Origin of the sequence: Psychromonas sp. L1A2, assembly GCF_009828855.1 — a bacterium.
Taxonomy (GTDB): Bacteria; Pseudomonadota; Gammaproteobacteria; order Enterobacterales; family Psychromonadaceae; genus Psychromonas.
Genome location: NZ_WUAG01000001.1, coordinates 692,058 through 749,728, shown reverse-complemented (window position 1 = coordinate 749,728; position 57,671 = coordinate 692,058). Strand labels below are relative to the sequence as shown.

54 protein-coding genes and 4 tRNA genes (2 of these 58 cut by a window edge) are annotated in these 57,671 nt (G+C 36.4%); 16 read left to right on the top strand and 42 right to left on the bottom strand.

All coding sequences use genetic code 11. The annotated features are described in order from the left end of the window. Positions 1-530: the 5' portion of a TSUP family transporter gene (locus GQR59_RS03310; protein WP_160060698.1), read on the bottom strand. The gene continues 253 nt to the left of window position 1, outside the view; the window shows 530 of its 783 coding nt (coding positions 1-530); the start codon lies at positions 528-530; its stop codon lies off the left edge, out of view. A gap of 233 nt (positions 531-763) precedes the next feature. On the opposite strand from GQR59_RS03310, the gene GQR59_RS03305 reads away from it, so the two are divergent. Further along, positions 764-1,144, top strand: a complete 381-nt coding sequence (locus GQR59_RS03305; RefSeq protein ID WP_160060697.1) for an RNA recognition motif domain-containing protein — start codon at positions 764-766, stop codon at positions 1,142-1,144. A gap of 33 nt (positions 1,145-1,177) precedes the next feature. Here GQR59_RS03305 and GQR59_RS03300 read toward each other — a convergent pair whose 3' ends face one another. Together GQR59_RS03300 and GQR59_RS03295 are read right to left on the bottom strand one after the other, a co-directional pair. After that, positions 1,178-1,489, bottom strand: a complete 312-nt coding sequence (locus GQR59_RS03300) for a hypothetical protein (RefSeq protein ID WP_160060696.1) — start codon at positions 1,487-1,489, stop codon at positions 1,178-1,180. Positions 1,490-1,662: 173 nt separating this feature from the next. Beyond that, positions 1,663-2,889: a cystathionine gamma-synthase family protein gene (locus GQR59_RS03295; RefSeq protein ID WP_160060695.1), complete on the bottom strand. Its 1,227-nt coding sequence runs from the start codon at positions 2,887-2,889 to the stop codon at positions 1,663-1,665. Positions 2,890-3,003: 114 nt separating this feature from the next. Between GQR59_RS03295 and GQR59_RS03290 the strand changes: the two genes are divergently transcribed. Further along, positions 3,004-4,605, top strand: coding sequence for a sensor histidine kinase (locus GQR59_RS03290; protein WP_160060694.1), 1,602 nt, complete (start codon positions 3,004-3,006; stop codon positions 4,603-4,605). A gap of 729 nt (positions 4,606-5,334) precedes the next feature. Here GQR59_RS03290 and cspE read toward each other — a convergent pair. Then, entirely contained in the window at positions 5,335-5,541 is a 207-nt protein-coding gene (gene cspE, locus GQR59_RS03285; protein WP_019613006.1) for a transcription antiterminator/RNA stability regulator CspE, read from the bottom strand. Between the two features lie 330 nt (positions 5,542-5,871). On the opposite strand from cspE, the gene GQR59_RS03280 reads away from it, so the two are divergent. Further along, positions 5,872-6,321: a YaiI/YqxD family protein gene (locus GQR59_RS03280; RefSeq protein ID WP_160060693.1), complete on the top strand. Its 450-nt coding sequence runs from the start codon at positions 5,872-5,874 to the stop codon at positions 6,319-6,321. A 37-nt stretch (positions 6,322-6,358) separates the two neighbouring features. Here GQR59_RS03280 and nqrM read toward each other — a convergent pair whose 3' ends face one another. The 9 genes from nqrM to GQR59_RS03235 all read right to left on the bottom strand — a co-directional run bounded on the left by nqrM (position 6,359) and on the right by GQR59_RS03235 (position 14,059). Beyond that, entirely contained in the window at positions 6,359-6,583 is a 225-nt protein-coding gene (gene nqrM, locus GQR59_RS03275) for a (Na+)-NQR maturation NqrM (protein ID WP_160060692.1), read from the bottom strand. Next, positions 6,583-7,509, bottom strand: a complete 927-nt coding sequence (locus GQR59_RS03270) for an FAD:protein FMN transferase (protein ID WP_328600577.1) — start codon at positions 7,507-7,509, stop codon at positions 6,583-6,585. Before GQR59_RS03270 ends, nqrM begins: the two co-directional genes overlap by 1 nt. A 110-nt stretch (positions 7,510-7,619) precedes the next feature. Next, the gene (nqrF, locus tag GQR59_RS03265; RefSeq protein ID WP_160060690.1) at positions 7,620-8,843 is read right to left on the bottom strand and encodes an NADH:ubiquinone reductase (Na(+)-transporting) subunit F; all 1,224 of its coding nucleotides are present in this window, start codon (positions 8,841-8,843) and stop codon (positions 7,620-7,622) included. Between the two features lie 66 nt (positions 8,844-8,909). Then, entirely contained in the window at positions 8,910-9,518 is a 609-nt protein-coding gene (nqrE, locus tag GQR59_RS03260) for an NADH:ubiquinone reductase (Na(+)-transporting) subunit E (RefSeq protein ID WP_160060689.1), read from the bottom strand. A gap of 5 nt (positions 9,519-9,523) precedes the next feature. After that, a complete protein-coding gene (locus tag GQR59_RS03255) occupies positions 9,524-10,156 on the bottom strand; it encodes an NADH:ubiquinone reductase (Na(+)-transporting) subunit D (RefSeq protein WP_160060688.1) in 633 nt (210 codons plus the stop codon). Continuing rightward, positions 10,149-10,937, bottom strand: a complete 789-nt coding sequence (locus GQR59_RS03250) for a Na(+)-translocating NADH-quinone reductase subunit C (RefSeq protein WP_160060687.1) — start codon at positions 10,935-10,937, stop codon at positions 10,149-10,151. The genes GQR59_RS03255 and GQR59_RS03250 overlap by 8 nt, the downstream gene beginning before the upstream one ends. Continuing rightward, on the bottom strand, positions 10,930-12,135 hold the full coding sequence (locus tag GQR59_RS03245; RefSeq protein ID WP_160060686.1) for an NADH:ubiquinone reductase (Na(+)-transporting) subunit B: 1,206 nt from the start codon (positions 12,133-12,135) through the stop codon (positions 10,930-10,932). The genes GQR59_RS03250 and GQR59_RS03245 overlap by 8 nt, the downstream gene beginning before the upstream one ends. A 2-nt stretch (positions 12,136-12,137) precedes the next feature. Next, positions 12,138-13,478 (bottom strand): Na(+)-translocating NADH-quinone reductase subunit A, encoded by a 1,341-nt coding sequence (locus tag GQR59_RS03240; RefSeq protein ID WP_160060685.1) that lies wholly within the window; start codon positions 13,476-13,478, stop codon positions 12,138-12,140. A 266-nt stretch (positions 13,479-13,744) separates the two neighbouring features. Next, complete coding sequence (locus GQR59_RS03235) at positions 13,745-14,059, bottom strand: BolA family protein (RefSeq protein WP_201288009.1); 315 nt, start codon at positions 14,057-14,059, stop codon at positions 13,745-13,747. Between the two features lie 240 nt (positions 14,060-14,299). Between GQR59_RS03235 and GQR59_RS03230 the strand changes: the two genes are divergently transcribed. Then, the gene (locus GQR59_RS03230; RefSeq protein ID WP_160060684.1) at positions 14,300-15,016 is read left to right on the top strand and encodes an arginyltransferase; all 717 of its coding nucleotides are present in this window, start codon (positions 14,300-14,302) and stop codon (positions 15,014-15,016) included. A gap of 108 nt (positions 15,017-15,124) precedes the next feature. Then, positions 15,125-15,343 (top strand): translation initiation factor IF-1, encoded by a 219-nt coding sequence (gene infA, locus GQR59_RS03225; RefSeq protein ID WP_007419779.1) that lies wholly within the window; start codon positions 15,125-15,127, stop codon positions 15,341-15,343. Between the two features lie 215 nt (positions 15,344-15,558). Here infA and clpA read toward each other — a convergent pair whose 3' ends face one another. The 3 genes from clpA to GQR59_RS03210 all read right to left on the bottom strand — a co-directional run bounded on the left by clpA (position 15,559) and on the right by GQR59_RS03210 (position 19,160). Next, positions 15,559-17,814 carry an ATP-dependent Clp protease ATP-binding subunit ClpA gene (gene clpA / locus GQR59_RS03220; protein WP_160060683.1) on the bottom strand — a complete coding sequence of 752 codons (2,256 nt, stop codon included), beginning with the start codon at positions 17,812-17,814 and terminating at the stop codon, positions 15,559-15,561. A gap of 43 nt (positions 17,815-17,857) precedes the next feature. Then, the gene (gene clpS, locus GQR59_RS03215; protein ID WP_160060682.1) at positions 17,858-18,184 is read right to left on the bottom strand and encodes an ATP-dependent Clp protease adapter ClpS; all 327 of its coding nucleotides are present in this window, start codon (positions 18,182-18,184) and stop codon (positions 17,858-17,860) included. Between the two features lie 349 nt (positions 18,185-18,533). Then, complete coding sequence (locus tag GQR59_RS03210) at positions 18,534-19,160, bottom strand: DUF6942 family protein (RefSeq protein ID WP_201288008.1); 627 nt, start codon at positions 19,158-19,160, stop codon at positions 18,534-18,536. A 263-nt stretch (positions 19,161-19,423) separates the two neighbouring features. Between GQR59_RS03210 and GQR59_RS03205 the strand changes: the two genes are divergently transcribed. Beyond that, positions 19,424-21,301, top strand: coding sequence for a methyl-accepting chemotaxis protein (locus tag GQR59_RS03205; protein WP_160060681.1), 1,878 nt, complete (start codon positions 19,424-19,426; stop codon positions 21,299-21,301). Positions 21,302-21,540: 239 nt separating this feature from the next. On the opposite strand, the gene nrdG is transcribed toward GQR59_RS03205, so the two are convergent. From nrdG to nrdD, 3 genes are all read right to left on the bottom strand, one after another. Continuing rightward, positions 21,541-22,002: an anaerobic ribonucleoside-triphosphate reductase-activating protein gene (gene nrdG, locus GQR59_RS03200; RefSeq protein ID WP_160060680.1), complete on the bottom strand. Its 462-nt coding sequence runs from the start codon at positions 22,000-22,002 to the stop codon at positions 21,541-21,543. 332 nt (positions 22,003-22,334) lie between these two features. Further along, positions 22,335-24,998 carry a TrlF family AAA-like ATPase gene (locus GQR59_RS03195; protein ID WP_201288007.1) on the bottom strand — a complete coding sequence of 888 codons (2,664 nt, stop codon included), beginning with the start codon at positions 24,996-24,998 and terminating at the stop codon, positions 22,335-22,337. Positions 24,999-25,464: 466 nt separating this feature from the next. Next, positions 25,465-27,657: an anaerobic ribonucleoside-triphosphate reductase gene (gene nrdD, locus GQR59_RS03190; RefSeq protein ID WP_160060679.1), complete on the bottom strand. Its 2,193-nt coding sequence runs from the start codon at positions 27,655-27,657 to the stop codon at positions 25,465-25,467. A gap of 395 nt (positions 27,658-28,052) precedes the next feature. Between nrdD and rsxA the strand changes: the two genes are divergently transcribed. Genes rsxA through nth form a run of 7 tightly spaced genes read left to right on the top strand, consistent with a single transcriptional unit; the run spans position 28,053 to position 34,856 of the window. After that, positions 28,053-28,631, top strand: a complete 579-nt coding sequence (rsxA, locus tag GQR59_RS03185; RefSeq protein WP_025566162.1) for an electron transport complex subunit RsxA — start codon at positions 28,053-28,055, stop codon at positions 28,629-28,631. After that, positions 28,628-29,200 (top strand): electron transport complex subunit RsxB, encoded by a 573-nt coding sequence (rsxB, locus tag GQR59_RS03180; protein ID WP_025566163.1) that lies wholly within the window; start codon positions 28,628-28,630, stop codon positions 29,198-29,200. Before rsxA ends, rsxB begins: the two co-directional genes overlap by 4 nt. 1 nt (position 29,201) lies before the next feature. Next, complete coding sequence (gene rsxC / locus GQR59_RS03175; protein ID WP_160060678.1) at positions 29,202-31,796, top strand: electron transport complex subunit RsxC; 2,595 nt, start codon at positions 29,202-29,204, stop codon at positions 31,794-31,796. A 3-nt stretch (positions 31,797-31,799) separates the two neighbouring features. Then, a complete protein-coding gene (rsxD, locus tag GQR59_RS03170) occupies positions 31,800-32,855 on the top strand; it encodes an electron transport complex subunit RsxD (protein WP_160060677.1) in 1,056 nt (351 codons plus the stop codon). After that, a complete protein-coding gene (gene rsxG / locus GQR59_RS03165) occupies positions 32,852-33,490 on the top strand; it encodes an electron transport complex subunit RsxG (RefSeq protein ID WP_236546633.1) in 639 nt (212 codons plus the stop codon). The genes rsxD and rsxG overlap by 4 nt, the downstream gene beginning before the upstream one ends. Positions 33,491-33,531: 41 nt before the next feature. Next, positions 33,532-34,224, top strand: a complete 693-nt coding sequence (locus GQR59_RS03160) for an electron transport complex subunit E (protein WP_160062352.1) — start codon at positions 33,532-33,534, stop codon at positions 34,222-34,224. Next, the gene (nth, locus tag GQR59_RS03155) at positions 34,221-34,856 is read left to right on the top strand and encodes an endonuclease III (RefSeq protein ID WP_160060676.1); all 636 of its coding nucleotides are present in this window, start codon (positions 34,221-34,223) and stop codon (positions 34,854-34,856) included. Before GQR59_RS03160 ends, nth begins: the two co-directional genes overlap by 4 nt. A gap of 100 nt (positions 34,857-34,956) precedes the next feature. Here the strand turns inward: nth and GQR59_RS03150 are convergent, their stop codons facing one another. The 13 genes from GQR59_RS03150 to ybgC all read right to left on the bottom strand — a co-directional run bounded on the left by GQR59_RS03150 (position 34,957) and on the right by ybgC (position 43,323). Then, positions 34,957-35,457 (bottom strand): DUF1456 family protein, encoded by a 501-nt coding sequence (locus tag GQR59_RS03150; RefSeq protein WP_160060675.1) that lies wholly within the window; start codon positions 35,455-35,457, stop codon positions 34,957-34,959. A gap of 61 nt (positions 35,458-35,518) precedes the next feature. Continuing rightward, positions 35,519-36,577, bottom strand: a complete 1,059-nt coding sequence (gene nadA / locus GQR59_RS03145) for a quinolinate synthase NadA (RefSeq protein ID WP_160060674.1) — start codon at positions 36,575-36,577, stop codon at positions 35,519-35,521. Between the two features lie 106 nt (positions 36,578-36,683). Then, positions 36,684-36,759 (bottom strand) — tRNA-Lys (locus GQR59_RS03140). 139 nt (positions 36,760-36,898) lie between these two features. Further along, a tRNA-Lys gene (locus tag GQR59_RS03135) sits at positions 36,899-36,974 on the bottom strand. A 461-nt stretch (positions 36,975-37,435) separates the two neighbouring features. Continuing rightward, a tRNA-Lys gene (locus GQR59_RS03130) sits at positions 37,436-37,511 on the bottom strand. A 69-nt stretch (positions 37,512-37,580) separates the two neighbouring features. Continuing rightward, positions 37,581-37,656: transfer RNA gene (locus tag GQR59_RS03125), tRNA-Lys, on the bottom strand. A gap of 338 nt (positions 37,657-37,994) precedes the next feature. Beyond that, entirely contained in the window at positions 37,995-38,738 is a 744-nt protein-coding gene (ybgF, locus tag GQR59_RS03120; RefSeq protein ID WP_160060673.1) for a tol-pal system protein YbgF, read from the bottom strand. Positions 38,739-38,744: 6 nt separating this feature from the next. Then, positions 38,745-39,302, bottom strand: coding sequence for a peptidoglycan-associated lipoprotein Pal (pal, locus tag GQR59_RS03115; protein ID WP_160060672.1), 558 nt, complete (start codon positions 39,300-39,302; stop codon positions 38,745-38,747). Positions 39,303-39,330: 28 nt separating this feature from the next. Then, complete coding sequence (gene tolB / locus GQR59_RS03110) at positions 39,331-40,647, bottom strand: Tol-Pal system beta propeller repeat protein TolB (protein WP_160060671.1); 1,317 nt, start codon at positions 40,645-40,647, stop codon at positions 39,331-39,333. A 9-nt stretch (positions 40,648-40,656) separates the two neighbouring features. Then, positions 40,657-41,808: a cell envelope integrity protein TolA gene (gene tolA, locus GQR59_RS03105; RefSeq protein WP_160060670.1), complete on the bottom strand. Its 1,152-nt coding sequence runs from the start codon at positions 41,806-41,808 to the stop codon at positions 40,657-40,659. Next, the gene (gene tolR / locus GQR59_RS03100) at positions 41,809-42,240 is read right to left on the bottom strand and encodes a protein TolR (protein ID WP_160060669.1); all 432 of its coding nucleotides are present in this window, start codon (positions 42,238-42,240) and stop codon (positions 41,809-41,811) included. 5 nt (positions 42,241-42,245) lie between these two features. Beyond that, positions 42,246-42,929: a protein TolQ gene (gene tolQ, locus GQR59_RS03095; protein WP_160060668.1), complete on the bottom strand. Its 684-nt coding sequence runs from the start codon at positions 42,927-42,929 to the stop codon at positions 42,246-42,248. Next, positions 42,919-43,323, bottom strand: coding sequence for a tol-pal system-associated acyl-CoA thioesterase (gene ybgC / locus GQR59_RS03090; protein ID WP_160060667.1), 405 nt, complete (start codon positions 43,321-43,323; stop codon positions 42,919-42,921). Before ybgC ends, tolQ begins: the two co-directional genes overlap by 11 nt. 329 nt (positions 43,324-43,652) lie before the next feature. Here ybgC and cydD point away from each other — a divergent pair, with 329 nt between their 5' ends. Both cydD and cydC read left to right on the top strand, forming a co-directional pair. Next, positions 43,653-45,464, top strand: coding sequence for a heme ABC transporter permease/ATP-binding protein CydD (cydD, locus tag GQR59_RS03085; protein ID WP_160060666.1), 1,812 nt, complete (start codon positions 43,653-43,655; stop codon positions 45,462-45,464). Then, on the top strand, positions 45,464-47,266 hold the full coding sequence (gene cydC, locus GQR59_RS03080; protein WP_160060665.1) for a heme ABC transporter ATP-binding protein/permease CydC: 1,803 nt from the start codon (positions 45,464-45,466) through the stop codon (positions 47,264-47,266). The genes cydD and cydC overlap by 1 nt, the downstream gene beginning before the upstream one ends. 640 nt (positions 47,267-47,906) lie before the next feature. On the opposite strand, the gene cydX is transcribed toward cydC, so the two are convergent. The 8 genes from cydX to GQR59_RS03040 form a co-directional block, all read right to left on the bottom strand. Continuing rightward, positions 47,907-48,023 (bottom strand): cytochrome bd-I oxidase subunit CydX, encoded by a 117-nt coding sequence (gene cydX / locus GQR59_RS03075; protein WP_160060664.1) that lies wholly within the window; start codon positions 48,021-48,023, stop codon positions 47,907-47,909. Between the two features lie 14 nt (positions 48,024-48,037). After that, the gene (gene cydB, locus GQR59_RS03070; protein WP_160060663.1) at positions 48,038-49,177 is read right to left on the bottom strand and encodes a cytochrome d ubiquinol oxidase subunit II; all 1,140 of its coding nucleotides are present in this window, start codon (positions 49,175-49,177) and stop codon (positions 48,038-48,040) included. Beyond that, complete coding sequence (locus GQR59_RS03065; RefSeq protein ID WP_160060662.1) at positions 49,177-50,742, bottom strand: cytochrome ubiquinol oxidase subunit I; 1,566 nt, start codon at positions 50,740-50,742, stop codon at positions 49,177-49,179. The genes cydB and GQR59_RS03065 overlap by 1 nt, the downstream gene beginning before the upstream one ends. A 942-nt stretch (positions 50,743-51,684) precedes the next feature. Next, positions 51,685-52,695, bottom strand: a complete 1,011-nt coding sequence (ruvB, locus tag GQR59_RS03060; RefSeq protein ID WP_160060661.1) for a Holliday junction branch migration DNA helicase RuvB — start codon at positions 52,693-52,695, stop codon at positions 51,685-51,687. A gap of 106 nt (positions 52,696-52,801) precedes the next feature. After that, a complete protein-coding gene (ruvA, locus tag GQR59_RS03055) occupies positions 52,802-53,425 on the bottom strand; it encodes a Holliday junction branch migration protein RuvA (protein WP_160060660.1) in 624 nt (207 codons plus the stop codon). A gap of 132 nt (positions 53,426-53,557) precedes the next feature. After that, positions 53,558-54,445, bottom strand: a complete 888-nt coding sequence (gene rarD, locus GQR59_RS03050; RefSeq protein ID WP_160060659.1) for an EamA family transporter RarD — start codon at positions 54,443-54,445, stop codon at positions 53,558-53,560. A gap of 82 nt (positions 54,446-54,527) precedes the next feature. Next, the gene (gene ruvC / locus GQR59_RS03045) at positions 54,528-55,049 is read right to left on the bottom strand and encodes a crossover junction endodeoxyribonuclease RuvC (RefSeq protein WP_160060658.1); all 522 of its coding nucleotides are present in this window, start codon (positions 55,047-55,049) and stop codon (positions 54,528-54,530) included. 196 nt (positions 55,050-55,245) lie between these two features. Then, the gene (locus GQR59_RS03040; RefSeq protein WP_160060657.1) at positions 55,246-56,187 is read right to left on the bottom strand and encodes a LysR family transcriptional regulator; all 942 of its coding nucleotides are present in this window, start codon (positions 56,185-56,187) and stop codon (positions 55,246-55,248) included. A 106-nt stretch (positions 56,188-56,293) separates the two neighbouring features. Here GQR59_RS03040 and GQR59_RS03035 point away from each other — a divergent pair, with 106 nt between their 5' ends. Continuing rightward, complete coding sequence (locus GQR59_RS03035; RefSeq protein ID WP_160060656.1) at positions 56,294-56,929, top strand: carbonic anhydrase; 636 nt, start codon at positions 56,294-56,296, stop codon at positions 56,927-56,929. An 83-nt stretch (positions 56,930-57,012) separates the two neighbouring features. Here the strand turns inward: GQR59_RS03035 and GQR59_RS03030 are convergent, their stop codons facing one another. Beyond that, positions 57,013-57,312 (bottom strand): hypothetical protein, encoded by a 300-nt coding sequence (locus GQR59_RS03030; RefSeq protein WP_160060655.1) that lies wholly within the window; start codon positions 57,310-57,312, stop codon positions 57,013-57,015. Positions 57,313-57,641: 329 nt separating this feature from the next. Further along, a protein-coding gene (gene arfB / locus GQR59_RS03025) for an alternative ribosome rescue aminoacyl-tRNA hydrolase ArfB (protein WP_025562521.1) crosses the window boundary here: on the bottom strand, positions 57,642-57,671 show its final stretch. The gene runs 387 nt beyond the window's last position; the window shows 30 of its 417 coding nt (coding positions 388-417); its start codon lies off the right edge, out of view — the gene reads right to left on this strand; its stop codon occupies positions 57,642-57,644.

Here is a 57,671-nt window from a genome sequence, read left to right as displayed (position 1 = left end):
GTTGCAGCCACTAAACCATAACGGCCTAATGCAACAAAACAGACAGTGAAAATAGAACCTGTACCAGGACCTAGAAAGCCATCGTAAAAGCCAACACTTCCACCAATGACAAAAGCAAATGCAGCTTCTGACAGTTTAGGTTTATCATCTGGATGCGGTGTAATTGATGATGAAAAAAGAAAGTAGCTTGAGATTGCAATTAAGATAATAGGGATAATACTCATTAAAACGTCTGCTTTAACATGTTGTACTACTTCTGCCCCTATTCCTGCGCCAACAAAAGTACAAGCAATCGATAACCACATTGTTTTTAGTTGTACTGTGCCCGTACGAATGAAATACCAACTAGCTGAAAAACTACCAAAAGAGCTTTGCAATTTATTGGTCGCTAAAGCTTGAGCAGGCGGAATACCTGCTGCTAGTAATGCTGGAACGGTTAATAACCCTCCTCCGCCAGCCATGGCATCAATAAATCCCGCTAATGTCGCTACAGCTACCAATAACGCCATGATCTCAAATGAGATTTCCATTCTTTTTCCTTAGTAATAATGAATGGCGAGAATATAGCACTGGTATCATTTTGCCATGAGCAAAAGAAAGGAAATCAATATATTCCAATTTTTCATGAGTATCGAATAGATTGTTTATTTTTATCTAATTATTCCATTTAGGTTTATGTATTTATTAATTCGTTACGCTTTAAACAGCAATCGATTTCACTTCCTGTTAAAATAATAAAAATTATTTAATTAAGTGAGTTCCAATGAAATTATTAGTACGCAACCTTGCAAAAGCAACCACAGAAGAAAAGTTACTGACTTTATTTAAAGAGCACGGCAATGTTCAATCTTGTAACCTTGTTTTAGACAAAGATACAGGTTCATCAAAAGGTTTTGCTTTTGTAGAGATGCCAAAAGTAGGCGAAGCAAAAGCGGCAATTAAACAGCTGAATGGTTACAAGTTAGCAGGTAATTTAATACGAGTTAAAAAAGCAGAAGCTAAAAAAGATGCTGAAGAAACAACAGAAGCAGAAGCTAAACCGATTATTAAAGAGAAGAAAGCAACTAAAAAAGCGCCAGTAAAAACTGAAGAAACCTCTGAAATGGCTGATCCTGCAGTCGTTTGGGGTAAGGTAGAAGATTAATAAGTTGGGTTTAGATTTAGTTTTTAAAAGAGGCTATTCTAACTCAGACTTTTCTCGCTTGTTTTTTTCTAACTGAGCTTGCTCTAATTTAGCCGATAATTTAGTCGTATAATACTGGCGAGAAACTGAATCGAATCTATTTAAACAGAGCTGGTATAAACCAGCACTGTTTATTTTTTTGAGGATGGAGAATGCCTTATAGTATTCATCTTCAATTATTTCAACTTGTAGCTGCTTATCAACTTCGCTGCCTAACTTTGTTTCTGTCATCGCTAGTCGATGCATTTCATCATAATAATATGCCATCACTTTATCACCAGATTGAGTTGCTAGTGACTTGCACATATCATAATTTGCTAATGTATTCCCCAGCGCTTTTAACTCTATGTTCTTTTTAACAACATCAGAGGTTTCAGCGTATGTAGACGCGCACAAACAAGATAAAGTGATAACAATTAAATATTTAAACATGGCAACAAAGAAAAAGAGACATCCAGCCTCTTTTTCTACTCCTCAACTTAAGCTAAGGCTTGCTCAAAATCAGCAATCAAATCTACAGTATTTTCAATTCCAATCGAACAACGGATCATATTTTCGCTAATTCCCATCTCTTGACGTAGCTGTAAACCCATTTCGAAATAAATTGTAGGTGCAACAGGCAATGCTAAGGTTCGGTTATCGCCTAAATGCGTTGCACTGATCACTAGATTTAATTTATTTAAAAATTCACAACAATCAATACCTTCAATTAAATCAAAACTTAATAGTGCACCAAAACCACTGAAAAGTTGTTTAGCTCGTTCATGTTGAGGATGATCAGCTAAACCAGGGTAATAAACTTTTGCTATTTTAGGATGCCCATGTAATAACTCAGCTAACGCCATAGTGTTAACCGCTTGACGCTCCATACGTAATTCCATTGTCTCACTACCAACAGAAATAAGATGTGCACCTTGAGAGCTTAAACAAGCCCCCATATCACGCAGGCCTTTTTTCTTGATTTGGCTAATTCCCCACATCTTGCTATCACCTTTACGGTAACCCTCATAGATATTTGGATAGTTTTCCCAATTGAATAACCCCGTATCAGTTACCGAGCCTCCCATTGCATTACCGTGACCTGCAACATACTTAGACAATGAAGTGGTAATCAAACTTGCTTTAACGGTTCTAGCATCAAATAAGTAACTTGATGTAATGGTGTTATCGATAACGTAAACTAAACCTTTTTGTTCACAGAAATCACCGATTTCAACTAACGCACTAACTTGTGTAACTGGGTTTGCAATTGTTTCTACGAAAACCATTTTTGTATTTGGTTTCAATGCAGCAGTAACTTCATTAATATCCGTTGCATCAACTAACGTTACATCAATATCATAACCTTGTAAGGTTGTTAATAAAGAGGTTGTGTTACCAAAAAGAAAACGACTACAAATAAGATGGTCGCCAGATTTTAATAATGTTAGAAATGTAGCAACTATTGCAGACATGCCCGAAGAAAAAACAGCTGTTGCAACACCATTATCCATTTTTTGAATTTTTTTACACAATGCATCCAAAGTGGGTGTTGAAGAACGTGCATAAGCATGTCCTGGCTGGCCTTGGAACACATCAATCAGACCTTGTACATCTTCAAAGCCAAATGGCACAGAATTATGGATTGGTGCATGGACAGCACCAGCTTCTAGACCTAGTTTATGATCTGAATGCACTATTTTTGTCGTAAAACCTAACGCTGTCATTTAAATTCCTTGCTTTTATTCTCAATAATGATCGCTTTGATCTAAAATGTCGTAAATTTAACGTATTATGCCTAATCTAGATGGATTTAGCATTAGGTGTATTAAGGAAATAAATTGAAATCAAATATTTATAGTATTTTGGTTTTTGCAATTGGGTTAACTATTTCATATTTAATTTCAATTCAATTAACTCAAGAAGAAAAATTACTACAACAAGAAAACATTAAAACCGATGTTAAAACAATCAGTTTTAATATTAGAGACAGTATTGAAAATCACGCAGAACAGATCCAATTATTAGTTAATCGTTGGCACTCTATTGATGATATTAATAAAAATTGGCAGGCTGATAGCGATGCTTTAATACGTATCAATCAATTCATAAAAACAATAAAACTATTCCCATTAATAGCAGAAGCGCAGTTTGATTTGCCCGACCATGCTTTAATAACATCAGACAGTGAAATGGCAAGGAAAAGGCAATTACGCGCTCGTAACCATTTACCAATGGATAGTGCAGAAGTTATCTCATCTTTTATTTATGCCAGTCGTGCTTCATATTCACCAGACAATGAAATGGAGATGGAGCTAAATCTACAATTCCCAATTGTGATAGATGAGGTATTAATTGCCTATGTTGAAGCTCCCTTAAATATAAATAAGTTATTACGTTACAAACTAGATACTTATCAAATAACCAACTATTTTGCATTATCTGAAAATGGTATTCCTCTGTTCAGCTTTTTACCTGAGAAGATGCATATTAATAAAATAACAGAGCAATTTACTTTATCTATTTATGGTCAAAACTGGGAGTTGATGATCTGGTCGATTACCTCTCCACACGAAAAAGATTTATTTATAATTTTAACGATCTTAATTTCTTTTCTTGCCGCAATCTCTGTAAAGCTATTAACACTGAATATTGCCTTGTATAAAAAAGATATTGATAATAACGACCAATTAAAACGTGTAGATGATGAATGTAAAAGTAGCCAAGCTAAACTCATTCAATCAAATAAATTGGCTTCATTGGGTGAGATTGCAGCTGGCATCGCGCATGAAATAAACCAACCTTTACAAGTCATCTGTATCCATACAGATATGTGTATGGATAACTTGGGTAGTGGAAATTATCATTTAGTTGAAAATAGCTTTAAAGCGATTATGACTCAAAGTGAACGTATCGAGAAAATTGTTAAGCAAGTAGGAAGTTTTGGACGAGATAGCGAACTTGATAACTATCAGAAAGAAAATCCAAATGATATTTTTAACAATGTTATTTCAATTGTTATCAACCAATATAAACAAGATCAAGTCGAATTAAGGCAAGTCATCCCCCCTTCATTGCCATTATTATTCTGTAATAAGACACAAATAGAACAAGTACTCATTAACCTATTAATAAATGCCAGAGATTCAGTAGAAACCTCTGAGAAGAAAGTTGTGTTCTTTAAGGCCCATGTACAAGATCATAATTTATATATTCAAGTTTCAGACTCAGGGACAGGTATAGATCCCAATAAAGTTAACGATATTTTCACACCTTTTTATACCACTAAACCATTAGGAAAAGGTACAGGATTAGGTTTATCAATTAGCTATTCAATTATTCATCAACATAAGGGTGAAATTAAAGTATCTAGTGAAATTGGTCATGGCAGTATCTTTACAGTGATATTACCATTTGAAAAACGCACAGTGACACGTATTTAGTTATCAACGGCTAAATTGCATGGCAAGCCTAAACTTGTCAGCTTCTGCCTATCTTGTGTTTTGATCAACACTAATACGCAGACATTTATACCAATTATATTAAATATGTTATCTAAATTTTGTGTTGAAAAAACAGTTCAATTCAAGGCGTAAATTGACCCTTTCAAAGATTAACTTTGTTAATCGTCTATCGGAGAATTAACCAAAAGATGTGAATACTTTAATGATTGTTCACTTTACTAAACATCTAACGAAGCAATGAGTTATTTTAACAAGTAAAATAGATCAGTTAATTAGTGGGATTAGTAGGATTAGTAGGATTAGTAGGATTAGTATTACTGGAGAATGCTAAATACCCTATTTGAAGGCACTACAATTAAAAAAGAATGCATATATTAAAGACTCTTAGTTCTAGTTCTACTAAGCTTTTTAATTAATTGATTGTCTAATTTTAATTAAAAACGAAACTGCTGTACTAAGGTTAAAAGTATAATAAAGTATTAATATGAGAGAGTTTTAAACGAGAGTTAATGAAAAGATGTTAATTTTTTTAATGCTGTAATTAAATAGATGTTGTAATTGAATTGATGCTGTAATTATTTTGATGTTGTAATTGAATTGAATTAAAGGTTTATTTATTTCAATTTTGTTTCAGACATAAAAAAAGGCAAGTCATTAACCTACCTTTTTTTCAATCAGAATGAGCAATAAATGCTCATCGAAGCAATATTAAAGAGCTACGATGTTTTCTGCTTGAGGACCTTTTTGACCTTGAGTTACAGTAAACTGTACTTTTTGGCCTTCAGCAAGAGTTTTAAAACCAGTGCTTGCGATAGCAGAGAAATGTGCGAAAACGTCAGGACCGTTTTCTTGCTCGATGAAACCAAAACCTTTAGATTCGTTGAACCATTTAACTGTACCAGTAGTAGTTGACATGTGTATATCCTAATAAATTTGAGTAATTAACCTTAAAAATTAAGGCAGTTGGCTAGAAGTGTTGCTATTACTTATGATGTATAGGATTCGGTACATTAATACGGAACAAAGTACATAAATATAAAACGAACTTTCAAGCTAAAAATTATTATATATAGGTTTAAAAAGGTGTCAATAGCTATTTAACCTAAATATAAAAAAAATGTTAAATATATTAGTAAGCTTAAAATAAACCATTAATTATCAGCAAGTTAAATTAAACATTTAATTTAATGATTAATTAATAAGTTGTTTTTTGCTATATTTAGACTTTAAAATGATGAGGTAAATATGAAAATTTGGATCGATGCTGACGCTTGCCCTGTAGCAGTAAGAGAGATGGTATTAAGAGCAAGTACTAGAACAAAAACCGCAATTATTTTTGTTGCGAACTCCCCTCTTCCGGTTAAAAGAACACCACTAGTTAAAACAATTCAAGTATCTCAAGGCTTTGATGTTGCAGATAATTATATTAGCCAACATGTTGAATTAACTGATCTTGTTATTACCCAGGATATCCCACTTGCAGCAGAACTTGTCGAAAAAGGAGTGATTGCACTTAACCCTCGAGGCGAGTTATACACGGCAGATAATGTAAGACAACGTTTAGCAATGCGCAATCTAGCAGAGGAGTTACGGAGTGTAGGACAAATAAGTGGTGGTCCAAACAAATTTTCCGATAAAGATAAACAAAACTTCGCTAACTCTTTAGATAAATGGCTTCAGAAAGCAAAAAGGTAGGCTTTAAGCCTACCTTTGGTTATTAGCGAGTAAAGAGCTATATAATTCGGGTTTCTGCTTGTAGCTTCTGTAAGCGCGCTTCTTCAGCTTCTTTTTTCTTACGGTTATCACACGGATCTGGACAATCACATTCTTTGTCTATCCCTACTGAAGCGAGTCCACCACAGCTACCGCCAATGGTTTTTTGGTTAACGATATAACCAATAGCCATTGCAACAATAACTAATAAAAAAACAACAAACGTAGCTATAAAATAGATCATCACTTTTCCTCTGCAAAAAATTCTTCAAACTCAGGAGTGAAAGACTCAATGAATCCATCATCTTTTTTGGTCAATAAAAAGACCGGTTGTTTAAGCTTAGTTGCAAATTTTAACCCATTTTCTGGTCCTAATACAGTAATTGCGGTTGCTAATGCATCTGCGACCATACTACTTTTATCAATGACCGTAACTGAGACTAGCTTATGGTTGATTGGACGTCCTGTTTTAGGATCAATCGTATGTGAATAACGAATACCATCTGACTCAAAGTAATTACGGTAATCACCCGAGGTTGCAATTGCATTATCGCCAATATGTAATAAGCGTTGTACATTTTGACCGAACTCAGGACGCTCTACGGCTAATGTCCAAGGTGTATCATTAGGTTTAGTACCATTGGCACTTAACTCTCCACCAATATCGACTAGATAATTTTTAATGCCCTGCTTTGTTAAAAATTCAGCAATGACATCAACACCGTAACCTTTTGCGATAGAAGACAAATCAACATACAATTCAGGTTTACTTTTAATTAAACGATTACCTTCAATCGATAGATATTGACTACCAATTTTTTGTTTAGTATTTTCAATTAATTTAGCATCAGGTACTTTATTAGGCTTTTTATCTGGGCCAAATCCCCACAGGTTAACTAATGGACCAACCGTTATATCGAAAGCTCCATTACTCTGTTGGTAAACCTCAAGCGCTTTTTTAACCACTTTAATCGTTGCATCAGATACTGCTAAAGAGTCTTTACTTTTATTGAATAAAGATAATTCAGAATTTGGGCGATAAGTAGACATTTGGTCATTCACTAATTCTAATTCTTGATCAATTAAAACTTGCAATGACTCAGTTGATAAATCTTTGTTTTTAGACTGTTCACTAGACAATACATAAGTGACTTGATAATAAGTCCCCATGGTTTGCCCCTGAATTTGAAGCAGCTTCGGTTCAGGTTTAGTGCACGATGAAATAAAAAAGGCTAGCCCTATTAAGGCTAGCCATTTAATTGATGATTTAATCATCAGGGTTAACCGCCGAAGTCATCAAGTAAGATATTTTCGTCTTCTACACCTAAATCTTTAAGCATAGCAATAACCGCTGCATTCATCACCGGAGGACCACACATGTAGAACTCACAGTCTTCTGGTGCTTCGTGATCTTTAAGGTAGTTTTCAAATAATACATTATGAATAAACCCAGTGTAACCATCCCAATCATCTTCAGGTTGAGGATCACTTAATGCAACATGCCATTCAAAGTTTTCATTTTCAGCAGCAATTGCATCAAAATCTTCTACGTAGAACATTTCACGTTTAGAACGCGCACCATACCAGAAACTCGCTTTACGCGTTGTTTTCAAACGACGGAATTGATCAAAGATATGTGAACGCATTGGCGCCATGCCAGCACCACCACCAACAAAGACCATTTCATTTTCAGTTTCTTTAGCAAAGAACTCACCAAATGGACCAGAAATAGTGACTTTATCACCCGCTTTTAAGCTAAAGATAAATGATGACATTTTACCACATGGCAAAGACAAATCACGAGGAGGCGGCGTAGCGATACGCACGTTCAACATAATAATACCTTCTTCACCAGGGTAGTTAGCCATTGAGTATGCACGAATAGTTTCTTCGTCAACTTTAGATTCTAAATCAAAGAATTTAAAGTGTTCCCAATCGCCACGGTACTGTTCTTCAATATCAAAATCTTTATATTTGATATGGTGAGCAGGAGCTTCAATTTGAATGTAACCACCGGCTTTAAACGGTACAGATTCACCATCTGGAATTTGCAATTTAAGCTCTTTAATAAAAGTAGCTTCGTTACCATTAGAGATAACTTCACATTCCCATTTTTTAACGCCAAAGATTTCTTCTGGTAATTCAATCACCATGTCTTCTTTAACATTAACCTGACATGATAAACGTTCGCCTTCTTTTGCTTCACGTTTAGTAATGTGGTCAAGCTCAGTAGGTAGAATATCACCACCACCTGATTTGATTTTCACACGACACTGGCCACAAGTACCACCACCGCCACATGCAGAAGAAACAAATACACCAGCATTCGCTAATGCACCTAATAACTTACCGCCTGCTTGGGTATTGATGCTTTTGTCTGCATCATCATTAATAGAAATTGTAATATCACCCGTGCTTACAAGTTTTGCTTTTGCCGATAAAATAATAACGACTAACGCTAAAACGATAATTGTAAACATGGCAACGCCGAGAAAGATTTCCATCGACTTTTTCCTTGTTTTGAGAGGGAATAAATTCCCCCGAATTCATCTACGCTAAAACAGCAACGATTACAGTTGGATACCAGAAAATGACATAAAACCTAATGCCATTAGACCCGCTGTAATAAATGTAATACCTAACCCACGTAAACCATCTGGTACGTCAGAGTATTTCATTTTTTCGCGGATACCTGCTAATGCAACAATCGCTAGCGTCCAACCAATACCACTACCTACACCATAAACCGCTGACTCAAGTAAGTTGTACTCACGTTGAACCATAAACGCAACACCACCAAAGATGGCACAGTTAACAGTAATAAGAGGCAGGAAAATACCAAGTGCTTGATACAAAGCAGGAAAATATTTATCTAATATCATTTCCAAAATTTGTACCAACGCAGCAATAACACCAATGAAGGTGATAAAGCCTAAGAAGCTTAAATCAGCGTCAGGAAAACCTGCCCAATCAAGCGCACCAGGTGCTAATAGGTTAAAGTAGATAATTTGGTTAGCAGGTACTGAAATACCTAATACCACGATTACCGCTACCCCAAGACCCATTGATGTTTTAACTTTCTTAGAAACAGCAAGGAAAGTACACATGCCTAAGAAGAAAGCCAGTGCCATATTTTCAATGAAAATAGAACGCACAAATAAACTAAGATAATGTTCCATTCAAATTACTCCTTAGGCTCGACTTGTTCTGGTTTAATTGTTCGAATTGCCCAAATAACGCCACCAATAATAAAGAAGGCACTAGGAGGAAGTAATAATAAACCATTACTTTGGTACCAACCGCCATTTGAGATCAACGGTAAGATTTCGATGCCGAATAAAGCACCTGAACCAAACAGCTCACGAACAGCACCCACTAAAACAAGAATTAGACCGTAACCTAAACCATTACCTATACCATCCATAAAGCTTGGGAAAGGCTTGTTTTTCATTGCAAATGCTTCAGCACGTCCCATTACAATACAGTTTGTAATGATCAGACCAACATAAACAGATAACTGTTTAGAAATACCAAAAGCAAATGCTTTTAATGCTTGGTCTACCACGATTACTAACGAGGCAATAATGGCCATCTGTACGATGATACGCACACTGTTAGGAATGTAGTTACGTATTGACGAAATAAATAAGTTAGAGAACGCTGTAACAAACAACACCGCTAACGTCATTACCACTGCATTTTGTAATGTTGCAGTTACCGCTAAAGCAGAACACACACCTAAGATTTGCAATGCAATAGGGTTATTACTTACTATCGGAGAAGTTAATACTTCTTTTAATTCACTTGATTTAGCCATTGTTTAGCGCTCCTTCACGAACTTTGCTAAGAAATGGACCAAACCCTTGCTCACCTAACCAGAAAGTGAAGGTATGCTCTACACCAATGCTTGTTAGTGTAGCGCCAGATAGCCCATCTATTTCATGTTTAGAACCAGCAGTAGCTTGTCCTTTAACAATTTGAATAGCAGGGTTGCCGTCAGCATCAAATAACTCTTTGCCAACAAACAGTCCGCGCCAGCGAGGATTTTCAACTTCACCACCTAGTCCAGGTGTTTCACCTTGCTCATAGTAAGTGATAGCATCAATTGTATTGCCATCTGGTTGTACAGCAACAAAAGCATACATTGTTGACCATAAACCAGCACCGTGAATAGGTAAAATGATACGTTGTAATTCGCCATTATCATCAGATACCAAGTAAACCGTTGCTAAATTAGCACGACGTCCAATTTTAGCGACGTTTTGGTCAGGTGTTAATTTAACACTTGTTTCTGGATCTTTTGACGCTTTACGTTGATCGTATTTAGCAATTTCACTTGCGCTAAGATTGGTTACAAATTCACCCGTATCTAAATCAACTAATTTAGTTTGAATGTTAGATGCAAAAACCTCTGCCGTTGTTTTATCAGTCGTTAAGCCAGCAACAGCAAGAATATTATTTTGCTTATCAATCTTTTTATTTTCGATTTGCATTGGACGTAAGCCAACTGCCGCCCCAGCTACAATAATTGAACAGACTAGACAAACCGCCAGTACAACAAGTATTGTTTTGCCGAATGTTTCCTGTTGATTAGACATTACGCGCTAACCTCCGTTTAATATTGCCTTGTACCACAAAGTAATCGAATAACGGTGCAAATAAGTTAGCGAATAAAATAGCTAACATCATACCTTCAGGGAAGGCTGGATTTACAACACGAATTAATACCACCATTAAACCGATCAAACCGCCGTAATACCATTTACCTTTATTAGTAAATGAAGCTGATACGGGGTCAGTTGCCATGAAGATCATACCAAAGGCAAAACCACCCATTACTAAATGCCAATACCAAGGTAGTTGGAACATATGGTTAGTATCACTACCAATCACATTAAATAGCAACGAAGTTGCAACCATACCAATCATCACCCCGGCAATAATCCGCCATGAAGCGATCCCCGTAATGACAATAAAGGCACCACCAATCAAAATAGCTAACGTAGAAACTTCACCTACACTACCTTGCATATTACCAATGAAAGCATCCATCCAAGATAAGTTAGCTTGTACAGCGTCTAGGCCACCTTGAGACATAACACTTAACGATGTTGCGCCAGAAAAACCATCAACGGCAGTCCAAACAGCATCACCAGAAATATCAGTAGGGTAAGCAAAGAATAAGAAAGCACGACCAGCTAATGCAGGGTTTAAGAAGTTACGGCCAGTACCACCAAAGATTTCTTTAGCAACAACAACACCAAACGTAATACCTAATGCAACTTGCCATAATGGAATAGTAGCTGGAACGATTAACGCAAATAATACAGAAGAAACAAAGAAACCTTCATTTACTTCATGTTTACGTACGCTCGCAAATAATACTTCCCAGAAACCACCAACAATAAACGTCACTGCATAGATAGGTAAGAAGTAAACAGCACCGAATAACAAGTTATCGAAGATACCTGCACCAGAGCCTAGCGTTACACCTAGCATATCTAATAATGCAACTCGCCAGCTTTCTATTGCAGAGTAACCAGCTACAATTGCATCATTAGCTTGTACACCTGTGTTATACATACCGTAAAACATCGCAGGAAACGTTGCTAACCAAACAAAAATCATCATGCGTTTAAGGTCAATACTATCGCGAACGTGAGTAATTCCTTTGGTCACATAACCAGGGGTATAGAAAAATGTTGCTGCAGCTTCATACAGAGCGTACCATTTTTCATAACGGCCCCCTGATTCGAAATGCGGTTCCATTTTTTCAATTAAGTTCTTAAGACTCATTATTAGCCTTCCTTCTCAATTTTACTTAGACATTCGCGCAAGATTGAACCGTATTCATATTTGCCTGGGCAAGCATAAGTACATAGTGCTAAATCTTCTTCATCTAATTCTAGGCAACCTAACGTCTGTGCACCATCTGTATCGCCTACGATCAAATCACGTAATAATACAGTTGGTAAAATATCTAATGGCATAACTCGTTCATATTGACCGATTGGCACCATCGCACGCTTACTACCACCAGTAGTGGTAGTGAACGCAAATTTTTTCGCACGATTTAACGCAGATAAAAATACACGAGAGACAGAATGTTTATTTAAACCAGGCGCTCCCCAGCCAAATAACTCTTTCTCGTAACCTTCAACTAGTGCTGACACTTGATTATGGTAGCGACCTAAAAATGCGTGTGGGCCTGAAGCCGTTACACCACATAATACTGATCCAGAAATCACACGAACTTGTCCTGCGATTAATTCACCAGCGGTTAGCTGTGTTATTGAAGCCCCAATTTTAGTACGAACTAAACGAGGTTTTGAAACAGCAGGTCCTGCGATAGAAATAACTTTATCGCTATAAACTTCACCCGTTGTGAATAATTGACCAAATGCAATCACATCTTGGTAATTAATCGACCAAACTTGTTTCGTTGCAGAAACAGGATCAACAAAGTGAATATGTGTTCCAGCTAAACCAGCAGGATGAACACCCGCAAAGATTTTTTCTTCAACGCTTGCTACATCAGATGTAGGTAATGCAGCTTGTCCTTTACAGACGTAAACTTTACCGTCAGTTAGCTGTGATAACACCGCTAATCCATCAGTGAAAGCTTGCTGGTTTTCATTAATGATAACCGTCGCGTCTGCCGCTAATGGATTGGTATCCATCGCCGTTACAAAAATAGAAGCTGGTATTGCATCAATTGCAGGAATTTTACTAAATGGACGCGTGCGGAATGCAGTCCATGTACCAGACTCGACTAAGTTTTCAACCACTTTGCTTCGTTCAAGGCTTGCTAATTGCTTGCTCTCATACTTAGCAAATTGCACACTTTCATTGCCTTGCACTGAGATAACAACTGATTGCAGCACACGTTTAGCACCACGGTTTATTTCTTTAACTATACCAGTCGCTGGAGCAGTAAAATGCACACCTTCATTTTTCTTATCAGAAAATAGAACTTGGCCTTTTTTTACGCTATCGCCGACTTTGACAGCCATTGATGGACGCATTCCAACGTATTCTTCACCCAGTATAGCAACTTCAGAAATGGCGGGACCATTTTGAATGACTTGCTCTGGCGCTCCTGAGATGGGGAGATCCAGTCCTTTTTTTATAGTAATCATATTCTCTTGCACTATAGTTACGGGAGGAAAGTTAAATGCCTTTCGGCAATAAAACATTGCATGTAATAGATCGGAATTAACAATCGATTAACATGTACACTAAAAAATTCTGACAAATATTAACATTAGAGAGGGGTTAATTGCTATATCAAATGAAAAGCTAACCGAAGTAAGTTCAAATTTAATAAAAAATAAAACAAAGCTCACAAATGCAATTAACATTTTAATAACCCTACTTTACTGTGAATTTTCTCTCTTTAAAAATACTAGCCTTTACCACCACCTAAACATTTCGCTGAATCAGGAGAAATCTGATTTTTTTCAGCCCATTGTGTCGGTGTATAAGTATGCATAGCTAACGCGTGTACAGGGCCAGCTAGCTCTTCCGAAAGCAAATCATTAATCAAACGATGACGCATAATTAATCGTAAGCCTTCAAACTCTTCACAAACAATTGTCACTTTAAAATGTGTTTCAGAATTTGCAGGGACAGAATGGTTGTGACTTTCATTTTCTACAGTTAAAAATTCAGCTTTAAAACGTTGCTTTAGTTTATCTTGGATAGTTTGTTGAACAATCATATTGCCTCAAATTAAGATAGGGGTTAATAATCAAAAAAGTGGTTAAACGCAGTTTGAAGTTGCCAGAAAATGATTGGCAACCAGACACTGAAAGAGAATACTTAATACAGTGTTGTTAATTTTTATTTACAATAACAAAGCAATGAAATTTACGATACACTCTTTTTAAGTTTGTTTCCATGCAACAACATGTAACAAAACTATTAAATAATATCATTTCTATTAATAAAAAGGTTATTCGTGTCCGATTCATCCGATCTGAGTGTTGGCCTTACGGCGACTTTCCCTTGTTCTTATTTAGAAAATAAAGAAGAACAGTTAATTATGTTAGTCGATCCTGAAAATAATGCACAAAAAAATTATCCTGCATTAATGTCGATAGGATTTAGACGTAGTGGCGATCAAGTTTATCGCCCACATTGTCCTGACTGTAATAACTGTGAATCATTGCGTATTAAAAGTAACCATTTTATTTTATCTAAAAGTCAAAAACGTTTAGTAAATAAAAATAAACATTTTACGACAGTAAAAAGTACAATAGCGAAAGCTAACTATTATTCACTTTATGAACGTTATATTAATCAAATACATAAAGATGGCGTCATGTACCCTGCTCGCTTAGAACAGTTTGAATCGTTTATTGCCTGTAGCTGGGGCGATATTATTTTTATCGAAGTGTATGATAATGATAAATTAATATCTGTTAGTGTCACTGATCAGTTAAAAACAGAGACATCATCAGCGTGGAGTGCTTTTTATTGCTTTTATGACCCTGATTACCAAGCTCATTCATTAGGGAAATATGCGGTTTTACAGCAACTTCATTTAGCTAAACAAGAAAAAATAGAATTTTTATATTTAGGTTATTACATTCATAATTGTCAAAAAATGAATTACAAAAACCAATTTAATCCACATCAACGCTTTATAAACCAGCAATGGGCGGCATTTGATTAGCTTTTTAGTTTGATTAATGAGCAACAATCCTTTACCACTTCCAATTATTCTGGCATTATGCGCCGATTGAAACTAGCACTACTTACCTATACAAAGGATCCATCGCCAATGGCAAAAGAAGACAGTATTGAAATGCAAGGCACTATCTTAGATACGTTGCCTAATACAATGTTCCGTGTGGAATTAGAAAACGGTCACGTTGTTACTGCACATATCTCAGGAAAAATGCGTAAAAACTATATCCGTATTCTAACTGGCGATAAAGTGACAGTTCAGCTTACACCTTACGACTTATCAAAAGGTCGCATTGTTTTCCGTGCTCGTTAATTAGCCGGTAACAAAAAATTCGGCTTTTATTAGCCATAAAAAAACCAGCAACTCAGCTGGTTTTTTTATACCCATTTTTGAGGGTATTTTATTAGAAATAAGATCAATCAATTAAAACCCCATATTCACTTTATTGGTGTCATTAAAATTTTAGCGCTAATGCTTAGCGCTTTAACTCTAAAACCTTGAATATGGCGCTTTAATAGAACCCAATACTAACGACTCATTTCTAATTTTTTCTCATACTTAAAATCAATACCATCACCGGCAGCATTCAATAGTACGCTAACACTACCGCCATTTTGTAAACCACCAAATAGTATTTCATTCGCTAATGGTTTTTTCAGTTTTTCTTGAATCAAACGCCCCATTGGTCGAGCGCCCATTGCTTTATCATAACCATGTTCAGCTAACCAATCACGTGCATTACTATCCACTTCTAATGACACTTGTTTTTTATCTAGCTGTACTTGTAGCTGTACAATAAACTTATCGACGACTTGGCTGATCACTTTTAAGTCTAAATGGTTAAACCAAATGATATTATCAAGACGGTTTCTAAACTCAGGAGAGAATATTTTATTAATCTCATCCATCGCTTTAGCGCCCTCTTTCTGCTCTTTAAAACCAATGCTTTGTTTAACTGTTTCTTGAACACCTGCATTAGTTGTCATTACAAGAATCACATTTCTGAAATCAACTTTACGACCATTACTATCAGTTAATGTTGCGTGATCCATAACCTGCAGAAGAATGTTATACACATCGGAATGCGCTTTTTCGATTTCATCTAACAACACAACAGAATAGGGATGTTTAACCACCGCATCCGTTAACAAACCAGCTTGCTCATAACCAACATAACCAGGAGGGGCACCAATCAAACGAGAAACCGTATGTTTTTCCATGTACTCAGACATATCAAAACGTAACAGCTCCACTCCCAATGCTTTCGCTAGTTGCTGAGTGACCTCTGTTTTACCAACCCCCGTTGGACCAGCAAACAAAAATGAACCAACCGGTTTAAGTTCGTCAGATAACCCTGAACGATTTAAATGTATTGCATCAGTTAAGGCATCAATCGCTGTATCTTGGCCAAATACCGTCATTTTCAGACGTTGATGTAATTTAGCCAGTGCATCTTTATCTGTATTGGATACCGACTTCTCTGGAATACGTGCAATCTTAGCAATAATGCTTTCGATTTCAGACACACCAATGGTTTTCTTACGTTTACTAACCGGCAACAAACGCATTTGCGAGCCCGCTTCATCAATCACGTCAATCGCTTTATCAGGTAAATGACGATCATTAATATATTTAGCACTTAGCTCAGCAGCCGCCACCAATGCTTTATTGGTATAACGAATATTATGGTGTTCTTCATAACGAGAACGTAAGCCTAATAGAATTTGGCTTGTTTCTTTTACTGACGGTTCCAATACATCAATCTTTTGGAAGCGTCGTGCTAACGCATGCTCTTTCTCAAATATTTGCCCAAACTCTTTATAAGTGGTCGAGCCAATACACCTTAATTCACCACCAGTTAATAATGGTTTTAAAAGATTAGCCGCATCTAATTGACCTCCCGTTGCTGCACCGGCACCGATAATGGTGTGGATTTCATCAATAAATAAAATTGCATTTTTCTGATCTTTTAATTTGTTGAGCACCGTTTTAAAACGTTGTTCGAACTCGCCACGGTATTTTGTTCCAGCTAATAACGCCCCCATATCCAGAGAGTAGATAATATTATCTTCAATCACATCAGGCACATTATTATTAACGATTTGATAAGCTAACCCTTCAGCAATAGCAGTCTTACCAACGCCAGATTCCCCTACTAACAACGGATTATTTTTACGGCGACGACACAAGATTTGCACGCAACGTTCAAGTTCTTTTTCCCGTCCAATTAAGGGATCTATTTTTCCCGCTATAACCTGTTCATTAAGGTTGACGGTAAATGGCATTTCATCGTTTTCTTCGACTTTAGCTTCAACAGGCTCTGGTTCATGAAATGAAATAGAATCAGGGTGTTTTTCCATGCCATGAGAAATATAATTAACAACATCCAAACGTGACAAACTAGATTTTTTCAAGAAGTAAGCAGCTTGAGATTCTTGTTCACTAAAAATAGCCACCAGCACATTTGACGCACTGACTTCTGTTTTCCCTGATGATTGCACATGAAAAATAGCACGCTGTAAAACACGTTCAAAGGCAATGGTTGGTTGGACTTCTAACTTCTCATTTTTAATTTCAGAAAGGCTAGGATTAGTGTCTAAAAACTCACTTAATTCAATGTGAAGAGATACGATATCCACAGAACAAGCTGAAAGAATTTTCTTTATTTCATCGTTTTCTAACAATGCTAATAACAGATGTTCTAATGTCATAAATTCATTGCTTTTTTCGTAGGCAATGCGGAAGGCTAAATCAAGGCTATGTTCTAAAGGTTTATCTAGCATGGAGACTCCTTATGAGAGTAAAAATAAAATAACGTGATTATGGTTAACTCTCTTTTTCCATCGTACATTTTAATGGGTGTTCATTTTCTTTTGCATATTGAATAACTTGCATCACTTTTGTTTCTGCGATCTCTGCACTAAATGTACCGCAAACACCGACACCTTTATAGTGCACATTAAGCATGACTTCAGTTGCTGCTTCATGATCTAGTCGAAAAAAACGTTGCAGCACATCAATAACAAAATCCATTGGCGAATAATCATCATTATGTAATAAAACGTTATACATAGATGGCGGCACTAATTTTGTTTCTTGGGATTCGATTGTTTCCGATTCATTTCCCGTTTTTGGAGAATTTTGATCACTCATTTTTTAGTTTAGTCTTCATTAATAAAGTTACTGAAATTGTTCGCATAATGTTCTTATTATGTGATTAGCATTGTAAAAGCATAGTGTTAGCCATATTTTTAAGCAGTAAAACGGGTCATTTAATCAACCTAAATAACCACAATACTCAATCCTAGAGTAAAGCTTAACTTTCCAATGTGCAATCCGCTGTAACAAAAAAGCCATAACCATGTGAAGCAATCATTAAATTGGTTAATAGCTTGTTTATTAAATATACGATTATGTTTAACTTATCGATCAACTAATAAACGTGATGGATGTGCTTAGATTGATGAAATGAGTACCCTTATCTCAGTGTAATAAATGAAAACTATAAACTAAAATCGATTACTTCACCTTTCATCATGGCTGACAGCATCGCCGATAGTCGCTGTATTTTTATATTAGATAATTGTCTGTAATCAAAATAAGGGCAAACAACCACACCTTGTTGTACATCTACCGCAAACTCCTCATCTAACCACAATAATTTAGTGGCTAACTTTCCTTCGTTAATTAATTGCTTCGCATAAGTTCTGCCACAAATGATATGCACGGTTTTAACCTCATCCGTATGTGAGCGCTGCAGACTTGAAAGATCTAAATTTGAGAGCTCCCTATTTGAAAACGCTACTCTGGGTGGACTAAAAATTAAGGCAGTGCCACTATTCGCTTGTAATAAATACTGATCCCGATATTGCTGCCAAGTTGGCGCTAAAGTAGAAAAATTAAAATCATTTTTATTCAACGCATACAATAACTTCGCAAAAACATTAAACACCTTACGCCAACCATTGCCACAAGCTTGACCAATGGCATAGATATCACCATGTTGAATCGCTTTTAATTGTGTTAATGACTGGTACTCCTCCATGGCTGGTTGATTAGCAATATACACAGCAAATGTGAATTGGCTATCGCCTAATCCGACTATTTCAGCATTAACACTTTTCGTCAAAATTCTATGTCCTTAATATAAAAAGTAAACCTCGTACGGTCACTTTATTTTGCTTAAAATAACAGCTAAATATGTACATCATAAAGAATAAACACTATTATTTAACTAACCCTATAGAGGTAAAAACAACTTATCCATTTGTCCCTATAAGACTTTATTAGTATCAAACAAAGAGCGTATAAAAATGTATATAATTATTTATTTAAATTCAATGTCTTATATGGAAAACTACAACAATGTATCTTAATTTTAAAGGACGCATAGTGTCTGCAGCTATCGTGCTATTGACAATCTCAATGGCAACACTGGCTTATATTTCATATAAACAACAGTCTTCTCTGACCATCAATAACGTTGATAGATATTCGATGCTTCGCGTTTCAAATAACAGCGATAAGATTCACGAATTTGTAGATAAAATAACAAGAAGCATTAGCACAACTGCCGACTTATTTTCTCAAAGTGCTGATGAGCAAAACATCATTACCAACTTAAAACTGATGAAACGAACCACTGAAGCATCGGCCATTATTGTAGGGTACGAAAACGGCATAGCTTATAACAGCAACAAAGGTAAATACGCATCAAGTTATGATCCTCGTTCACGTGGCTGGTATAAACAAGCTAAAAATAAACGCTCAACTATTATTACTGATATTTATACAGGCAGTAGTACCGGTAAGCTAATGATCAGTATTTCAGCTCCTTTCTACCGTGATAATCAAATTGCAGGCGTATTACTAGCAGACGTTGAGTTAGACGGACTTCAAACCATGGTTAATGACACCGTGTTTGACAGTGGAACCGCCAGCCTATATGAAGGTTCAGGATTAACATTAGCCTCAACCAATAATAAAGATATTGCAGGTAAAACTCGCTTATCTGATACACCTGAATTATCTAAACTTAAAAGTGATATTTATAGTAAAGATCAAGGTAGCATCTCTTACACTTTAGCTGGAGTGCATAAAGTCGCTTATTTTGAAACTATCAAACTAAACGACTCTACCAACTGGCACCTGTTAGTATCATTAGATGAATCAGTTATTTACAGTAAAGTTCAAAAATCATTAATGACTGTTTTAATAACGACTGTTGCTTTGATTGCTATTTGTTCATTTATTATCTTCTTATTACTGAGCTACACCTATAGACCTGTTCTTGCGCTTAAGAAAACCGTACAAGAATTAGCAAATGGTAATGGCGACTTAACACATCGTCTTCCTGTCACTAGTCGTGATGATTTAGGACAAATATCAGAAAACATTAATACGTTTATCGCACACTTACAGAACATGATGTTAGATATTACAGCAGCATCTAGCCGTATTGGTTCAAGTATTACTGGGCTACAAGGTTTAACTGAAGAGAATAAAGAAACCTTAAATCATCATAAATCTGAAACAGAACAAGCGGTCACTGCTTTAGAAGAAATGAGTGCAACCTCTCATGATGTAGCAAGAAACACTACCGAAGCTGTTGAATTTACAGGTAGAACCACTACGCAAGCAGAGCAATCAAAAGAAGTTGTTAGAGGCGCGACTGAAACAGTTGGCCAATTAGTCACCAGTGTCGATAATGTGTCACAAAACATTAATGAAATGGGATTACAAATATCTGAAATTGCTAAAGTACTGAGTGTTATTGGCTCAATAGCCGATCAGACGAATCTACTCGCTCTGAACGCTGCTATTGAAGCAGCAAGAGCCGGTGAACATGGTAGAGGTTTTGCCGTGGTAGCAGATGAAGTGAGAGCGCTGGCTTTTAGAACACAAGAAAGCACTACTGAAATCCAAAATACCATTAACAGACTAACAGCCAGTGGCGCTAACGTAGCCAGTACAATGGAAGGCACCAAAGCAAGTTGTGAAGAAGCTTCTTCTCAAATTAACTTAGTGGTAACCGACCTAGATAACATTAGTTTATCAGTAGAAGAAATTAATGGTATCAATGTACAAATCGCGACGGCTGCAGAAGAGCAAAGCGCCGTGGCAGAAGAAATAAACAGAAACATGGCTAAAATCAGTGAAATGGTTGAATTGATTGCCACCAGCGGTGAAGATGTAAACCATGAAGCAATAAGCCTTGCTAATGCAAACGCTCAGTTAGCAGATGTAGTAAAGCAGTTTAAACTTAAGTAGTTAAACCATTAAGTAAATAAGCAGCGGACTAAGTAAATAGCTGATAAAAAGCTAATGCTAGTCGCTTTCTAACAGGAACTTAATGAAACGCCTTAACTAAAAACTGCAATAAAAAACAGCGTCATATAAACGTTAATTAATGATGTAATCAATGTTTATATGGCACTCCTTCTTCGGTTCTAGTTATGCGAATCTAGGTTTGATTTCGATTAAAATATCTTAAAGCATTAAAATAAAAATTATAAATAATGTATAACTTGATTTGAGCTTCCTCGCCAAGCCAATGAAGGGTCTGCAAGATTTTTTTCAAACTTACCATCGATCAACACATCCACCAGATCAATAATCTGCTTTTGTTTAACATTCAAATCAGCCAACAAATATCCAGTCCACATCCAAATATCCTTACCTTCACACTCACGTTTAACTCGCTTAAGTAGCGTTAAAATCTGATCTACATTCGCAGGATGTAAAGGGTCACCACCAGACAAGGTTAAACCCTGCTTTTTAATTCGCTGATCATTAAGATCTTGGATGATTTGATCTGATAATTCTTTGGTAAATAAGTCCCCAGCACTCGGCGACCAAGTGGATTGATTGTAGCAGCCTTTGCAGTTATGAATACAACCAGAAACGAATAAGGTACAGCGAGTACCTTCTCCGTTGAGGACATCAATTGGGTAATATTTTGAATAGTTCATAATTTTTCTTCGTCTTTTTTTGATTATGTCTCGTCTGCGCTCGTCGAAGCATTAAGTTAAATTCTATCTTTGGGTTCCGCCCTGTCGGCGTGTTACTTTCTTTTGCGTGCCCAAAAGAAAGTAACCAAAGAAAAAGGCACCCTATTCGTTTTTAATCTGAATGAATAACAGCCTTCTTAACGCACCGCTCATACGCGGCGTCCATGCCGCGAAGTTCGCTAGCAACGGCTTCCTGCCTTAGCTTGCTAAAGGCAGTCATTCATCCAGAAAAACTCAACGGGGGAATTATCTCAGCCACATTGAGCGTCGTTATTTTTAGTAAAAATATATTATTATAAAGTATATATTTTTTGACGATTAGAAAAGGCTCTTTCTCCACCTTCCAAAATCGCGCAACAATCCTTCTGAATTGTGCCTCTATCAATAGAACCTCTATTAACAATCGATGTTTGGTCATTTGTACTTCTAAGTGGAATAATCAATTCAGCATCGCCCAAAACTGCAATATTTGCGTTATGCGTAACAATAATCACCTGTCTTGTTTCTTTGATTTTTTTCAGATTGGTAACAATTGTTTTATAAATAAATTCACTATCAAGATGATCCTCTGGCTGATCTATTAAAAGTGGAATATTATTTTTAGATTGTATTAATATTGCTAACAGTATGGACTGTTGCTGCCCTAATGATAATTTAGAGATCGACTTAGAAATGTTTTTTATTTGCCTGTTAATTTCTACAACTTTTGTCACTAATATATTAGGTCGATCTTCGTAGGCAAGCGCTTCAAAATCTTCATAAGCATAGTTATCACGAACACTCTCAATGATTCGATCTATGTCTTCATCAGAAAAAATACGATTATTATCTTCATCCAACAATCCCTCGAAAGCTGTTTTTCTACCGCGTTTAACTTCTGAAGCAAAGGTTATTGGAGATAAATTTGATGCAATTACTTCGGATTTTTTAACTTGAGATGTTCTCCAGCCCATCACCTGCTTTATTAGGCCTTCAAAGCTTGGCGAATAAGTTCCTTCTGTATATTTAGCTGAAACAAAAAGACCATCAACAGAATTTTTTAAATTATCGTTTATTTGAAGACTAAAAGCATAGCGTGACTTATAAATATGCTTCTTCAATTCCAACCGTTTTTTAAGAAGATCGCTTCTAGATTTTTGAGTTTCTCTTAATTTATCCTGATCTTTTAGGAGCTTTCTTAGACGTTTCTCATAGTATTCGAGATCGTTAGCTATTTGATTTATTTTCCCAATGTCAAATGGGATTCCTGCTTTATCTAACTCTTCTTTTTTCTCATCAATCTGCTGTTGTATTTCTGATTCTTTGGACTTCCATGAATCCAACTGTATTTTAAGAAGAGCGATTTTATCCTCTAAAGCAACATTCAATTCGTCAGACTTATCTGAAACAATTTTAGCAAACTCATTAATAAGTTTTTTAACTTCAGTAAATTGATCCTTCCCCACAATTATTTCTTCATCAGAGAAGTTGCTAAAATAATCAAAAAAAACTGTATCTTTTAGAACTTTTCGGTAGTTCTTAACAAGCTCTTTCAATTGCTTAATAAGATCAGACCTTAACCCCTTTTCCTTAACTAAGGCTACTTGATGCTTAACAAGCTCACCTACTTTATCTTTTTCTAATCTTGATTTCTTTTCTTTAAGCGCTTGTAGCTGCCTTTCAGTGTCTTTTATAGCCAAAACCTCAATCCGCAGTTTTCCCAATTCACTTTGATTATTTAACAGTAAATCGCAGACATTATTGTCTTCATTTTTTAAATGTTCTAGCTCCAAAAAACCATCTAAAAAAGCTAATAGCGCTTTTGGGTCATCATCGCTATTTTTTACTGTATCGGCAGTCTCACTTTGCCCATAGCACTCAATAGGAACTCTTTGAAGACCATCCTGTCCGTCCGTATGATTAAATGTGTTATCATTCTTTGAGCGTCGAAATTCTAATTCCTTCCCCGTTTCATCTTCGTAAAACAAACTGATCTCATCTGGCCATACGTCACTATCAATAACCGCCTTAGATGATTCATTACCTGACGCTACGCGTATAATTTCCATTAATGTTGACTTACCAGTCCCCCTACCACCGATTATGCAACTAAGGTTATCACTGAAGTCTACTTTTTGGTCGTGTAGGAGTCCGCCTTTTATGTGCACACCAACAAATTTAGCTACTTTTTCAGGAATTACATCTTCCAGACGCACTCGAGATTCATATGAGTTCAAGGAAATACGAAGAGCATTAAAACTAAGTTCATCAACCTTAAAGCGTGTTAGCTTTTTATTACCTTCTGCATTAGTGCCAAGTTTATTAATAGAGTGTGAATCGGAGGACATAACTTTAGGCAAAATGACTTCGCCATGAAGTTCAAGTTTTGCTCGTCGTTTTTTGACTAAAGACAATCGATGATTATCGGCATCATTATCTGTATAAAGATCAAAACTTTCCTTTTTACTTATTTCAAGACCAAGTAATGCAGAATGACAAAACAAATCATCCATCTGAGCATTAAATCTTCCTACTGTCTTTTCAAATCCTGAATCTAATTCGATATGTGCTAGCACCCCAAAGCCATCATACTGTTCTGCTAAATTTAGACATTCAACAATCCCCTGTGAGCAACGCTCTTTATCATCAGAAATATTTAGCTTTCCGTAAAATGACCTTAGATTTTGAAATGAATTAAAATACACAAGAAGATGCCCTTGTGTAGTACTAACCTCTATCCCGGGGACTACAAGTATGTCTTTATCTTGAGCAAAATCAATTGCAACCTTACTGTTTAGAATCTCGTTATGGTCGGTAATACTAATTATTTTCAAATTAGAACTTAACGCTGTATCGACTATGTTTTGAGGGGTCATTTGTTCATCTTTAACATCAAATGAACCAGAGTCGACTCCGTAAGAATGTATATGGAGATCAGCTCTAACAAATTTCGCCCCTTTGTTGAAATAGTTAATCACAAGTAGCTCCTAAATGAATACCAAAAATAATACACGTTATTTAAATTACAAACTGTTACATATTACTCAACGCGGCTACGACAATTTCCCCGTTGAGTTTTTCTGAATTAATGAATGCCTTCAAGCAAGATAAGGCATGGATGCCGTTGCTAGTTCAGCTCGCCACAGGGATGTGGCGTCTGAACGGTGCGTTAAGAAGGTAGTCATTAATTCAGATTAAAAAACGAATTGGGGCGATTTTCTTTTGCTTCTGTTTTCTTTGCTCGTGCAAAGAATCTTACTTTTTCAGACTGCGAAACTACGTTTCGGTTCTTCAATCGAGACTGCCTTAAGGGCGAAAATCAAAGAAAGAAATAACTTACAGCTTCGATGAGCGCAGATGAATCATTTTAAATTAAGATACTTTATAAACAATTTCTTTACAAAATAAATATAATTAAAATCAATCTAATATAAAAACAAAAAACTACAAATGCTTAACCCTGCGCTTCACTTCCTCTTGTTTCCCTTCATTAAACGGCCGAGCATCAGGACTCCCCAAATACCCACAAACCCTACGAGTTACCGCTACCTTTTCAGGATCAGAATTACCACAACTCGGGCACACAAATCCCTTACTGGTACAATCAAACTCGCCTGTAAAATGACACTCATAACATTCATCAATCGGTGTATTCGTACCGTAATAAGGAACGCGCGTGTAACTGTAATCCCAAACATCTTCCAATGCTTTCAAGTTATGCTGCATGTTGGGATATTCGCCGTAACAGATGAAACCACCGCTGGCGATCGGTGGATAAGCCATTTCAAAATCTAACTTATCGTAAGGGTTGACTGCCTTCTCTACGTCTAAATGAAAAGAGTTGGTGTAATAACCTTTGTCTGTCACCCCGTCTAATACACCAAATTGTTTGGCATCTAAACGGCAGAAGCGATCGCATAAGTTTTCTGATGGCGTTGAATACAGACTAAAAGCATAACCTGATTGTTGTGACCATTGCTCAGTTGCTTGTTTTAAACGCGTAATGATTTGTAATGCTTTTTGTTGTTTTATTTTACTGTCAAAAATGTGTGAATCGGTGCCGTATAATGCATTGATGGTTTCATGTAATCCGATATAGCCTAATGAAATGGAAGCTCGACCGTTTTTAAAGATTTCAGCAACGCAATCATCAGCTTTTAAACGAACGCCACAAGCACCTTCCATATATAAAATAGGTGCAACACTGGCTTTAACTTCACTTAGTCTTTCAATTCGCGTGTCTAATGCTTTTTTAGCTAATGTTAAACGAGCCTCTAACAAAGTATAAAAGCGTAATTCACTTCCCTCTGCCTCTAAAGCAATGCGCGGTAGGTTGATACTCACTACACCAAGGTTATTACGACCATCATGGATTAACTCGTCTTCTGCATTATGGCTGTTTTGTTCGTTGTCTGTTTTATTGTTACTTGCTTTATCACTGTCTGTTGTGTTGTTAGTTTTTTCGACATAGCGATCTAAGAAACTACGGCAACCCATTGGCGTTTTAAAAGAACCAGTCACTTCCACTACTTTGTCGTAATTTAAAATATCTGGGTACATGCGTTTCGATGCGCATTCTAAGGCAAGTTGTTTAATATCGTAGTTTTGATCATCTTCTTTATGGTTTAAACCATCTTTAATCGCAAACACCAGTTTAGGGAAAATAGCAGTTTTACGATTTTTTCCTAACCCCGCAATACGATTTTTTAAAATAGATTGCTGAATTAAACGCGACTGCCAATCAGCCCCCAAACCAAAACCAAAAGTGACAAAAGGGGTTTGTCCGTTAGCCGTATGTAGTGTGTTAACTTCATACTCTAATGATTGAAAAGCGTTATAACATTCGATTTCTGTTTGCTCTGTTGCATAGGCATGCGCGTCAGTAATGTTCCACTGTTGTGCTGTTTTTAAATGTTTTTCAAAACTTTTAGTCACATAAGGAGCTAATATTGTATCTATGCCATTAATAGTGGTGCCACCATAAATATGGCTAGCCACTTGAGCAATGATTTGTGCCGTTACTGCCGTTGCTGTTGAGATTGATTTTGGCTGCTCAATTTCAGCATTCCCCATTTTAAACCCTTGGGTAAACATACCTTTAATATCAATTAACATGCAGTTGAACATCGGGAAAAACGGCGCGTAATCTAAATCATGATAATGAATTTCTCCTCGTTCATGCGCTTTCACTACATCACGAGATAAAATATAAGATTTAGCATAATGTTTAGCGACAATACCTGCTAATAGGTCACGCTGTGTTGGGATCACTTTGCCGTCTTTATTAGCGTTTTCATTTAACAGTAATGCGTTACTTTGTTGGATTAAGCCTTCAATTTCGTTGTTTAAATGACTCTTACGTTCTCGCACAATATCTCTATCGTGACGATACTCTATATAAATACGTGCTAGTTCAATATGGCCATGTGTCATTAAACAAGTTTCTACTGCATCTTGAATATGGTGAATATCAACTTGTTCTTGCCCTTTTAGGCCTTCTTCAATTTCTGCTGCAATCCCAAAGGCATCAACGTCTTTACAGCGAGCGGCACCAGAGGCTTTCAAAATGGCCTCACTAATACGCAGAGCATTAAAAGGTACTTGGCTACCATCTCGCTTTATCACAACAGGTTTCATACATCACTCCAGAAAGAACAAAAACACAATATATAGTAAGGTAGAACTATACTAGACACTACATATAGATCATTGATGTGAATCAATTTTAAAAAAATCATTTAATTAATGAACTGAAATAGATAAAATTAAGCAAGGCGACATTGAATAAAAAATATTAATAAAAAAATGATGGCGACTTGGTTATCCATTTACGAGTGTCATTTTTAGTTAAATAAAACGCGTGATGAGTTAATTATTAGATGTGATTTTTCATTGACCTTGCATTCAAATGGTCAATGCATAAATAGCTAAAAAATGATCTAATTTTTCCACTGAACTTGTGCACTTTTGTTGTTACAATACCGATCCTTTTCCAGCTTAAATCACCTACTTTAGTAGTGGAATTATTATTTATGAGCGATTATTTTTTACTCTTTTTTGGCACAGTGTTAGTCAATAACTTTGTGTTAGTGAAGTTCTTAGGCTTATGTCCGTTTATGGGCGTTTCAAATAAAATTGAAACGGCTGTTGGGATGTCACTGGCGACGACGTTTGTATTAACGTTAACAGCTGCGCTTTCGTATATCGTTAATACGTATTTATTGGTGCCATTAGGTTTACAGTACCTACAAACCTTAAGCTTCATTTTAGTCATCGCTGTGGTGGTGCAATTTACTGAAATGGTAATGCACAAAACGAGCCCTACTCTGTATCGTTTATTAGGTATTTTTTTACCACTGATCACAACCAACTGTGCCATTCTTGGTTTAGCGCTATTAAATCTGACAGAACAGCATAATTTTACACAATCAGTTATCTATGGCTTTGGTGCGGGTGTTGGTTTCTCTTTAGTATTGGTTTTATTCTCTTCGATTCGTGAACGTTTAAGTGCGGCTGACGTTCCAGTTCCTTTTAAAGGCGCTTCTATCGCGATGATCACAGCAGGGTTAATGTCGTTAGCATTCATGGGTTTCACTGGGTTAATTAAATGATCATTAGTATTATTATTGCGATATTAACTCTCGGGGTTTTAGGGCTTATTTTTGGCTCTTTATTAGGTTACTCATCGATTAAATTTAAAGTTAAAGAAGATCCAATCGTTGAAGAATTAGATGCAATGTTGCCACAAACTCAATGTGGGCAATGTGGTTACCCTGGTTGTAAACCTTATGCAAAAGCGATTGCTGATGGTGATGACATCAATAAGTGTCCTCCCGGTGGCGAAGCGGTTATGTTACAGCTTGCTGAACGTATGGGTATTGAACCTAAAAAATTAGATGGTGAAGAGAAACCAAAACTAATTGCTTTTATCCGTGAAGACGAATGTATTGGCTGTACTAAGTGTATCCAAGCTTGCCCTGTTGACGCAATTTTAGGCGCAACAAGACAAATGCATACGGTGATCACCGATGAATGTACCGGTTGTGAATTATGTGTAGCACCTTGTCCAACTGACTGTATTGATATGTTACCGATTCAAATTACCACTCAAAACTGGCAGTGGAACTTACAAACAATCCCAACAAAAACTATCTCAACTGACCGTAATGACGAGCCGTAACATGACACAGCCTAGTAATTTATTAAGTGACGAAAAATTAGAACAAATTGCAGCGGGGAAAATGTGGGACTTTCATGGCGGCGTCCACCCGGTACAAAACAAACAGCAAAGTAATCAAACGGCGATAACTGACGCGGGTATTCCTGATGAGTTAATTATTGCTGTTGAACAAAAAGGTCACACTCCTCAGTTATTAGTAGAAGTCGGTGATAGCGTTTTAAAAGGCCAACCTTTAACGAAAGTGTATGGTGCGTTAGTAGTACAACACGCAAGTAGTTCTGGAACGGTTAAAGCAATTGAACCACGAACAGATTGCCACCCTTCGGGTTTACCTGTGTTATCAGTTGTTATTGATACCGACGGCCTAGATAGACCTTTTCCTTCGCAGGGTTTTGAGGATTACCGCAAAGAAATACCAGCGACCTTGATAGAGGCTGTACAACAAGCTGGTGTTGTTGGGTTGGGTGGAGCAGGTTTTGCTACTCACTTAAAATTAGCACATAGCGAAAACCGCTTACTGATCGTCAACGCAATTGAATGTGAACCTTACATCACCTCTGATGACCGTTTAGTGCAAGAACATGCCGATGAAATCATCGAGGGCATGAAAATAATGCATCATATTTTAAAGCCTAAACTTATGTCTTTTGCCATTGAAGATAATAAACCAGAAGCAATTGAAGCATTTAAAAAGTCATGGCAGGCATTGCCAGAAGCGGAAAGAGAAAATATCGTTTTAAGTATTGTCCCGACGCGTTATCCGTCAGGTAGTGCGAAACAACTTATCGAAGTATTAACCGGTGAACAAACACCAATCGGTAAGCATTCGTCAGAGCTTGGCATTGTCATGCTTAATGTGGGAACCGTATTTGCTGTAAAAGAAGCAGTTATTAACGGTAAGTCTCTTGTTTCCCGTATTGTTACCATCACTGGCGATGCTTTTGCACGTAAAGGTAATGCCAGTGTTCGCATTGGTACCCCGATACAATATTTGTTAGATAAGTATTGGTTAAATGCTCTTCACCATCAAAAGTTAGTTATTGGTGGTCCAATGATGGGATTCACCATAACCGACACCTCTGCGCCTGTCAGTAAAATCTGCAACTGTATTTTGGCACCTACAGAGAAAGAACTGCCTGCTCCAGAAGAAGAGATGAATTGTATTCGCTGTAGTGAATGTGCTGAGGCTTGTCCGGTGGAATTATTACCACAACAACTGCTTTGGTATTCTCAAAGCGAGGACCATAAAAAATTAGAAGAATACGATCTATCAGCCTGCATTGAATGCGGTGCTTGCGCTTATGTTTGTCCAAGCCATATTCCGTTAGTTGAATATTATCGCGTTTCTAAAGCACAAATAAGAACGGCCAAAGAAGAGGCAGATAAAGCAGCGATTGCACGCAAACGCCATGAAGACAGAGAGTTACGTTTAGAGACTGAAAAACAACAACGTCTGTTAAAACATAAACTTGCCGCAGAAAAACGTAAGCAGCAAATGAAAAGTGATAATGGTGGTGAAGATCTTGTTGCAGCTGCACTTGCGCGAGCAAAAGCGAAGAAACAAAGCACAGAAGCAGAAGCTAAACCAACAGCTCAAAATAGCCAAGTAGCTGCCGCAATAGCACGAGCGAAAGCTAAAAAACTAGCCAATGCTTCCATTGAAAGTACGCCAGTTGAAACGAATGATGCTGAACAAGCACCAGATGTTGATCCTAAAAAAGCAGCAGTTGCAGCCGCAATAGCCCGTGCTAAAGCTAAAAAACTAGCAAATGCTTCCGCTGAAAATACGTCAGTTGAAACGAGTGATATTGAACAAGCACCAGATGTTGATCCTAAAAAAGCAGCAGTTGCAGCCGCAATAGCACGAGCGAAAGCCAAAAAACTAGCAAAAGCATCAGCTGAGAATACGTCAGTTGAAACGAGTGATATTGAACAAGCACCAGATGTTGACCCTAAAAAAGCAGCAGTTGCAGCCGCAATAGCACGAGCGAAAGCCAAAAAACTAGCAAAAGCATCTGCTGAAAATACGTCACTTGAAACAAATGACGTTCAACAAGGATCAGAAATTGATCCTAAGAAAGCAGCGATTTCAGCTGCAGTAGCCCGTGCTAAAGCTAAAAAACGAGCAAAAGCATCTGCTGAGAATACGTCAGTTGAAACGAATGACGTTGAACAAGCACCAGATGTTGATCCTAAAAAAGCATCGATTGCAGCTGCAATAGCACGCGCTAAAGCTAAAAAACTAGCAGCGCAAGCCATCGAGAAAGAACAAAGAGAGACAACTGAAGTATTAACAGAGCCGGATAATACTGAAGTGATTAAACAACGTAAGTTACGCAAAGAACAAGCTCGTTTACACAAACAACAATTAGCAGAACAAGCTAATAATGGCTCGATTGAGAATAGTGACATAGAGACGAACCAACAAGATAGTCATCAGACAGAGAACGGTACTAAAAAAAATAATCCAGCCAATACTGTCGAAGCAACAGAGAAAGCATCGCATGATAATGTGGCTGTTGATGATAAAAAAGCAAAAATAGCGGCAGTTATTGCCAAAGCAAAAGCCAAAAAACTGGCGCAGAAGGATCAATAAACCATGGCATTTTTTAGTTCAACATCGCCACACCAACAAATAAAACGCCGTACTCCAGAAATAATGAAAATGGTTATTTTTGCATTACTGCCTGGTATCCTTGTTCATAGTTATTTATTCGGTTTAGCAATTTATGTGCAGATAGCACTCGCCGTTATTACTGCATTATTAGCGGAAGCGGCTTTCTTAGCGCTACGTAAACGTTCTATATTAAAAAGTATTAAAGATTATACAGCAGTAGTCACTGCAGTTTTATTGGCCATATCAATTCCCTCTCTTGCGCCATGGTGGGTGATCGTTATTGGTACTATTTTTTCTATTATTATTGTTAAGCACCTTTACGGCGGATTAGGTCAAAATATTTTTAACCCTGCGATGGCGGGATACGTCTTATTATTAATCTCTTTTCCTGTGCAGATGACAGCTTGGTTGCCAGTGCAATCTATGCAGGCATTTCCAGTCACTTTTAATGACATCTTAAGTTTGATTTTTACGGGTTTTAGCATTGATGGTTATAGCGTAACGCAAATAAAAACATCTATTGATGGCTATACTTTAGCAACACCATTGGAAACTATTCGAAATGCACTCCATTCCGGTGAAACTATTTCAGAAACACTTAAAACAACTCTATTTAGTTCGGACTCTTTACAAGGAAGTCAATGGGTTAACTTAGCTTTCTTAGCTGGCGGTCTTTTATTATTAAAAAAACAAATCATCTTGTGGTATATCCCTATTAGTTTTTTAGTGGGTATGATTGTGTTCTCATTTATTCCTTTTGCTAGTGACCCTGATCTTTATTCATCACCGCTATACCACCTATTTTCTGGTGCCACTATGCTCGGAGCTTTCTTTATTTTAACTGACCCAGTAACGGCAAGCACCACAGTCAAAGGCCGTATTGTCTATGGATTATTATGTGCGTTATTAGTTGTGGTGATACGCAACGTCGGTGGTTACCCTGATGCCGTAGCCTTTGCTGTATTACTAGCCAATATGTGTGTACCGTTAATTGATTATTACAGTAAACCTAAGGTTTATGGGAGAAGACGTAAATGATGATGTTACCTGCGATCAGCCGAAATGCGTTGTTATTAGCTATTTTTGCCATTGTTTGTACAGGTGCAATTGCATTAATTAGTGTGTTAACGCGACCTATTATTTTAGAACAAGAGCAAATTGCATTACAAAACAATATAAATGAACTGATTAAACCAGATCGTTACGATAATAAAATAATCGAAACGTGTTTTACTGTTGTGGATAGTGAATTATTAGGCGATGAAATACCAAAACAAATTTTTATTGCAACTAAGTATAACAAACCAGTCGCAGCTTTAATTCAAACCAGTACCTTTAAAGGTTACTCAGGAGAAATAAAGCTACTTGTTGGCATTTATACCGATGGCACAGTGGCAGGTGTTCGTATTAATAGCCATACTGAAACGCCTGGATTAGGTGATAAAATACAAACCAATAAATCCGATTGGATACTATCTTTTGATGGGCAAGAATACCAAGATTCAGCTGATGATAATTGGGAAGTTAAAAAAGATGGTGGAAGCTTTGATGCGTTCACTGGTGCAACGATCACACCACGAGCAGTGGTTCATGCAGTGAGAGATACGCTTATCTACTTTGAACAAAATAAAACACAATTATTTAACACACCTGCAAATTGCGGAGATAAATAATGACCCAAGAAACTGTACATAACACAACAAAAGATATGGACATGAACGATGAAATTGCAGCTGAAGAAGTTGTAATCGAATCTATTAATGATCCCGCTGTTTATAAAGAGTTAAGTCTACAAGGCTTATGGAAAAACAATCCAGGCATAGTTCAATTATTAGGATTATGTCCTTTGTTAGCGGTAACCAATACGCTAACTAATGCATTAGGCCTAGGACTAGCTACGCTATTTGTTGTTATTTCTTCAAATGTTCTTATTTCGTTAATTCGACACCATGTCCCTAAAGCGATTCGTATCCCTGTTTTTGTAATGATCATTGCTTCGTTAGTAAGTTGTATCCAATTATTAATGAATGCTTATACCTACCAACTTTATTTATCACTGGGAATTTTTATCCCATTGATTGTAACTAACTGTATGATCATTGGCCGTGCGGAAGCATTTGCCTCTAAAAACAATGTTAAGCACTCTGCTTTTGATGGGTTAATGATGGGTTTAGGTTTCACCGCAGTATTGATATTACTGGGTGCAACCCGTGAAATATTAGCGCAAGGCACCTTGTTTGATGGAATAGAAACTCTATTAGGTGATTGGTCTAGTTTTATGACGGTGACACTTTACAACACTGACACAAGCTTTTTACTCGCTGCATTACCACCAGGCGCTTTCATCATTATGGGGCTTATTATTGCTCTAAAAAACACCATCGATAATAAGATAATAAACAAATGAATACATTAAAACGTAGAGAAATTTTAACTCGATTGAGAGATAACAACCCTCATCCTGAAACTGAGTTAAACTTTAGTTCTCCTTTTGAATTATTAGTTGCTGTAACACTCTCTGCACAAGCAACAGATGTCAGCGTTAATAAAGCGACCGATAAATTATTTCCTGTCGCCAATACACCAGAAGCTATTTATGCATTAGGCGTTGATGGCCTTAAGAGTTATATAAAAACCATTGGTTTATATAATAGTAAAGCTGAAAACGTTAATAAAGCCTGCAAAATGTTAATCGACTTACATAATAGTGAAGTGCCTGAAAACAGAGAAGCGTTGGTTGCTTTACCAGGAGTTGGCAGAAAAACAGCAAATGTGGTCTTAAATACTGCTTTTGGTTGGCCAACTATTGCTGTTGATACGCATATATTTCGTGTTGCTAATCGAACTAAGTTAGCAATGGGCAAGAATGTTGATGATGTAGAGCAAAAGCTTTTAAAAGTGGTCCCTGCGGAGTTTAAGGTTGATGTGCACCATTGGTTGATTCTACATGGACGCTATACTTGTATTGCTCGAAAGCCTCGCTGCGGCTCATGCTTAATAGAAGATCTTTGTGAGTTTAAAGATAAAACAGAACATTAATGTTCATGCTCTAAGTATAACGTATCATCTACAAATAAAAGCGTAAAAAAAACCGAGTTAATTAACTCGGTTTTTTATTAACTATAAAAGTAGACTATGTTTATTCAGTTTCAACAGCATCAGTACTTGGTGTTGTACCACGGAATTGCACTGTAATACCGTCAATAAAGCGACGCAGTAATTGGTCACCACACGGCTTAAAGTTACGGTGATCTGACTTTCTAAATAAAGCAGATAGCTCGCCCTTAGAAACAGGAAAGTTAGCTAGTTTTAATGCATTAAGCATATCTTCATCTTTAAAGTTTAAAGCAATACGTAATTTACGAAGAATATCATTGTTAGACAATACTGCTTTAGCAGGCAATACCGCAGGAACAGCACCTTCTTTACGTCCACGCTTTTCATAAATTAAACCGTCAAGAAATAACGAAAGTACGCTATCACGACAGAATATATAACCTTCAGCTTCTTCTTTAGCCATAATGCTATGCAAGAAATCTTCGTTCATTTCATTATCAACAGAAGCAAAAATAGCCAGCATCTTCGTATCGTTTAATTGCAGTGCATAACGTACACGTCGTAAAACATCATTAGTAATCATATATTCTCAATTTTTTGAGTGAAAATAAGCACTGAGTAATACAGCACTTAACATAAAACGCTTACGCGTTACCTTGTACTTTTAACTGTTGCTCTGCTGCAAAGTCTAACATTCTATCTAAAGAAACTAATGCACCTTTAGCAACATTAGGATCCACATCAATCTCATGCCCAGAAGCATCAACCAATGCGTTGTATATTGATTTTAAGCCATTCATAGCCATCCAAGGACAATGAGCACAACTACGACAAGTTGCGCCGTTTCCTGCAGTAGGAGCCGCCATCATTTCTTTATCTGGACAAGCTTGTTGCATTTTGTAAAAAATACCCGTGTCAGTAGCAACAATCAGCTTTTTATTTGGTAATGTTTGCGCAGCCTTAATTAATTGACTCGTAGAACCAACCGCATCGGCTAATTGTACAACACTCTCTGGAGATTCAGGATGCACTAAAACAGCAGCGTCTGGATGAACGGCTTTCATATCACGTAAAGCACTTGCTTTAAATTCATCGTGAACAATACAGTCGCCCTGCCACATGATCATATCAGCTTTAGTTTTACGTTCAATATAGCTACCTAAATGACGATCTGGTCCCCAAATTATTTTCTTACCTTCACTATCAAGATGCTCTACTATTTCTAATGCAATACTTGAAGTAACAACCCAATCTGCACGCGCCTTAACGGCTGCAGAGGTGTTTGCATAGACAACCACAACTCTATCAGGGTGTTGCTCACAAAAATCTGAGAACTCATCAACAGGGCAACCAACATCAAGTGAACAAGTCGCTTCAAGTTCAGGCATTAAAACGGTTTTATGTGGGGTTAAAATTTTTGCGGTTTCGCCCATAAAACGAACACCAGCAATAATAAGTGTTTTAGCTTCATGATCTCGACCAAAACGAGCCATCTCTAACGAGTCAGCAACATAGCCTCCGGTTTCTTCAGCTAAAGCTTGGATTTCAGGATCAGTATAGTAATGAGCAACAAGTACCGCATCTTTTTCGATAAGCAGATTTTTTATTTTAGCTTTATAATCGATTTGTTCCTGAACGGATAATTGGACGGGTTTACCTGGAAAAGGGTAAGCGGATCCAACAAGCGGAGATAACTGACTCATTCTTAACTCTTAGATATAGAAAAATGGGTGCAAATTATAGCAATTTGAATAACAAATTGTAATGAAATATTTTAAAGGATTTAAAACAAAGGATATATACAAGAAGTGGTGGGCCGTGAAGGATTTGAACCTTCGACAAATGGATTAAAAGTCCACTGCTCTACCAACTGAGCTAACGGCCCATATCGTAAAGATATGATTTGGTTTTAATTTCTAATTCACTTTTAAACTAAAAGTGCATCAATAGCTCTACCAACTGAGCTAACGGACCATATCATTAAGATATGATTATAATTTATTACTACACTTTTAAAGGAAAAGTGGTGGGCCGTGAAGGATTTGAACCTTCGACAAATGGATTAAAAGTCCACTGCTCTACCAACTGAGCTAACGGCCCATATATAAATCATATGGTTTGGTTTTAATTTCTAATTCACTTTTAAATTAAAAGTGCATCAATAGCTCTACCAACTGAACTAACTATCCATATATAAACTATATGGTTTGGTTTTAATTTCTAATTCACTTCTAAATTAAAAGAGTCTTAGCAGCTCTACCAACTGAGCTAACTATCCATATATAAACTATATAGTTTGGTTTTAATTTCTAATTCACTTTTAAATTAAAAGTGCATCAATAGCTCTACCAACTGAGCTAACTATCCATATATAAACTATATGGTTTGGTTTTAATTTCTAATTTACTTTTAAATTAAAAGTGCATCAATAGCTCTACCAACTGAGCTAACTATCCATATATAAACTATATGGTTTGGTTTTAATTTCTAATTTACTTTTAAATTAAAAGTGCATCAATAGCTCTACCAACTGAGCTAATTCATATAACACTTTAAAAAAGTGGTGGGCCGTGAAGGATTTGAACCTTCGACAAATGGATTAAAAGTCCACTGCTCTACCAACTGAGCTAACGGCCCATATATAAATCATATGGTTTGGTTTTAAACTCTACCAACTGAGCTAATTCATATAACACTTTAAAAAAGTGGTGGGCCGTGAAGGATTTGAACCTTCGACAAATGGATTAAAAGTCCACTGCTCTACCAACTGAGCTAACGGCCCATATATAAACTATATGGTTTGGTTTTAATTTCTAATTCAACTTTTAAATTAAAAGTGCATTAGTAGCTCTACCAACTGAACTAGACACCGATATACAAGATATACGGTTTGGTTTTTATTTAAGATCTATTTTAAAATTAAATAGATAAATAGCTCTACCAACTGAGCTTTTCATTAAAAGTTACAACATGAGCTAAGTCACATGTCCCTCTCAACTGCGGCGTATAATATAGAATTTTTTTAATAGCGCAACAAAAAATTGCGACTTTTAATTCATCTGCCGAGAAATTAAACAATATATAATTCTCACACTATAAAATGGAATTATATGAATAAAATTAAAGCGCTTTAAGACGTTTATCCGCTAAGCTCGCAGCAGAAGAACTTGGGTATTCAGTAATCGTTTTTTGATAATATGATTTAGCAGAGTCAATTGCCCCTGAGTATTCATCAATAATACCAATTTTAAGCAAAGCATCAGCGCGTTTATTCGATTCAGGATATTGCTCTGTCACGACTAAAAAAGCAGTTTTAGCTTCTTTACGCTTTTTCTCTTTATATAAAAGCTGCCCTAACCAATATTGTGCATTAGGTACATAGCTTGATTTAGGATGATCAATAACAAAGGCTTCAAAAGCAGTAATAGCTTGTTGATATTGTTTGTCATTAAGTACTAAATTTACAGCTGATTGGTATGCGCTTTTATCAGTTCCATCACCAGAAGATAAGTTAGAGTCTGGTACAGAATTAGATTGATTGGTTGAAGAGCCTTGCTGACGTTCATCTAACATTTGATAGAGATTACGTTGGCGGTCTTCTATTTGTTCTAATTGATTATTAAATACTTCAATCGAACCTTTGATTTGATTAACTTCTTGTCCAAGCTGATCAATTTGAGTTTGAAAACGAATTTGCATTTTATTGCGAATTGTCATCACACGGGTCAATTCATCCATGCGTTTGAGTAACTCAGCATTACTTGCTGTGCTAACAGTTGCATCAGAAATAGGTGCTGCAGCATAGATGGACGAAGAGAAAAAAGCGGCCACAAGAATGGCCGCTGTAGTATTACGTTTATTCATATGAAATTAGTAAACTAGTTCTGCACGACGGTTTTCAGCACGAGCAGCTTCGTTATGTCCTAGGTTAACTGGTTTTTCTTCACCGTAACTTACAACTGTAATTTGGCTTGCCGCAACACCCATGTTTTCTAGGTAAGTTGAAACAGATAGACCACGACGTTCGCCTAATGCGATGTTGTATCCAGGTGTACCTAATTCATCAGCATGACCTTCAATCGTGATTGATTTGTCAGTGTTGTTTACTAAGTATTTAGCATGTGCATCTAAGATTAACGCGTACTTAGGAGAGATCACAGATTGATCGAACTCAAAGTTAATTGTAGTTTCTAATATTGCACTTGTATACATTTCAACTAATTGCTCTTCAGCAGTTAATTGAATTGCTTGAATTGTATCAGTTTGTACTGCATCTTGAGCTGCTTGTTGCGCGGCAGCAGCGTCTGCAGCTGCTTGATCTGCAATTCGTTGAGCTTCTGCATCAATATCTGAAGTTGAAGAACAAGCACCTAGTGCTAACATTGGTAAAGCAATCAACAAGCCTTTTGTGATCATAGAACGATTCATTTTATTTCCTTAGTACGTTTATATTAAATTATTGTAAAAATGGCGACCATGCTGGTGATTTAACCTCACCATTATTCGCTGGGATATTCGCTTTAAATCGACCATCCATCGAAACTAATGCTAAGCCCTGTTTACCTTGATAAACAGTGCTGTAAATAATCATACTGCCATTTGGGGCAATACTTGGAGACTCGTCTAACTGTGTCTTAGTTAAAGTTCTTAACTCACCAGACTCAAGGTCTTGCACGGCAATCATATAATTCCCATTATGACGACTAACCAACACAAGATTATCACCATCAGGGGTAACTGCGCCACCTAAATTAATATCACCTTCCCAAGTAATACGTTTAGTTTTACCTGTTGTGAGTGACACCTGATAAATCTGTGCTCTTCCACCACGCTCAGATGAAAATATAATCGACTTTCCATCTGGTGTCCAATTAGGCTCTGTATCTATGACTCGATTATTTGTTAATCGTTTCAATGCCTTTGTTTTTATATCAAATGTATAAATTTCTGGCTGCCCATCTTTTGACAATACTAAAGCTAATTTAGTTCCATCAGGAGACCAAGACGGCGAACCATTAATGTTAGGAAAAGAAGTCATTAGTTCGCGCTTTTGTGTATACAGGTCTTGTATGAAAATTTGAGAACGACGTTTTTCAAAACTTACATAAGCTAATTTACGACCATCAGGAGACCAAGATGGGGACATAATTGGCTGTTTTGAACGCAATACTAACTTCTCACCTTCACCATCATAATCCGAAATACGTAATTGATAAGGATGAGAGCTTGCTCTATCAACAGCAACATAAGCAATACGCGTTAAGAAGGCCCCTCTTTCACCCGTTAATTTTTCGTAAACAATGTCACTAATACGATGTGCATATTGACGAAGTTGTCCGGTTGTTACGGTGTTACGACGCTTATCCATAACAGGATTAAAATCAGGCATATTGACATTACCGGTCAATACATCGAGTAGCTCAAAGGTAACAATATATTTACCAGGAGCAGTCTCATCAGGTTTCACTTCGCCCATCACAATTGCTTCGATACCTAACAGAGTCCAAGCAGCATAATCGACATCTTGACTACTCGATGGTGTCTTAGGCATTTTTTCAATTGATAAAGGGTTAAATTTACCACTACGTTGTAAATCTGCAGCAACAATTTCAGAGAAGTTTTGAGGCTTTTTGCCTTTCCCTAACCATTTAAAAGGAACAACTGCTATCGGACGAGCACTGTTAACACCTTCTGTAATTAAAATTTCTAAACGAGCATAAGCACTGCTAGAAACAGTAACTAATACTAATATACTAATTAAACGAGCAAACATGTTTATTCCTTATAGATCTGGTTCTAATTTAATATCGAAGTCCCTAAACTGACCAACAATTTCAGTATCCTTAGGAATAGGTAATGTATTTGCTTGTAATGTAGCTCGACGAGCAGAATCACATAACACTTTATCACCACTACTCATTACTGCACTTAACACTAAACCATCTGGAGCAAGTTTAATTCTTAAGGTACAAGTTTGTCCTCTCATACTAGAATCCACTTTCCAGTTTCGGCTTATTTTAGAACGAATCAACGCTTGGTATTTGGCTATTTCAGATGTTTGCTGAGCACTTCTTGCACTTGAAAAGTCATCTGAGAATTCCGCTTCCATTTGTCTATCTAATTCTTCTTGTCTTAAACGCTCTTTTTTAGCAGCAGCCGCTGCAGCTTTACGCTTAGCTTCTTTTTCTGCTTTAATTTTTGCCGCTTTTTCTTTAGCTGCTTTATCTTTTTTAGCCTTTTCCTTCGCAGCTTTTTCTTTTGCTAATTTTTCTTTTTCTGCCTTTTCTTTCACAGCTTTTTCGTTCTCTGCTTTTTCTTTCGCAGCCTTTTCCTTCTCTGCTTTTTCTTTGACCGCTTTTTCTGCTGCAAGTTTCTCGGCTTTTAATTTTTCAGCTTCGACTCGCTCAGCTTCTTTTTTAGTCGCTAATACTTTTTTCTCGGCTTCTTGTTTTTGTTTTGCTGCGTCTTCTACTTTCTTTTTATCTGCTAAGACTTTTGCAGCTTCTTCGGCTTGCTTTTTCTTTTGCAATGCTTCAGCTTCCGCAGCTTTTTCTGTTTCAATGCGTTTAGTTTCTTGCTCCTTGCGTAATACCTCTTGTTGTTTACGCTGTACTGCTTCTTTTTCTGCTTTTATTTGATCGTCTTGCTTTTGTTGAATTAATGCTTCTTGACGCTTTTCTTCGACTAATTCTTTTTCTTTTAACTTACGCTGGTCATCAGCTTCTTGCTGTTTAGCACGTTTTTGTTGATCTGCATTTTTTGCTAGATCATCAAGCATCTGTTGATTAATAATAGTTGCATCAATAATCGAAACAGCTTCTTTAGGCTTGTCTTTTGGCAAAGAAAATTCAACACTCATTAGCAATATCCCACCAATAATAAGGTGCAAAGAAAATGCGGTAATGAATGCGATAATATTTGTGCTATTTTTCATTTATTCGTCAGGCTCTGTCATTAAACCCAATGATGGCACACCAGCTTGCTGTAACAATACCATCAACTTAACAACGGTTTTATAATCAACATCACCGTCACCTTTAACAATAAACTGAGTTCTCGGATCAAGTAATAACTGATCTTCAACTAATCGAGTCATTTCATTATCATCTAGCGGTGCGTCTGCATTTTCACCAGAACTCAAATAATATCGCCCCTGCTTGTCTATAGAAGCAATTATCGGTGGTGTCGTTTCTTCTGGTAACGCCTCAGAAACCGCTTGTGGAAGATCCACTTTGACACCTTGAGTAACTAAAGGTGCTGTAACCATAAAGATAATCAGTAATACCAACATAACATCAATATATGGCACTACGTTTATTTCTGCTATAACCCGTTTACGCCTAGGTGAACGATAAGAATGTCGCATAATGCTTACTCACCTTCAGTCATAGCTTGACGTTGTAAAATAGAAGTAAATTCTTCCATTAGATTAACGTAAGAAGCTTCCAACTGTCCGACTTGTGTTGAAAATTTGTTATACGCCATTACAGCAGGAATAGCGGCAAATAAACCCATTGCGGTTGCAATCAATGCTTCAGCAATACCGGGTGCGACCATAGATAGAGTCGCCTGTTGAACTTCACCTAATGCAATAAATGAATTCATAATTCCCCATACGGTACCAAATAAACCGATATAAGGACTGATTGATCCGATGGTTGCAAGCGCAGGCAACCCCCCTTCTAATTCATCCATTTCACGAGATAATGTCACGCGCATTGAACGATGAGCCCCTTCGATTACGCCATCAACATTACGCCCTGGCATACGGTGTAGGCGAGAGAACTCTTTAAAGCCCATGTAAAATATTTTTTCACCACCATTTACTCGTTCACTACGAGCAGCCGTTTCTTTATATAAACGGCTTAAGTCATGACCAGACCAAAAGCGTTCTTCAAAATGTTTGAGTGTATTTTGGGCTGCTTTAAGCATTCTTGAACGAGAGAAAATTAACGTCCAAGAATAAATAGACATGCCTAATAGCAATAACATTACCGACTTTACAAGCAAACTTGCTTGTAAGAATAAACCTAAAAATGACATATCAGCGTGCACGGGTAATTACCTCAATTATTTCTGTTGGAATAGCGGTTGGTTTCATTTTTTGCAAATTTACGCAAGCGATTAGAGTATCAGCCTGACAAAGAAGTTCCCTGTTTTCATCAAAAACTTTTTGCTGAAACATTAAACTCGCTTTACGGTGAGATGTAACCTCTGTCTCAACGCTTAAAAGTTGGTTAAAGCGTGCAGACTTAATGCAGTCCATATCAACTTTCTTAACCATAAACGCAATGTTTTGTTCTAAAAGTGTATCTTGTTGGATATCGAATTCACGTAAGAACTCGGTTCGGCCTCGCTCAAAAAACTTTAAGTAATTCGCATAGTAAACAACACCGCCAGCATCTGTGTCTTCATAATAAATTCGAACTGGTAATTTTGAAGTTAACACATTTTTTCCATTTGTTAGATATGAATTGAAGCAAATAATAGGTTATTTTGTCTTAAATTAAAAATCATATCAAATACTGATATAAGAAGTACTTTTTATCCGTATGTTATCTTATCTATCAATTCAGTAATAAGGTAAATAGAGCAGCTTAAAAGCTATTAATTATAATATTTATAAACACCGAAATGTTACCTAAAAGAACATCATCACTGTAAACTAATTCAAGTTGAATTTAGTAGGTGCACTGAGTATTGTATCTGGATAAATAACGGGTCTAAAACATAACATTATATGTAAGAATAATTACAACACTAAAACGAGCTATATAAATGGATATCACTTTAGAAAAACAACTTACAAAATGGCTAAAAGAACAAAAAAAATCTTGTGGTTTTTTTCTCAATTTAACGATTGCTTTAGGCGTACTAACAGGATTTTCTCTTATATTACAAGCTTACCTAATTGCAACTATCATTCACAGCATTGTTATATTAGAACAGCCTAAAGCAGCATTAAGTAATGAATTTATAACTTTATTATGTTTAATTCCGATAAGAGCTATTTTAGTTTTTGCTCGTGAACGCACTAGTTTCGAAGCAGGGAAACGCCTTCGTTTACAAGTTCGTAAACTAGTATTGGACAAGCTATGTGAGTTAGGGCCTGCATACATTAAAGGTAAACCGGCGGGGAGCTGGGCAACCATTGTATTAGAGCAAATTGAAGATCTACAAGACTTTTACGCCCGTTACTTACCACAAATGCTATTAGTCGGTTTCATTCCCCTAACTATATTAATTGCTGTTTTCCCACTCAATTGGGCGGCAGGATTAATCTTATTGGCGACCGCACCACTTATTCCTATATTCATGATTTTAGTCGGTAAAGGTGCCGCTGATGCAAATCGTAAAAATTTCAAAGTATTAACACAATTAAGCGGACATTTTATGGATCGTTTAAAAGGTTTAAAAACACTTAAATTATTTAATCAAGGAACGGTTGAATTAAGAAACATTGAATCTGCATCAGAGTCATTTAGAGCAGGCACAATGTCAGTGTTACGTTTAGCATTTTTAAGTTCAGCAGTCTTAGAATTTTTTGCGGCAATTTCAATTGCGATACTAGCCGTTTACTTCGGGTTCAGTTTTTTAGGAGAGCTTAATTTTGGGCATTACGGGGAAAGCATTTCTCTTTTCACAGGTATTTTTATATTAATGCTAGCCCCTGAATTTTACCAGCCTTTACGCGACATGGGGGCACATTACCATGCAAAGGCACAAGCAATTGGAGCAGCTGAAGCTCTCAAAGAGTTGATTGAATACGAATTACCATTACAGCAACAAAATACCAGTAAAATACAAAACCAAATAAATGTTAATGACCCACTTATATTACAAGCAAATCAATTCTGTGTTTATAGTTTTGACGGTACTCAACTTATTGGCCCAATAAGTTTTTCCTTACAACAAGGTGAAAATATTGCATTCGTTGGCCCCAGTGGCTCAGGTAAAACCAGTTTAATGAACGCACTATTAGGTTTTCTTCCTTATCAGGGTTCCTTACTGGTTAATGGGGTTGAACTGAATACAATTGATAAAGCACAATGGCGAAAAAATTTAGCTTGGTTAGGTCAAGATCCACAACTTTTTTATGGCAGTATTCGAGAAAACATTTCGATGGGTGACAATTCTTTATCAGATGAAAAAATACAAGAGTCGTTAGAAAAAGTAGGTATATGGGACTTTATTAGCGAAAAAGAATTAGGCCTAGATCATCTCATAGGTGAACAAATGGCGGGTCTTTCCGTTGGCCAAGCTCAACGTATCGCATTAGCGCGAGCTTTAACTAAAAATGCTCAACTATTCTTATTAGATGAACCGACAGCAAGTTTAGATCGACACAGTGAACAAGTCATTTTTAAAACTATTGCTAAAGTGACGCAAAACATGAGCAGTATAATGATAAGCCATCGCCTCGACCAATTACAAAATACCCATAAAATAATCGTAATGGATAAAGGCAAGATAGTGCAGCAAGGGAATTTTGAAACTCTCAATGAAACAGAAGGTTTATTTAAAAACATGCAATTAGATATAGCTGATGTTGACTCCCTTACTCCAATCAAAAATCAGGTAGAAATATAATGAAAGTGTTACTTCCCTTTATTCTTCTTTTCAGAAAACAATGGTTAATGATGTCTGTTGGCTTAGTGTTAAGTATTCTGACGTTATTAGCAGGTATCGGTTTATTATCTTTATCAGGGTGGTTTTTATCTGCTTCAGCCATTGCAGGGTTAACATTACTGGCTACGCAAAGCTTTAATTACTTCACCCCTGCTGGCGGTGTACGTTTTCTATCAATACTACGCACAGTGAGTCGTTACGGTGAACGCTTATCAACACACCAAGCAACGTTCAAACTGCTTACTCAACTACGAGTCTGGGCATGGAGCAAATTATTACCGCTTAGTGCGTCAAACATGCAAGGTAAAAGACAAGGCGAAATACTAAATCGACTAGTCTCTGATATAGATGCATTAGATCATTTGTATTTACGTTTACTTACTCCACTATTTAGTGCTTTTTTTGTATTGATTGCTATGTTTCTGTTTGTTGCTTGGTTCGACATTCAAATAGCATTGATATTATGCATTAGTTTATTAGGACTCTGGTTAGTATTACCAGTACTTTTCTACTACTTAGGGCGCCAACCGGGAATACTTCAATTAGAAAGTAAACGTCAATATCGAGTGCAATTGTTAGCATTTATACAGGGCATTTCAGAAATATCTTTATTTGCTGCAACAGATCGCTTTCGTGAACAATTAGCACAGTCCGAGCAAAAATTATTAGCTAATCAGCAAATGGTTGCTAACGTCATGGCATTTAGCCAAGCTCTATTAATTTTATGTCATGGTTTTATCGTGCTTATTATTTTATACATTGCATCATCAGGCTTTGGTGAATATCAACCACCAGGAGCGATGCTGGCTATGATTGGTTTTATGGCATTAGCGAGTATTGAAATATTATTGCCTATTGCAGGCGCTTTCCAACACTTATCTTCTTGTATTAATGCGGCAACGAGAGTGAATGATTTATTAGAACAAACACCTGATATTGTTTTTAATGAGCAGAGTACAGTTCAAATTAAGCAAGGTAATATTAACCTTAACAATATTAACTTCAATTACACTGATGGAACGAACAACAACACAACGTCAACAGTATTAAACAATGTCAATCTATCGATTAAAGCAGGAGAAAAAGTAGCTTTATTAGGACGAACAGGTTGTGGTAAATCCACCTTATTATCACTCATCACAAGAGAATGGCTACCTAACACTGGCACAATAGAAATTGATAATCTAGGTATCGAACAATATTCTCAAAAAGCATTAACCTCTGGTATTTCTGTCGTAAGCCAACGAGTTTATATTTTTTCAGGTACCTTACGAGAAAATTTAATACTTGCCCAACCAGAAACAGAACAGCAAACATTTAAAAATGCTGCAGAGCAAAAAATAGCACGAGACATTAATGATAAAAAACTACATACCGTACTTAACAAGGTAGGCCTCAGTAATTTAACAGAAAAAGATCAACCTTTTGATATTTGGCTAGGAGAAGGCGGTAGACAGTTATCTGGTGGTGAACAAAGACGCATTGGTGTTGCCCGTGCACTGTTACACAATGCACCTATCTTATTACTCGATGAACCTACTGAAGGGTTAGATAAACGCACTGAACGTGACATATTAAAACTATTATTTGAATTCGCTCAAGATAAAACACTCCTCATGATCAGTCATCGTTTAACAGCAATGAATAAAATGGATAACATTTACTTAATGGAAAATGGCACGATACGTAATAGTGGTTCGCATAAAGAGCTCATACAAACAGATGATTATTATGCAAGCTTACATAACCAGTTAATTCAGTAAGCGAGTATTATCGTATGAATCTGCCAACCATTAGGCAGAATAAGTAACGTAACTTAATGAATCCTCTACCGAGGAGTTAACCAAAAGAGGTTATCGCTTTAATGATTCGCCTTGAACTACGCAAAACTAACGGCACTATCTAGTTAAACTTATGATTTTAAATGCAATTCCGCTTTTATTAACCAGAATTGAAGTTAGGTAACGATTTAAATTAAAAGGAAATTGACGAGTCAATTAGTAATAATGGTTATTTCTTTTAGGAAGTATATGTACCGAAAAGGATTTTGAACAAGGAAAGTAACTTAACTATTTGATTGATATTTAATACTGTATTCCCATTATTGAAGTTAAATAACCTCAGCTATGGATAAGCAAAGCGATACAACCCCGCTATTTCCGCGAATTTCTGCGTTAAATTATCTCTCAATACCCCGTTATTACTTCAATAATTCGTCTTGAACTACGCAAAACTAACGGCACTGCATAGTAAAAAATAATACCTTCTGATTTTAAATACAATTCCGCTTTCATTAACCAGAATTGAGGTTAAATAAGTAAAAATGCGATCACTTAGTTAAAAGCAATCGCATTTTATTAAGTAACATTAACTCGACATAAATAAGTCGAGCTAAAATTAATATTACTCTTGTTCTTGATCTTCTTTTTCATTGGTTTCGGTTTGTTCAAGCCATAGACCATTAATAATGCCTAATGAGCAAGCTAATAACACACCTAAAATCCATGCAAAATACCACATATAATGTTCCTTAATTAATACGCTGAATGTTTATGTTTAGCTAAAAATTCTTTACCTACACGACCAAACATTTTGATATACCCAAAGCTCGTATAAAGTAAAATAATAGGTAAAAATATTGCAGCGGCAATGGTCATAATATTTAACGTTACTTCACTTGAGGTCGAGTCCCATACCGTTAAACTATGGCTTGGGTTAAGACTTGAAGGCATGATGAACGGGAACATACTAACAGCACAGGTCAATAAGACACCAAACTGCGTAATGCTGGTTGCAAAGAATGCAAAACCACTGCGTTTAAAGTAACTCATCACAAAAGCAATCAAAGGAAATAACAAGCCAACAAGTGGAGCAATCATTGTTATCGGATAGTCACTATAATTATGTAACCATGCACCAGGTTGTACGTCTACCATCTTAATTAATGGATTAGATACCCCATTGTGATCAATAGCAGATGAAATAATAAAACCATCAATGCCTTTAGCTAACCAAATACCTGCAATAGCAAATAATAAAGTAGCAATAGGGGCCATAATTAACGTCACCTTACGAGCTCTTTCATATAACTTACCTTCTGTTTTCATCTGCAACCAAGTAGACCCTTGGAGTACAAATAAACACAAACTAAACACGCCAACTAACAGAGCAAATGGATTCAATAAAGCGAAGAATCCGCCTTGGTAATTAGCACGTAAAAATTCATCTAAAACAAAAGGAACGCCTTGCAGCAAATTACCAAAAGCGACACCAAAAATGATAGGAGGGACGGTACTACCTACAAATATTCCCCAATCCCAACTTGTTTTCCAACGAGGGTCAGCTACTTTGCTACGATAATCGAAACCAACCGGTCTGAAAAACAAGGCAAATAAAGTCAACATCATCGCAACGTAAAAGCCAGAGAACGCTGTCGCATAAGCTGCAGGCCAAGCCGCAAAAATAGCACCTGCGGCTAATACTAACCAAACCTGATTGCCTTCCCAATGTGGAGCGATACTGTTGATCATCATTCGACGCTCATCATCGCTTTTCCCAATAATAGGTAAAAGCGTACCAACCCCCATATCAAAACCATCAGTCACTACAAATCCAATCAGTAATACACTAATTAGGACCCACCAAATTAATCTTAACGTTTCGTAATCAAACATTATTTTAACTCCTGTTGGTTTTCAAGTTGCTCAAAGTGATACTTTCCAGTTTTTAAACTACTTGGTCCAAGACGGGCAAAGCGGAACATTAAAAAGAATTCAACAACAAGTAAGACACTGTAGAAACAAATAATTGAAATAATACTAAACCAAAGTTGCTCTACTGATAACGAAGAAGTCGCCATGTGTGTAGGTAAAACCTCAGCGATCGCCCATGGTTGACGCCCGAATTCAGCGACAAACCAACCCGTTTCAATAGCAATCCAAGGCAATGGGAGAGAATATAAACAAATTCGATGAAACAGTTTATTTTGACCAATACGATTTCTAGCCGATTGATATAAAGCAAATAAGAAAATACCTAACATAGCAATACCTGAGCCCACCATGATTCGGAATGACCAAAACATAGGCGCAACACCTGGAATACTATCTTTAACGGCCATTTGGATTTGCGCTTCCGTTGCATCAACTACATTTGGTGCATAACGTTTAACCAATAAACCATAACCTAAATCAATTTTAGACGCTTCAAATGCATCGATATTATCAGGCGTTTCATCACCAGCACGCAGTTTTTCAAGTAAACCATAAGCAATAATGCCATTACGAATACGCACATCATGCTCAGCCATTAACTCTTTTAAGCCTTTCACTTCACCATCAAGGGAACGTGTTGCAATAAGCCCTAAAGCATAAGGAATTTTAACAGCATAGTCTGTACGTTGTTCCTCTTGATTTGGTAAACCAATCATCGTAAATGATGCTGGTGCAGGATGTGTTTCCCATTCTGATTCAATAGCAGCTAGTTTTGCTTTCTGTACATCACCTACTTCGTAACCACTTTCATCACCCAGAATAATAGTACACAGAATACCAGCCGTACCGAACGCCGCGGCAATAGCAAACGAACGTTTAGCAAACGCCAAGTCTCGGCCTTTTAATAAATAATACGAACTGATTGCTAACACAAACATCGCACCGGCTACATATCCAGATGCCACCATATGTACGAATTTAACTTGTGCTACAGGATTAAATACAACATCAGCAAAACTAGTCATTTCCATACGCATAGTTTCATAGTTAAACTCAGCACCAACAGGATTTTGCATCCAAGCATTTGCAATTAAGATCCATAATGCAGACATACTCGAACCGAAGGCAACAAAGAAAGTGGCAGTAAGATGTTGTAATTTAGAAAGCCTATCCCAACCAAAGAAAAATAGGCCAACAAAGGTTGATTCTAAAAAGAATGCCATTAAGCCTTCAATAGCTAATGGAGCGCCGAACACATCACCAACATAGTGTGAATAATATGCCCAGTTAGTCCCAAACTGGAATTCCATGGTTAAACCAGTCGCTACACCTAATGCAAAATTGATAGCAAATAGCTTGCCCCAGAATTTAGTCATGTCTTTATAGATTTCTTTCTTAGTCATCACATACAGTGATTCCATAATCAGTAAAATCCAAGCTAACCCAAGAGTTAGAGGCACAAATAAAAAGTGATACATCGCAGTCATAGCAAACTGAAATCGCGATAGATCAACAATATCGTCCATTTTCTTCTCCTAAAATTTAAAATATATAAACATGTTGTTTTAAAAATACTGTTTTATTGGTTTTATAAACCAATTTAGTATTTATTTTTATCTGACTTAATTGAATCTATTTGGTGAGGGGATTATCGATAAAGCACAGTATTACTTTTTACTCCTCCAAAAATATGATTTTCATCAAAAAGATTAGGGGTTGAGAAATAAAAATTTTTGATAGTAACCATAACGTTAATAGTTAAAACTAAAGTTAACTCGTGGATCAGGGGGATAAAAAATATCCTATTTTCAGGCAAAAGTTTTTTTAACATTTTTTACTACCTATAAAATCTACAATTAACAAAACTGATTTTTAAGATTATTTTGTTAACTTTATGTTGCAATAGAAGGTAAATCCTTTCAACCATTAACGCCTGTAACACAGGTATGTAACTAGGCTTTAACATATGCAATAAATGACCAAAAGTTAGTTATTTATACTGCTAATGTTGATCTTGATCAACCTAAAATACAAACTTAAAAAATGAAATAAATATTTAAACCAAATAAAAAGACTAAGCATAAAAATCAGATGAGATTATTTGATAGTCTAATTTTAGAAATGAATAAGAGAGGAATTAAAATTTAAAGTAAGTAACTATTTTAAAAATTGGATTCAAATAATGCTTTATGAAAAATGATTATAAAACATTCGAATTAAAATTATTGGCATATTGATAATAAACTGTTTTTTAAGCTGACAATTAAGTGAATCAATAACAGTTATTTATGCCAATTATTTATGATAGTTATTTATGATAGTTATTTATGATAGTTATTTATGATAGTTATTTATGATAGTTATTTATGATAGTTATTTATGATAGTTATTTATGATAGTTATTTATGATAGTTATTTATGATAGTTATTTATGATAGTTATTTATGATAGCAATAACCAGAATATGACTAAGGTATGGCAGGTTTATCAAAGCCAAAATGTAGATAAGTTCGATTAGTAGCGATTCGACCACGAGGTGTACGCTGCAAAAAACCTTGTTGAATCAAATAAGGCTCTAGTACATCTTCAATTGTCTCTTTTTCTTCACCAATGGCAGCCGCTAAGTTATCCAAGCCAACAGGGCCGCCTTGGAAGGTATCTAAAATGCACATTAATAATTTTCGGTCCATATAATCAAAACCTTCTTTATCGACCTCTAACATATCTAATGCTTGTTGAGCTATATCAGCGTTAATCACAGCAGCTTTCTTAACTTGAGCATAATCACGCACTCGTCGTAATAAACGATTGGCAATACGTGGCGTTCCACGTGACCGACGAGCAACTTCAACTGCGCCAGTCTGATCCATGATCAGTTCTAAATGCGAGGCACTACGCATTACAATTTTAGTGAGTGATTTTAAATCGTAATATTCTAATCGTTGCACAATACCAAAACGGTCACGCAAAGGTGACGTTAACGACCCTGCTCGTGTAGTCGCACCAATTAATGTAAAAGGCGGTAAATCTAGCTTAATAGAACGTGCAGCTGGTCCTTCACCAATCATGATATCTAGCTGATAATCTTCCATCGCTGGATATAAGATTTCTTCAACAATCGGGCTTAAACGATGTATTTCATCAATAAAAAGCACATCATTTTCTTCAAGGTTAGTTAACAGTGCCGCTAAGTCCCCTGCTTTTTCTAAAATTGGTCCAGATGTCGTTTTAATATTAACTTCTAATTCATTCGCTACGATATGCGATAACGTTGTTTTACCTAAACCAGGCGGTCCAAAAATAAGCAGATGATCTAAGGCTTCATTACGCTGGCGTGCCGCTTCAATGAAAATTTCCATTTGTGCGTTTACTTGTGGCTGCCCTTCATAATCAGCTAATAGTTTAGGGCGAATAGCCCTATCTATTAAATTATCATCGGTTTTTTGAGTACCTGAAATAAGGCGGTCTTCTTCAATCATGAATTACTCTATTAGTTTAAAAATAAGCATTTACTAAAACAAAAATAGCAGCAGTAAGCGCGCACTTAACACAGAAATTTATAGTGATGTTATATCGTGAGACAGTCTACATCATATTCTTTAATGAACTACGGATAAGGGCTTCACAATCCATCCCTTCTTTATAAATTTGCTGTATGGTTTTTTCCGCTACAGCCGGTTTATACCCTAAAGCAATCAAAGCACTAATTGCTTCGTCTTTTGCATTGCCGCTTACAAATGTATTTTCGAAATCATTAGTTAATGACAATCTATCTGATTCTGGTGTTAATAAGTCACTTCCGCCCCAATTTTTCAGGCGATCTTTCATTTCAACCACTAAACGCTCGGCAGTTTTTTTACCAACACCAGGTAGCTTAACTAACGTAGTGACTGCATCGTTATTGATACACTGAACAAATTGATTCGCCGACATACCAGATAAAATAGCCAATGCGAGTTTAGGTCCAACACCATTTACTTTAATTAACTCTCGAAACATCGCACGTTCGTGTTTATCAGCAAAGCCATAAAGTAATTGTGCATCTTCTCGAACAACAAAATGAGTATAAACAATTGCTTCTTCACCTACTGCAGGTAGTGGATAAAAAGAGCTCATTGGTAATTGAATCTCATAACCGACGCCAGCCACATCCAATAAGATTTCAGGAGGCTGCTTTTCTAATAAAATACCACGTAATAATCCAATCATACTGTTCCCTGCTTTGTCATTAATGAACACAATCTATATAAGATAAAGACGAATATTAACAAGCATAAAAAACAACTGACTAAATATCCAGTACTTTATGCTAAGTTAGCTAATTTAAAGCATCTAGTTTGTTTATTTAAACCACTTAATCAGTTTATTTTCAAAAACAAAAAGTAATATTCCGGACCAAATACAGGCGAAGGTGAACATTTTAATGAATGAAATGGGTTCATCATAAAGTAGTACGGCAAATAAAAATAATAACGAAGGGGCTAAATACTGAAAAAATCCTAATGTCGATAAAGGCAACCGTAATGCAGCTTGCCCGAAAAATATTAAAGGCATTGCCGTGACAACACCTGCCAGTATTAACCATACATTGAGTGACCAATCATTATTAAATAAGTTAGACGTATCGCTATGTGTGATCACCATTAAATAAAATGCGGCAATCGGTAACACCACCATTGTTTCTAAAAACAATCCTGTGATTGCTTTCACTTTTACTTTTTTACGTAATAAACCATAAAATGCAAAACTAAATGGCAAGACTAAAGAAACCCAAGGTAATTCACCAAGTTGCCAAGCCTGTGCAGCTACGCCAATAAAGGCTAAGAACACTGCAAACCATTTTAAACGTGATAACCGCTCACTAAGAAAAACCAGCCCTAACATTACGTTCACAATAGGGTTAATAAAATAGCCTAAGCTCGCCTCTAGCATTTTTCCATTATTAATAGCCCAAATAAAAACTAACCAATTACAACTTATTAATAATGAGGTCATTGTTAGCATCAATAGACTTTTATATGAACGACAAACAGATATAACATTCGGCCAGTCTTTTAAATACGAAACTAATAAAGCAGTCACAACTACCGACCAAATAACACGATGAGCGAGAATTTCATAAACAGGAATAAAGCCTAAATGCTTAAAATAAAGGGGGGCAATGCCCCACATTAGATAAGCGCCCAATGCGTAAAAAATGCCTAACTGTGTCTCTGATAGTTTGTTCATAATTTCTCGATAAATAACCGATTAACACCCATTCATGGGTAATAATAGTTCGAAGCTATAGTCTATTTTAGGAAAGTCAACATTAGCGGAAACGCCCACGTACCGTTTTTTTAACTTGTCCAGCCATCGCAACTAGCGATTGTGCGGTATGAGCATGACATATTGCGACTGCTAGCCCATCTGCAGCATCTGCTTGTGGCCGGCCAGATAAGTTTAATATTTGCATGACCATTGATTGCACTTGCTCTTTGGTTGCCGCCCCAGTTCCAACAACAGCTTGTTTAATTTGTCGTGCCGAATACTCACACACGTAGAGATCAGATTGTGTCGCAGCGACAATCGCCGCTCCTCTTGCTTGACCCAGCTTTAATGCAGAATCAGGGTTTTTAGCCATAAACACTTGTTCGATAGCAAATTCAGAAGGATTATATTGTTGGATAATTTCAGCTATACCATTAAAGATCATATTAAGCTTAGGCGCGAGAGTGTCACCCTTAGTGCGGATACAGCCACTTGCAATATAAATACATTTACTGCCTTTTTGTTCAATCACTCCATATCCTGTTATCCGTGACCCAGGATCAATTCCTAAAATAATACTCAATGAAAACCCAACCTATTTAACACAAAACATTTTTATAATCTTCTTATTCATCAGTTAGTAAGCGCATTTTATTACTGCAAATTTAAAGATAATAAAAATATAAAAACGAAGCCAATATAGTGACTCAACAAAATGAAAAAAGCCACCTCATATAAGTAATCAAAAATGACTTAACAAAAGCTATTAAGAAAGCGAGTTAATCTTTTTTAACAAAGTAATGCTCTAAAAATCGATTGCATAACGCAGGGACGTTTTCTTCAGCTGATAAAACAAAGTCGACAAAAGCCTTTGCAATAGGCGATAAATGCTTACTTTCATGATGCACTAAAGACCAACTTCCTTGTAGTGGGAAGTTTTCAATACTTAACTCCACCAAAACACCTGCAGCTAACTCAAGCGTCACACTGTGCTGTGAAACAACTGAAATACCAAGATCGGCCATCACCGCCTGTTTAATCGTTTCGCTATTACCCAAGGTCATATTCACTTTTAACTGTATGTTATTGGCTTTTAATAACTGCTCAAAAGCTTTGCGTGTACCAGAACCTTGTTCTCGATGGATAAAAGCATGGTTAGCTAATTCAGTTAACGGAATATTCTTTTGTTTAGCTAAAGGATGTTGCGGGTTAGCAATCACGATGATCGGATTATCAACAAATGAATGTTTAGTTAATGCCATGGTTTCAGGCACGAGCCCCATAATCACTAAATCGTCTTTATTTTCTTGCAAACGTTGAATGATTTGCTCTCGATTAACAATATCAAGATGGAAGTTAACCTTAGGGTGTCGTTTATGAAATGCCCCAAGTAAATGTGGTGTAAAATATTTAGCGCTGGTCACTGCCGATAATCGAAAGTCTCCCGTTAGCTCACCTTTTAAACTACTTAATGTCATATCAATATTATCAAAACTAACAAACAGTTCATCACAAAATAATTTTAATTCTTTGCCTGCTGGTGTGAGATATAAATTTTTTCCAATTTTTTCAAATAAGAAAATATCTAAGTTATTTTCTAATTGTTTTAATTGAATGCTAACGGCGGGTTGAGACAAACCTAACTTATCTGCTGCTTTAGTATAATTCATGGAAACAGCAACTTGACGGAAAACTTTTAACTGATGAAGAGTAGCGCGCATAAACCTATCATTAACCTTTATTTATGGTAAAAATAAAATATATTAATTTTTATTAATGTAGTTTATCCTTTATTATCTGCAACATGTCAATAATAAGGAAAATTCAATGTTAGCTACTGATAAATTAATTGCAGGCTACCAACGCTTTCGTGAAGGATACTATAAAGATCATCAAGAGAAATTATCTAGATTATCCGAGGAAGGCCAATTCCCTAAAATAGCCATTGTTAGCTGTTCGGACTCTCGTGTAGAACCGACATTAATATTGGATTGTGAACCTGGCGACCTATTTGTTATTCGTAATGTGGCTAACTTAGTTCCGCCTTGTGAAAATGATGATAATTATCATGGTACCAGTGCGGCACTTGAATTTGCAGTGACAGGGCTAAAAGTAGAAAGCATTATTGTATTAGGCCATACACAATGCGGCGGTATAAAAGCATTGATGGATGGCGCAGGCCAAAAAGTAGATAAAAGCTTTATCTCAAAATGGATGATGCAGCTTGAAAATGTACGTGATGATATTATTGCAGATACAGAAGTTAAAGATAACCAAGAACGCTATGATTGCTGTGAAAAGAAAGGTATTCAACAATCACTAGAAAATTTAATGACGTTCCCGTGGATAAAAACACGAGTAGATGCTGGTGAACTAAAACTTCACGGTTGGCGTTATGACCTTTCTAGCTCTGAGTTATGTGCACTAGAAGAAAAAACAGGTCGCTTTTTTAAAATCAGTTAAATTAGTGCTACAACTTATGTAAAGAGCAGATCCGCTGCTCTTTACATATTTAATCGTAATCAAATGAATCGATTCAAAAAGACTTAATCGTCATAGCCATCATCGTAACCATATTCACTATCTGAGTCATACTCATCTTTATCAGCATTGATATATAAACCATTTTCTAGCTCTTCAAGACCAGCAGGCATCTGCATAACAAACTCATCAGCATCAACATCGAATGTTGCTACTACTTCAGGTAATTCATCAGTCTCAACATGAATGAAACGATATTGTTCACCCGATTGATTTGCATCTTCCCAAATGAAATCATCTGCGTCTAATGTAAATTCTTCTTCAGTATCTTCATTGCGAATTGCATAAAAACCCATTAATGCCATAACTCACTCTTCCTTATCAAAAACATTTAAAAATAAACTATCAATGTCTGATGGCAATTTTATGACATCATTCAACGATTTACCTTACACAACAATTTACCTATATAAAAGCCTATCCCATAACCTATTCGAATACTTACTCTGTCTATCCGGAGATTATTTTGTGTTCTACACAATAAACGTTACTGTCTGCTTACTTGACAAAGCAGCAACAGATTAAAACATAAGTGATATTGTACTAAAATATGTTAGGCAATCATTCTGTCAAAAAATGAATGGATAATACAAACTATATTTTAAAAGGTTATCAATTTATTAATATTAACCGCTTAATCAACAACCTTGCCTCTTAATGCTTT

Coding starts and splice junctions, on each gene's coding strand:
- GQR59_RS03305 (WP_160060697.1), top strand. CDS start 764: ATGAAATTATTAGTACGCAACCTTGCAAAAGCAACCACAGAAGAAAAG.
- GQR59_RS03300 (WP_160060696.1), bottom strand. CDS start 1,489: ATGTGCAAGTCACTAGCAACTCAATCTGGTGATAAAGTGATGGCATAT.
- GQR59_RS03295 (WP_160060695.1), bottom strand. CDS start 2,889: ATGACAGCGTTAGGTTTTACGACAAAAATAGTGCATTCAGATCATAAA.
- cspE (WP_019613006.1), bottom strand. CDS start 5,541: ATGTCAACTACTACTGGTACAGTTAAATGGTTCAACGAATCTAAAGGT.
- GQR59_RS03280 (WP_160060693.1), top strand. CDS start 5,872: ATGAAAATTTGGATCGATGCTGACGCTTGCCCTGTAGCAGTAAGAGAG.
- nqrM (WP_160060692.1), bottom strand. CDS start 6,583: ATGATCTATTTTATAGCTACGTTTGTTGTTTTTTTATTAGTTATTGTT.
- GQR59_RS03270 (WP_328600577.1), bottom strand. CDS start 7,509: ATGGGGACTTATTATCAAGTCACTTATGTATTGTCTAGTGAACAGTCT.
- nqrF (WP_160060690.1), bottom strand. CDS start 8,843: ATGGAAATCTTTCTCGGCGTTGCCATGTTTACAATTATCGTTTTAGCG.
- nqrE (WP_160060689.1), bottom strand. CDS start 9,518: ATGGAACATTATCTTAGTTTATTTGTGCGTTCTATTTTCATTGAAAAT.
- GQR59_RS03255 (WP_160060688.1), bottom strand. CDS start 10,156: ATGGCTAAATCAAGTGAATTAAAAGAAGTATTAACTTCTCCGATAGTA.
- GQR59_RS03250 (WP_160060687.1), bottom strand. CDS start 10,937: ATGTCTAATCAACAGGAAACATTCGGCAAAACAATACTTGTTGTACTG.
- GQR59_RS03245 (WP_160060686.1), bottom strand. CDS start 12,135: ATGAGTCTTAAGAACTTAATTGAAAAAATGGAACCGCATTTCGAATCA.
- GQR59_RS03240 (WP_160060685.1), bottom strand. CDS start 13,478: ATGATTACTATAAAAAAAGGACTGGATCTCCCCATCTCAGGAGCGCCA.
- GQR59_RS03235 (WP_201288009.1), bottom strand. CDS start 14,059: ATGATTGTTCAACAAACTATCCAAGATAAACTAAAGCAACGTTTTAAA.
- infA (WP_007419779.1), top strand. CDS start 15,125: ATGGCAAAAGAAGACAGTATTGAAATGCAAGGCACTATCTTAGATACG.
- clpA (WP_160060683.1), bottom strand. CDS start 17,814: ATGCTAGATAAACCTTTAGAACATAGCCTTGATTTAGCCTTCCGCATT.
- clpS (WP_160060682.1), bottom strand. CDS start 18,184: ATGAGTGATCAAAATTCTCCAAAAACGGGAAATGAATCGGAAACAATC.
- nrdG (WP_160060680.1), bottom strand. CDS start 22,002: ATGAACTATTCAAAATATTACCCAATTGATGTCCTCAACGGAGAAGGT.
- nrdD (WP_160060679.1), bottom strand. CDS start 27,657: ATGAAACCTGTTGTGATAAAGCGAGATGGTAGCCAAGTACCTTTTAAT.
- rsxA (WP_025566162.1), top strand. CDS start 28,053: ATGAGCGATTATTTTTTACTCTTTTTTGGCACAGTGTTAGTCAATAAC.
- rsxB (WP_025566163.1), top strand. CDS start 28,628: ATGATCATTAGTATTATTATTGCGATATTAACTCTCGGGGTTTTAGGG.
- rsxC (WP_160060678.1), top strand. CDS start 29,202: ATGACACAGCCTAGTAATTTATTAAGTGACGAAAAATTAGAACAAATT.
- rsxD (WP_160060677.1), top strand. CDS start 31,800: ATGGCATTTTTTAGTTCAACATCGCCACACCAACAAATAAAACGCCGT.
- rsxG (WP_236546633.1), top strand. CDS start 32,852: ATGATGATGTTACCTGCGATCAGCCGAAATGCGTTGTTATTAGCTATT.
- GQR59_RS03160 (WP_160062352.1), top strand. CDS start 33,532: ATGAACGATGAAATTGCAGCTGAAGAAGTTGTAATCGAATCTATTAAT.
- nth (WP_160060676.1), top strand. CDS start 34,221: ATGAATACATTAAAACGTAGAGAAATTTTAACTCGATTGAGAGATAAC.
- GQR59_RS03150 (WP_160060675.1), bottom strand. CDS start 35,457: ATGATTACTAATGATGTTTTACGACGTGTACGTTATGCACTGCAATTA.
- nadA (WP_160060674.1), bottom strand. CDS start 36,577: ATGAGTCAGTTATCTCCGCTTGTTGGATCCGCTTACCCTTTTCCAGGT.
- ybgF (WP_160060673.1), bottom strand. CDS start 38,738: ATGAATAAACGTAATACTACAGCGGCCATTCTTGTGGCCGCTTTTTTC.
- pal (WP_160060672.1), bottom strand. CDS start 39,302: ATGAATCGTTCTATGATCACAAAAGGCTTGTTGATTGCTTTACCAATG.
- tolB (WP_160060671.1), bottom strand. CDS start 40,647: ATGTTTGCTCGTTTAATTAGTATATTAGTATTAGTTACTGTTTCTAGC.
- tolA (WP_160060670.1), bottom strand. CDS start 41,808: ATGAAAAATAGCACAAATATTATCGCATTCATTACCGCATTTTCTTTG.
- tolR (WP_160060669.1), bottom strand. CDS start 42,240: ATGCGACATTCTTATCGTTCACCTAGGCGTAAACGGGTTATAGCAGAA.
- cydD (WP_160060666.1), top strand. CDS start 43,653: ATGGATATCACTTTAGAAAAACAACTTACAAAATGGCTAAAAGAACAA.
- cydC (WP_160060665.1), top strand. CDS start 45,464: ATGAAAGTGTTACTTCCCTTTATTCTTCTTTTCAGAAAACAATGGTTA.
- cydX (WP_160060664.1), bottom strand. CDS start 48,023: ATGTGGTATTTTGCATGGATTTTAGGTGTGTTATTAGCTTGCTCATTA.
- cydB (WP_160060663.1), bottom strand. CDS start 49,177: ATGTTTGATTACGAAACGTTAAGATTAATTTGGTGGGTCCTAATTAGT.
- GQR59_RS03065 (WP_160060662.1), bottom strand. CDS start 50,742: ATGGACGATATTGTTGATCTATCGCGATTTCAGTTTGCTATGACTGCG.
- ruvB (WP_160060661.1), bottom strand. CDS start 52,695: ATGATTGAAGAAGACCGCCTTATTTCAGGTACTCAAAAAACCGATGAT.
- ruvA (WP_160060660.1), bottom strand. CDS start 53,425: ATGATTGGATTATTACGTGGTATTTTATTAGAAAAGCAGCCTCCTGAA.
- rarD (WP_160060659.1), bottom strand. CDS start 54,445: ATGAACAAACTATCAGAGACACAGTTAGGCATTTTTTACGCATTGGGC.
- GQR59_RS03040 (WP_160060657.1), bottom strand. CDS start 56,187: ATGCGCGCTACTCTTCATCAGTTAAAAGTTTTCCGTCAAGTTGCTGTT.
- GQR59_RS03035 (WP_160060656.1), top strand. CDS start 56,294: ATGTTAGCTACTGATAAATTAATTGCAGGCTACCAACGCTTTCGTGAA.
- GQR59_RS03030 (WP_160060655.1), bottom strand. CDS start 57,312: ATGGCATTAATGGGTTTTTATGCAATTCGCAATGAAGATACTGAAGAA.